This is a genomic window from Pseudomonas sp. Eqa60 (genome assembly GCF_018326405.1).
In the GTDB taxonomy this organism is placed as follows: Bacteria; Pseudomonadota; Gammaproteobacteria; order Pseudomonadales; family Pseudomonadaceae; genus Aquipseudomonas; species Aquipseudomonas protegens.
Genome location: NZ_AP024342.1, coordinates 1,087,616 through 1,142,866, shown reverse-complemented (window position 1 = coordinate 1,142,866; position 55,251 = coordinate 1,087,616). Strand labels below are relative to the sequence as shown.

57 protein-coding genes and 1 pseudogene (2 of these 58 only partly in view) are annotated in these 55,251 nt (G+C 62.7%); 27 read left to right on the top strand and 31 right to left on the bottom strand.

Features of this window, described 5'->3' with window-relative positions; translation table 11 throughout:
• The 3 genes in view from folX to KI242_RS05025 are tightly spaced (at most 42 nt apart) and all read left to right on the top strand, a layout consistent with a single transcriptional unit that may run on beyond the window.
• On the top strand, positions 1-80 hold the 3' portion of the coding sequence (gene folX / locus KI242_RS05035) for a dihydroneopterin triphosphate 2'-epimerase (protein WP_011059302.1). 301 nt of this gene lie to the left of the window's left edge; only the last 80 of its 381 coding nucleotides appear in the window; the start codon falls outside the window, past its left edge; it ends in the stop codon at positions 78-80.
• 42 nt (positions 81-122) lie between these two features.
• Positions 123-434 (top strand): DUF1244 domain-containing protein, encoded by a 312-nt coding sequence (locus KI242_RS05030; protein ID WP_169892840.1) that lies wholly within the window; start codon positions 123-125, stop codon positions 432-434.
• Positions 431-769, top strand: coding sequence for a HopJ type III effector protein (locus KI242_RS05025; RefSeq protein ID WP_019093350.1), 339 nt, complete (start codon positions 431-433; stop codon positions 767-769). The genes KI242_RS05030 and KI242_RS05025 overlap by 4 nt, the downstream gene beginning before the upstream one ends.
• Positions 770-915: 146 nt before the next feature.
• Here KI242_RS05025 and trxB read toward each other — a convergent pair whose 3' ends face one another.
• The gene (gene trxB / locus KI242_RS05020) at positions 916-1,878 is read right to left on the bottom strand and encodes a thioredoxin-disulfide reductase (RefSeq protein WP_011059299.1); all 963 of its coding nucleotides are present in this window, start codon (positions 1,876-1,878) and stop codon (positions 916-918) included.
• Positions 1,879-2,188: 310 nt separating this feature from the next.
• On the opposite strand from trxB, the gene cysZ reads away from it, so the two are divergent.
• Positions 2,189-2,938, top strand: a complete 750-nt coding sequence (gene cysZ, locus KI242_RS05015; protein ID WP_011059298.1) for a sulfate transporter CysZ — start codon at positions 2,189-2,191, stop codon at positions 2,936-2,938.
• A 45-nt stretch (positions 2,939-2,983) separates the two neighbouring features.
• Entirely contained in the window at positions 2,984-4,264 is a 1,281-nt protein-coding gene (locus KI242_RS05010; RefSeq protein ID WP_015634177.1) for a glycosyltransferase family 1 protein, read from the top strand.
• Here the strand turns inward: KI242_RS05010 and KI242_RS05005 are convergent.
• The 3 genes from KI242_RS05005 to KI242_RS04995 form a co-directional block, all read right to left on the bottom strand.
• The gene (locus KI242_RS05005) at positions 4,261-5,364 is read right to left on the bottom strand and encodes an NADH:flavin oxidoreductase (RefSeq protein WP_011059296.1); all 1,104 of its coding nucleotides are present in this window, start codon (positions 5,362-5,364) and stop codon (positions 4,261-4,263) included. The genes KI242_RS05010 and KI242_RS05005 overlap by 4 nt on opposite strands.
• Positions 5,365-5,551: 187 nt before the next feature.
• The gene (locus tag KI242_RS05000; RefSeq protein ID WP_015634175.1) at positions 5,552-6,034 is read right to left on the bottom strand and encodes a redoxin domain-containing protein; all 483 of its coding nucleotides are present in this window, start codon (positions 6,032-6,034) and stop codon (positions 5,552-5,554) included.
• A 121-nt stretch (positions 6,035-6,155) separates the two neighbouring features.
• On the bottom strand, positions 6,156-6,641 hold the full coding sequence (locus KI242_RS04995; protein WP_011059294.1) for a peptidylprolyl isomerase: 486 nt from the start codon (positions 6,639-6,641) through the stop codon (positions 6,156-6,158).
• On the opposite strand from KI242_RS04995, the gene KI242_RS04990 reads away from it, so the two are divergent.
• Genes KI242_RS04990 through KI242_RS04980 form a run of 3 tightly spaced genes read left to right on the top strand, consistent with a single transcriptional unit; the run spans position 6,610 to position 10,010 of the window.
• The gene (locus tag KI242_RS04990; protein WP_011059293.1) at positions 6,610-6,948 is read left to right on the top strand and encodes a DUF3565 domain-containing protein; all 339 of its coding nucleotides are present in this window, start codon (positions 6,610-6,612) and stop codon (positions 6,946-6,948) included. The two genes, KI242_RS04995 and KI242_RS04990, sit on opposite strands and share 32 nt — an antisense overlap.
• A 56-nt stretch (positions 6,949-7,004) precedes the next feature.
• Positions 7,005-9,104 (top strand): phosphate acetyltransferase, encoded by a 2,100-nt coding sequence (gene pta, locus KI242_RS04985; protein ID WP_019096051.1) that lies wholly within the window; start codon positions 7,005-7,007, stop codon positions 9,102-9,104.
• Entirely contained in the window at positions 9,105-10,010 is a 906-nt protein-coding gene (locus tag KI242_RS04980; protein ID WP_210482616.1) for an acyltransferase, read from the top strand.
• Positions 10,011-10,131: 121 nt separating this feature from the next.
• Here the strand turns inward: KI242_RS04980 and cysN are convergent, their stop codons facing one another.
• The 3 genes from cysN to KI242_RS04965 all read right to left on the bottom strand — a co-directional run bounded on the left by cysN (position 10,132) and on the right by KI242_RS04965 (position 13,940).
• Positions 10,132-12,030: a sulfate adenylyltransferase subunit CysN gene (gene cysN / locus KI242_RS04975; RefSeq protein WP_212805962.1), complete on the bottom strand. Its 1,899-nt coding sequence runs from the start codon at positions 12,028-12,030 to the stop codon at positions 10,132-10,134.
• A gap of 9 nt (positions 12,031-12,039) precedes the next feature.
• Positions 12,040-12,957, bottom strand: a complete 918-nt coding sequence (cysD, locus tag KI242_RS04970; protein WP_011059289.1) for a sulfate adenylyltransferase subunit CysD — start codon at positions 12,955-12,957, stop codon at positions 12,040-12,042.
• A 224-nt stretch (positions 12,958-13,181) separates the two neighbouring features.
• Positions 13,182-13,940 carry a Nif3-like dinuclear metal center hexameric protein gene (locus KI242_RS04965; RefSeq protein WP_011059288.1) on the bottom strand — a complete coding sequence of 253 codons (759 nt, stop codon included), beginning with the start codon at positions 13,938-13,940 and terminating at the stop codon, positions 13,182-13,184.
• A gap of 102 nt (positions 13,941-14,042) precedes the next feature.
• Between KI242_RS04965 and algW the strand changes: the two genes are divergently transcribed.
• From algW to KI242_RS04950, 3 genes are all read left to right on the top strand, one after another.
• Positions 14,043-15,197 carry a Do family serine endopeptidase AlgW gene (gene algW / locus KI242_RS04960; protein ID WP_011059287.1) on the top strand — a complete coding sequence of 385 codons (1,155 nt, stop codon included), beginning with the start codon at positions 14,043-14,045 and terminating at the stop codon, positions 15,195-15,197.
• A gap of 85 nt (positions 15,198-15,282) precedes the next feature.
• Complete coding sequence (locus tag KI242_RS04955) at positions 15,283-17,388, top strand: TonB-dependent siderophore receptor (RefSeq protein ID WP_212805961.1); 2,106 nt, start codon at positions 15,283-15,285, stop codon at positions 17,386-17,388.
• Between the two features lie 12 nt (positions 17,389-17,400).
• The gene (locus tag KI242_RS04950; RefSeq protein ID WP_011059285.1) at positions 17,401-18,129 is read left to right on the top strand and encodes a DUF4198 domain-containing protein; all 729 of its coding nucleotides are present in this window, start codon (positions 17,401-17,403) and stop codon (positions 18,127-18,129) included.
• Between the two features lie 33 nt (positions 18,130-18,162).
• Here the strand turns inward: KI242_RS04950 and hisC are convergent, their stop codons facing one another.
• The 10 genes from hisC to KI242_RS04900 all read right to left on the bottom strand — a co-directional run bounded on the left by hisC (position 18,163) and on the right by KI242_RS04900 (position 26,153).
• Positions 18,163-19,215, bottom strand: coding sequence for a histidinol-phosphate transaminase (gene hisC / locus KI242_RS04945; RefSeq protein WP_011059284.1), 1,053 nt, complete (start codon positions 19,213-19,215; stop codon positions 18,163-18,165).
• A 2-nt stretch (positions 19,216-19,217) separates the two neighbouring features.
• Positions 19,218-20,546: a histidinol dehydrogenase gene (gene hisD, locus KI242_RS04940; RefSeq protein WP_015634167.1), complete on the bottom strand. Its 1,329-nt coding sequence runs from the start codon at positions 20,544-20,546 to the stop codon at positions 19,218-19,220.
• 154 nt (positions 20,547-20,700) lie between these two features.
• Positions 20,701-21,336, bottom strand: a complete 636-nt coding sequence (gene hisG, locus KI242_RS04935; protein WP_011059282.1) for an ATP phosphoribosyltransferase — start codon at positions 21,334-21,336, stop codon at positions 20,701-20,703.
• A gap of 129 nt (positions 21,337-21,465) precedes the next feature.
• Positions 21,466-22,731 (bottom strand): UDP-N-acetylglucosamine 1-carboxyvinyltransferase, encoded by a 1,266-nt coding sequence (gene murA, locus KI242_RS04930; RefSeq protein WP_011059281.1) that lies wholly within the window; start codon positions 22,729-22,731, stop codon positions 21,466-21,468.
• A 22-nt stretch (positions 22,732-22,753) separates the two neighbouring features.
• The gene (locus tag KI242_RS04925; RefSeq protein ID WP_011059280.1) at positions 22,754-22,993 is read right to left on the bottom strand and encodes a BolA family protein; all 240 of its coding nucleotides are present in this window, start codon (positions 22,991-22,993) and stop codon (positions 22,754-22,756) included.
• Between the two features lie 116 nt (positions 22,994-23,109).
• Positions 23,110-23,418, bottom strand: a complete 309-nt coding sequence (locus tag KI242_RS04920; protein WP_011059279.1) for an STAS domain-containing protein — start codon at positions 23,416-23,418, stop codon at positions 23,110-23,112.
• Complete coding sequence (locus tag KI242_RS04915; RefSeq protein WP_015634165.1) at positions 23,415-24,068, bottom strand: ABC transporter substrate-binding protein; 654 nt, start codon at positions 24,066-24,068, stop codon at positions 23,415-23,417. The genes KI242_RS04920 and KI242_RS04915 overlap by 4 nt, the downstream gene beginning before the upstream one ends.
• 11 nt (positions 24,069-24,079) lie before the next feature.
• Entirely contained in the window at positions 24,080-24,547 is a 468-nt protein-coding gene (gene mlaD / locus KI242_RS04910; RefSeq protein WP_011059277.1) for an outer membrane lipid asymmetry maintenance protein MlaD, read from the bottom strand.
• A complete protein-coding gene (gene mlaE / locus KI242_RS04905; RefSeq protein WP_011059276.1) occupies positions 24,547-25,344 on the bottom strand; it encodes a lipid asymmetry maintenance ABC transporter permease subunit MlaE in 798 nt (265 codons plus the stop codon). Before mlaE ends, mlaD begins: the two co-directional genes overlap by 1 nt.
• A complete protein-coding gene (locus KI242_RS04900) occupies positions 25,344-26,153 on the bottom strand; it encodes an ATP-binding cassette domain-containing protein (protein ID WP_011059275.1) in 810 nt (269 codons plus the stop codon). Before KI242_RS04900 ends, mlaE begins: the two co-directional genes overlap by 1 nt.
• Positions 26,154-26,417: 264 nt before the next feature.
• Here KI242_RS04900 and KI242_RS04895 point away from each other — a divergent pair, with 264 nt between their 5' ends.
• From KI242_RS04895 to KI242_RS04850, 10 genes are all read left to right on the top strand, one after another.
• Complete coding sequence (locus KI242_RS04895) at positions 26,418-27,392, top strand: KpsF/GutQ family sugar-phosphate isomerase (protein ID WP_011059274.1); 975 nt, start codon at positions 26,418-26,420, stop codon at positions 27,390-27,392.
• A complete protein-coding gene (locus KI242_RS04890) occupies positions 27,392-27,916 on the top strand; it encodes an HAD family hydrolase (RefSeq protein ID WP_011059273.1) in 525 nt (174 codons plus the stop codon). The genes KI242_RS04895 and KI242_RS04890 overlap by 1 nt, the downstream gene beginning before the upstream one ends.
• A 9-nt stretch (positions 27,917-27,925) precedes the next feature.
• Positions 27,926-28,498, top strand: a complete 573-nt coding sequence (lptC, locus tag KI242_RS04885) for an LPS export ABC transporter periplasmic protein LptC (protein WP_011059272.1) — start codon at positions 27,926-27,928, stop codon at positions 28,496-28,498.
• A complete protein-coding gene (gene lptA / locus KI242_RS04880) occupies positions 28,485-29,030 on the top strand; it encodes a lipopolysaccharide transport periplasmic protein LptA (protein ID WP_011059271.1) in 546 nt (181 codons plus the stop codon). The genes lptC and lptA overlap by 14 nt, the downstream gene beginning before the upstream one ends.
• Positions 29,030-29,755 carry an LPS export ABC transporter ATP-binding protein gene (gene lptB / locus KI242_RS04875; protein ID WP_011059270.1) on the top strand — a complete coding sequence of 242 codons (726 nt, stop codon included), beginning with the start codon at positions 29,030-29,032 and terminating at the stop codon, positions 29,753-29,755. Before lptA ends, lptB begins: the two co-directional genes overlap by 1 nt.
• Before the next feature lie 182 nt (positions 29,756-29,937).
• Complete coding sequence (locus tag KI242_RS04870) at positions 29,938-31,431, top strand: RNA polymerase factor sigma-54 (RefSeq protein WP_194237200.1); 1,494 nt, start codon at positions 29,938-29,940, stop codon at positions 31,429-31,431.
• Positions 31,432-31,556: 125 nt separating this feature from the next.
• Positions 31,557-31,862: a ribosome-associated translation inhibitor RaiA gene (raiA, locus tag KI242_RS04865; protein WP_011059268.1), complete on the top strand. Its 306-nt coding sequence runs from the start codon at positions 31,557-31,559 to the stop codon at positions 31,860-31,862.
• Between the two features lie 12 nt (positions 31,863-31,874).
• A complete protein-coding gene (gene ptsN / locus KI242_RS04860; protein WP_011059267.1) occupies positions 31,875-32,339 on the top strand; it encodes a PTS IIA-like nitrogen regulatory protein PtsN in 465 nt (154 codons plus the stop codon).
• Between the two features lie 2 nt (positions 32,340-32,341).
• Positions 32,342-33,199 (top strand): RNase adapter RapZ, encoded by an 858-nt coding sequence (rapZ, locus tag KI242_RS04855; protein ID WP_011059266.1) that lies wholly within the window; start codon positions 32,342-32,344, stop codon positions 33,197-33,199.
• Positions 33,200-33,215: 16 nt separating this feature from the next.
• Complete coding sequence (locus KI242_RS04850; RefSeq protein WP_011059265.1) at positions 33,216-33,488, top strand: HPr family phosphocarrier protein; 273 nt, start codon at positions 33,216-33,218, stop codon at positions 33,486-33,488.
• Between the two features lie 29 nt (positions 33,489-33,517).
• On the opposite strand, the pseudogene KI242_RS04845 reads toward KI242_RS04850, so the two are convergent.
• From KI242_RS04845 to pmbA, 6 genes and pseudogenes are all read right to left on the bottom strand, one after another.
• A pseudogene (locus KI242_RS04845) lies at positions 33,518-34,410 on the bottom strand (ZIP family metal transporter).
• 34 nt (positions 34,411-34,444) lie between these two features.
• On the bottom strand, positions 34,445-35,056 hold the full coding sequence (locus tag KI242_RS04840) for a superoxide dismutase (protein WP_019095665.1): 612 nt from the start codon (positions 35,054-35,056) through the stop codon (positions 34,445-34,447).
• Between the two features lies 1 nt (position 35,057).
• Positions 35,058-35,507 (bottom strand): hypothetical protein, encoded by a 450-nt coding sequence (locus KI242_RS04835; RefSeq protein WP_011059262.1) that lies wholly within the window; start codon positions 35,505-35,507, stop codon positions 35,058-35,060.
• Positions 35,508-35,535: 28 nt separating this feature from the next.
• Positions 35,536-36,912, bottom strand: coding sequence for a class II fumarate hydratase (locus KI242_RS04830; RefSeq protein WP_011059261.1), 1,377 nt, complete (start codon positions 36,910-36,912; stop codon positions 35,536-35,538).
• Positions 36,905-37,300: a hypothetical protein gene (locus KI242_RS04825; RefSeq protein WP_011059260.1), complete on the bottom strand. Its 396-nt coding sequence runs from the start codon at positions 37,298-37,300 to the stop codon at positions 36,905-36,907. Before KI242_RS04825 ends, KI242_RS04830 begins: the two co-directional genes overlap by 8 nt.
• Positions 37,301-37,538: 238 nt before the next feature.
• On the bottom strand, positions 37,539-38,885 hold the full coding sequence (pmbA, locus tag KI242_RS04820) for a metalloprotease PmbA (RefSeq protein ID WP_011059259.1): 1,347 nt from the start codon (positions 38,883-38,885) through the stop codon (positions 37,539-37,541).
• Between the two features lie 108 nt (positions 38,886-38,993).
• Between pmbA and yjgA the strand changes: the two genes are divergently transcribed.
• Positions 38,994-39,515 (top strand): ribosome biogenesis factor YjgA, encoded by a 522-nt coding sequence (yjgA, locus tag KI242_RS04815; RefSeq protein ID WP_011059258.1) that lies wholly within the window; start codon positions 38,994-38,996, stop codon positions 39,513-39,515.
• Positions 39,516-39,564: 49 nt separating this feature from the next.
• Here yjgA and tldD read toward each other — a convergent pair whose 3' ends face one another.
• The 8 genes from tldD to mreB all read right to left on the bottom strand — a co-directional run bounded on the left by tldD (position 39,565) and on the right by mreB (position 50,742).
• Positions 39,565-41,007, bottom strand: coding sequence for a metalloprotease TldD (tldD, locus tag KI242_RS04810; RefSeq protein WP_011059257.1), 1,443 nt, complete (start codon positions 41,005-41,007; stop codon positions 39,565-39,567).
• 26 nt (positions 41,008-41,033) lie between these two features.
• The gene (locus tag KI242_RS04805) at positions 41,034-41,873 is read right to left on the bottom strand and encodes a carbon-nitrogen hydrolase family protein (RefSeq protein WP_041115973.1); all 840 of its coding nucleotides are present in this window, start codon (positions 41,871-41,873) and stop codon (positions 41,034-41,036) included.
• Positions 41,874-41,931: 58 nt separating this feature from the next.
• Positions 41,932-45,735 (bottom strand): YhdP family protein, encoded by a 3,804-nt coding sequence (locus KI242_RS04800; protein ID WP_212805960.1) that lies wholly within the window; start codon positions 45,733-45,735, stop codon positions 41,932-41,934.
• Between the two features lie 75 nt (positions 45,736-45,810).
• Positions 45,811-47,268, bottom strand: a complete 1,458-nt coding sequence (rng, locus tag KI242_RS04795) for a ribonuclease G (protein WP_011059254.1) — start codon at positions 47,266-47,268, stop codon at positions 45,811-45,813.
• Positions 47,269-47,324: 56 nt separating this feature from the next.
• On the bottom strand, positions 47,325-47,930 hold the full coding sequence (locus KI242_RS04790; RefSeq protein ID WP_011059253.1) for a nucleoside triphosphate pyrophosphatase: 606 nt from the start codon (positions 47,928-47,930) through the stop codon (positions 47,325-47,327).
• A gap of 43 nt (positions 47,931-47,973) precedes the next feature.
• The gene (mreD, locus tag KI242_RS04785) at positions 47,974-48,465 is read right to left on the bottom strand and encodes a rod shape-determining protein MreD (RefSeq protein WP_011059252.1); all 492 of its coding nucleotides are present in this window, start codon (positions 48,463-48,465) and stop codon (positions 47,974-47,976) included.
• Positions 48,465-49,562 (bottom strand): rod shape-determining protein MreC, encoded by a 1,098-nt coding sequence (gene mreC, locus KI242_RS04780; protein WP_072451275.1) that lies wholly within the window; start codon positions 49,560-49,562, stop codon positions 48,465-48,467. The genes mreD and mreC overlap by 1 nt, the downstream gene beginning before the upstream one ends.
• A gap of 142 nt (positions 49,563-49,704) precedes the next feature.
• Entirely contained in the window at positions 49,705-50,742 is a 1,038-nt protein-coding gene (mreB, locus tag KI242_RS04775; RefSeq protein WP_002555108.1) for a rod shape-determining protein MreB, read from the bottom strand.
• Between the two features lie 211 nt (positions 50,743-50,953).
• Here mreB and gatC point away from each other — a divergent pair, with 211 nt between their 5' ends.
• From gatC to KI242_RS04750, 5 genes are all read left to right on the top strand, one after another.
• Positions 50,954-51,241, top strand: a complete 288-nt coding sequence (gatC, locus tag KI242_RS04770) for an Asp-tRNA(Asn)/Glu-tRNA(Gln) amidotransferase subunit GatC (RefSeq protein WP_011059250.1) — start codon at positions 50,954-50,956, stop codon at positions 51,239-51,241.
• Positions 51,242-51,257: 16 nt separating this feature from the next.
• Positions 51,258-52,709 (top strand): Asp-tRNA(Asn)/Glu-tRNA(Gln) amidotransferase subunit GatA, encoded by a 1,452-nt coding sequence (gene gatA / locus KI242_RS04765; protein WP_053149031.1) that lies wholly within the window; start codon positions 51,258-51,260, stop codon positions 52,707-52,709.
• A gap of 10 nt (positions 52,710-52,719) precedes the next feature.
• Positions 52,720-54,165, top strand: coding sequence for an Asp-tRNA(Asn)/Glu-tRNA(Gln) amidotransferase subunit GatB (gatB, locus tag KI242_RS04760; RefSeq protein ID WP_015634154.1), 1,446 nt, complete (start codon positions 52,720-52,722; stop codon positions 54,163-54,165).
• Positions 54,166-54,352: 187 nt separating this feature from the next.
• Positions 54,353-54,727: a septal ring lytic transglycosylase RlpA family protein gene (locus KI242_RS04755; RefSeq protein ID WP_015634153.1), complete on the top strand. Its 375-nt coding sequence runs from the start codon at positions 54,353-54,355 to the stop codon at positions 54,725-54,727.
• A 50-nt stretch (positions 54,728-54,777) separates the two neighbouring features.
• A protein-coding gene (locus KI242_RS04750; RefSeq protein ID WP_026020272.1) for a calcium/sodium antiporter crosses the window boundary here: on the top strand, positions 54,778-55,251 show its beginning. 591 nt of this gene lie beyond the right edge of the window; 474 of the gene's 1,065 nt are visible here — the first part of the coding sequence; the start codon lies at positions 54,778-54,780; its stop codon lies off the right edge, out of view.

Sequence of the window (55,251 nt, the reverse complement as noted above, 5' to 3'; positions counted from 1 at the left end):
TCGAAGTCGACAAACCCCACGCCCTGCGTTTTGCCGAGTCGGTGTCCATCACTCTCGCGGCCAGCCGCGCCAGCGCCTAGAAAACTGCCACAAGTGGCAAGTGCCCGCCTGGGCGCTTGCCCCTGTCCCGGAGAAACCCCATGACTGAACAACAACGCCTGGAACTGGAAGCCGCGGCCTTTCGCCGCCTGGTGGCCCACCTGGACAGCCGCAAGGACGTACAGAACATCGACCTGATGAACCTCGCCGGGTTCTGCCGCAACTGCCTCTCCAAGTGGTACAAGGCCGAGGCCGACGAACGCCAGATCGAGGTCAGCCTCGATGACGCTCGTGAAGTGGTGTATGGCATGCCCTACGCCGAATGGAAAAATCTCTACCAGAAAGAAGCCAGCGCCGAGCAGCAAGCGGCGTTCGCCAAAGGAAAACCCCAATGACTGACCTGAACACCCTGCGCGCCAGCCTGAACAGCGGTGAACACGCTTTTGCCGACACCCTGGCCTTTGTCGCCGCCGGCTATGACTACCAGCCCCAGGCCTTCAACAACGGCGGCGTGGAAAACGCCGCCGGGCAGAACGAAGGTTCGTGCAAGACCTTGGGCCTGGCCCTGCTGGAAGGCCTGAGCGACGAAGAGGCCCTGCTGGCCTTCGGCGAACACTACCGCTCGGTACTGGCCACCCCCGAAGGCACTGACCACGGCAATATCCGCGCCCTGATCGTTCACGGCCTGGCCGGGGTCAAGTTCTCCGCCCAGCCGCTGACCCGCCGCTGATCCGCATTCTGTAGGAGCTGGCTCGCCAGCGAAGGCGTCAGCACAGCGGCGCAAGGCTCGAGGGCCTGTTCGCCGGCAAGCCGGCTGCTACCGTGCAACACCCATAAAAAAACCGGCTTGCGCCGGTTTTTTTTATGGGTGGCAAATCAGAACGAAGCGTTCTGCAGGCCGTCCAGGTAACGCTCGGTGTCCAGTGCCGCCATGCAACCGGCGCCGGCCGAGGTGATGGCCTGGCGGTAAACGTGGTCGGCCACGTCGCCGGCAGCAAAGATGCCCTCGACGCTGGTGGCGGTGGCATTGCCGTCACGGCCGCCCTGCACGACCAGGTAACCGTCCTTGAGGGTCAGCTGGCCTTCGAACAGCGAGGTATTCGGGGTGTGGCCGATGGCGATGAACACGCCGTCGACCTTCAGCTCGTCGAAGCTGCCGTCGTTGTTCTTCAGGCGGGCACCGGTCACGCCCATGTTGTCACCCAGGACTTCGTCCAGGTTGGCATTGAGCTTGAGGATGATCTTGCCTTCGGCCACCCGGGCGTTGAGCTTGTCGATCAGGATCTTCTCGGCGCGGAAGGTTTCGCGACGGTGGATCAGGGTCACGGTGCTGGCGATGTTGGCCAGGTACAGCGCTTCTTCAACAGCGGTGTTACCGCCACCGACCACTGCCACCGGCTTGTTGCGATAGAAGAAGCCGTCGCAGGTGGCACAGGCGGAAACACCCTTGCCCATGAACGCTTCTTCCGAAGGCAGGCCCAGGTAGCGAGCGCTGGCACCGGTGGCGATGATCAGGGCGTCGCAGGTGTAGGTCGCGCTGTCACCGGTCAGGGTGTAGGGCTTGGCTGCGAAGTCCACGGCATTGATGTGATCGAAGACGATTTCAGTCTCGAAACGCTCGGCGTGCTCGCGCATCCGCTCCATCAGGGCCGGGCCGGTCAGGCCGTGCACGTCACCGGGCCAGTTGTCGACTTCGGTAGTGGTGGTCAGCTGGCCACCGGCCTGCATGCCGGTGATCAGCAGCGGCTTCAGGTTGGCACGGGCGGCATAGACGGCGGCGCTGTAACCGGCAGGGCCGGAACCGAGAATAATCACACGCGAATGGCGTACTTCAGACATGACTCACTCCTATCGACCGGCCCGGCTAGCCTGGCGCGGAACGCCGGATTGCCGGCTGGAATAAAAAAGGACGGCGAAACCTTGGGGAAGGCTTGAACTCGTCCGTCCAAAAAATAATGGGTGAAGCGTATAGAGGGGGCGAAGATTAAGGAAATACGGTTTAACAATCCAGCTCATAGGCGGTCTCTATCCTCAGGAGGCCTATTTGAAAGGGTCTTTGTTACCGTTGATGTCGACCGCTTCGCCGTGCTTTCGCCCCCAGGACAAAGCCGGTAAGGTCGGCGCGTTTTCATTCTGCTCGGAGCGCTCTATGCCCGCCCCTGTCCTGTCCGGCCCGCAATACCTGCGTGAAGGCCTGAAGCTGGTCCTCAGCCCCGGCCTGCGCCTGTTCGTGCTCCTGCCCCTGGCAATCAACCTGGTGCTGTTCGTCGGATTGATCTATTTCGCCGGCCATCAATTCAGCCTCTGGGTCGATGCGCTGATGCCGTCCCTGCCCAGTTGGCTGAGTTTCCTCAGCTATGTCATCTGGCCGCTGTTCGTGGTGCTGGTGGCCTTCATGGTGTTTTTCAGCTTCACCATGCTGGCCAACATCATCGCCGCACCCTTCAACGGTTTCCTCTCGGAAAAAGTCGAAACCGTGGTGCGCGGCACCGATGATTTCCCGCCCTTCAGCTGGGGTGAGCTGATTGCCATGATCCCCCGCACCCTGGCGCGGGAAATGCGCAAGCTCGGCTACTTCCTGCCCCGGGCCATCGGCCTGTTCATCCTCTCGCTGATTCCGGTGGTCAACCTGATTGCCGCGCCGCTGTGGCTGCTGTTCGGTATCTGGATGATGGCTATCCAGTACATCGACTACCCGGCGGACAACCACAAGATGAGCTGGCAGGACATGCTCGCCTGGCTGCGCCAGAAGCGCTGGCAGAGCCTGGGCTTTGGCGGCATCGTCTACCTGGCGCTGCTGATCCCGCTGGTCAATATCCTGATGATGCCGGCCGCCGTGGCCGGTGCCACGCTGTTCTGGGTGCGTGAACGCGGGGTGGAGAACCTGCCGGCCAAATAAGGCCGGGGCGTCATAAATCCATCATCGCAAGGTCACAATGGCGACATGGCCTCAGCCGACACTGAGGCCATGACGACAGCTCTGCATATCACCCTCATCACTGAAACCTTCCCACCGGAAATCAATGGCGTGGCCAATACCCTTGGCCGCCTCTGCGAGGGCCTGCGTGCCCGTGGGCATCAGGTTGAGCTGGTGCGCCCGCGCCAGGGTTGCGACCAGAGCCGGGCCAGCGACGAAGCCCTGCTGCTGTGCCGGGGCTGGCCGCTGCCGGGCTACCCGGGGCTTCAATGGGGCCAGTCGTCGATGCACAAGCTGCTGCGACGCTGGAAACGCCAGCGCCCGGACGTGCTCTATATCGCCACCGAGGGGCCGCTGGGGCTGTCTGCGCTGCGGGCCGCCAAGCGCCTGGGAATCTCCGTGGTCAGCGGCTTTCACACCAACTTCCAGCAGTACTCCAGCCAATATGGCCTGGGTTTGCTGACCCGCTTGCTGACCCACTATCTGCGCTGGTTCCACAACCGCTCGCAACTGACCCTGGTACCCAGCGCCAGCCAGCACCTGGAGCTGGAGCGCCGGCATTTCGAACGCCTGGCCCTGCTGTCCCGGGGCGTCGACAGCCAACTGTTCCACCCAGCCAAGCGGCTCGATACGCTGCGGGCCGACTGGGGCCTGGGCACCGATGACCTGGCGGTGATCCACGTCGGGCGCCTGGCGCAGGAGAAGAACCTGGGCCTGCTCAAGCGCTGCTTCGAACGCCTGCAGGCGACTTATCCACAGCGCAGGATGAAGCTGATCGTGGTGGGTGACGGCCCGCAACGTGGGGCTCTGGAAAAAAGCCTGCCCGAGGCCCTGTTCTGTGGCAGCCAGCGGGGCGAAGCCCTGGCCGCCCACTACGCCTGCGGGGACCTGTTTCTGTTTCCCAGCCTAACCGAAACCTTCGGCAACGTGGTGCTGGAGGCTCTGGCCTCGGGGCTCGCGGTGGTGGCCTACGATCAGGCTGCCGCAGCCCAGCATATCCGCCATGGCTACAACGGTGTGCTGGCCATGCCCGGCGACGAAAGCGCCTTCTGCGACGCTGCCAGCTGGCTGCTGGAAGAACCGGAAACCTTGCGCCGGGTACGCCTCAACGCCCGCCAGCATGCCAGCCGCCAGGGCTGGGCCGCGGTGATCGAGCAGTTTGAAGATCGCCTGCGCAGTGCCTGCGAGCACGGGCCGGCCGAGGATTACGAAGGGCTTATCGAAGCGACGGTCAAACCCCGCAGCGCCGTGGAGACACTCGGCACGGCAAGGGGGCTGCCCCCCTCGCCGCCCGGAGCCGGCAGTTAAACCAGGGTCGTCAGCGCGTCACGGCTGAACGGCAGGATGTCCTGCTCGCGACCTTCACGGACTTTCTGCGCCCAATCCGGATCCACCAGCAGTGCACGGCCCACGGCCACCAGATCGAACTCGTCGTTATTCAGACGCTGCAGCAGGTTTTCCAGGCTGGCCGGCTGCGCCACCTTGTCGGTGTTGACCATGAACTGCAGGAACTCGCCGTCCAGGCCGACGCTGCCCACGGTGATGGTGGGCTTTCCGGTGAGTTTGCGGGTCCAGCCCGCCAGGTTGAGGTCGGAACCTTCGAACTCCGGCTCCCAGAAGCGGCGGGTCGAGCAATGGAAGATATCCACACCGGCATCCGCCAGCGGCTTGAGGAAGGCCTCCAGAGCTTCCGGGGTCTGCACCAGGCGCGCGCTGTAGTCCTGCTGCTTCCACTGGGAAAACCGCAGGATGATCGGGAAATCCGGACCGACAGCAGCCCGCACGGCCTGGATCAGCTCAATGGCGAAGCGCGAGCGCTGGGCCAGGTCGCCACCGTATTCATCGGTACGCTGGTTGGTGCCTTCCCAGAAGAACTGGTCCACCAGGTAACCGTGGGCACCATGGATCTCCACGCCGTCCATGCCGATGCTCTGGGCATCCTTGGCGGCCTGGGCAAAGGCAGCGATCACCTCCTGGATGTCCTGGTGGGTCATGCCGTGCACCAGCACCTTGCCGTCCTTGAGCTTCTCGGTGGGGCCGTAGCCGGGCACGCTGGCGTCCGGCTCGGTGCCCAGGCGCCGCACATTGCCCACATGCCAGAGTTGCGGGACGATCTTGCCGCCTTCGGCGTGGACCGCATCCACCACCTTCTTCCAGCCGGCCAGGGCCGCCTCGCCATGGAACTGCGGCACATTGGGGTAACCATTGGCAGCCTGGTGACCCACCGTGGTGCCCTCGGTAATGATCAGGCCGACACCCGCAGCAGCGCGGCGGCGGTAATACTCGATGACCTTGGAGTTGGGCACGCCACCGGGGGAAAACGACCGGGTCATTGGTGCCATCACCACGCGGGTCGGCAGTTCCAGCGCGCCGAGTTGAAAGGGTTTGAACAAGGCTTGAACAGGCATGCTGCGCTCCGAGAAAAAGGCTTGAGTCGATATTCGACGCACAAGACTGCGCCGGGTACCGGCCCCGGCGCACTTATGATGAGGATAATATTCCCCCCTCAATGCGCTGCACAGCATTATTGATTTGAGTGATTTAGATGCAAAAACGCCGCATTGAAGCGGCGTTAAACAAGGGCCCGGCGCGGGTTCAGCTCAAGGCTTTTTCAATCGCCTGGATCACTGTCGGATCATCGGGAGCGGTACGCGGCGAGAAACGCGCCAGTACCCGGCCGTCCTTGCCCAATAGGAATTTCTCGAAGTTCCAGGTGATGTCCCCGGGAAACTCGGCGCCTTCGCCCGCCAGCAGGCGGTACAGCTGATGGCGCTCGGGACCGTTCACGTCCAGTTTGCTGCTCAAGGGAAAGGTCACCCCGTAGTTGAGGCTGCAAAATTCCTGGATCTCCTGCTCGGTGCCCGGTTCCTGCCCGGCGAACTGGTTGCAAGGCAACCCCAGCACGCTGAATCCCTGGGCCTTGTATTGCTGGTAGAGATTCTCCAGCGCCGCATATTGTGGTGTCAGACCACATTTGGAGGCGACGTTGACCACCAGCACGACGTGCCCCTTGAAGGGCGCGAGCGGCAGCTCCTGACCATCCAGGGCTTTCAATTTAAGGTCGTGAAAAGCACTCATGACGAACTCCAAATTCCTGTGTTCTTACAGAAAACAGCCTCTCGACAGTACAGCCAAAAGCCGCGGACTAAAAAGGCGCCCTCGGGCGCCTCTCCAGTAAGCTTGAGCTTAGCGCAGAAAATCAGTGGTGATGGCCACCTTCGCCATGGACGTGACCATGAGCGATTTCTTCCTGGCTGGCGTCACGGATGGCAACGATCTTGACCTGGAAATTCAGGCGCTGACCGGCCAGCGGGTGGTTGCCGTCGACGGTAACGTCGTCGCCGTCCAGGTCACGGATAGTCACGATCTGCATCTGGCCGTCCGGAGCGGAAGCGTGGAACTGCATGCCCACTTCCAGTTCGTCGACGCCTTCGAACATGCTGCGGCTCAGGGTGCTGACCAATTCGGCAGCGTATTCGCCGTAGGCATCTTCAGGTTCTACGGAGACTTTCAGTTCGTCACCAACTTGCTTGCCTTCCAGGGCCTTTTCCAGACCAGGAATGATGTTACCTGCGCCTTGCAGGTAAACCAGCGGGGCGCCGCCGGCAGAGCTGTCGATGACCTCACCAGCGTCGTTGGTGAGGGTATAGTCGATGGAGACAGCCTTATTGGCGGCGATCAGCATGGGGCGGGACCTTTTGCATAAGAATGAAGAACGTCCAAGTTTAGCGAAGCAATCGCTCGAAAGCGAACGGAACCCGGACCAACGGAACGTGAAAAATCACTCGACAATCTGCGGTTTTCACCAGGATGAAGAAGGCCATTGGGTGGCTGAACTGTCCTGCGGGCATACCCAGCACCTGCGCCACCAACCGCCCTGGCAGTCCCGGGCCTGGGTCCTGGAGCCGCAGTTGCGAGCCAAAAAAATAGGCCAGCGCTTTGCCTGCGGCTGGTGTGCTCAAGCCCCGGATAACGATAACCTTAGCGCCTGACTTCAGGCAGACGGCCAAAGACCGTCGCCTTTGCCATGCACCTTCTGAGAATTCGCATGCAAACTTTTTTCATCGCGCCCACCGATTTTGGAGTGGGTCTGACCTCCATCAGCCTCGGGCTGGTGCGTACGCTGGAACGGGCTGGCCTCAAGGTCGGCTTCTTCAAACCCATAGCCCAACCTCACCCCGGTGACACCGGCCCCGAGCGTTCCACCGAACTGGTGGCGCGCACCCATGGCCTGAAACCGCCACAACCCCTGGGCCTGGCCCATGTGGAGCGGATGCTTGGCGATGGCCAGCTGGATGAGTTGCTGGAAGAAATCATCACCCTCTACCAGCAGGCGGCCATCGGCAAGGATGTATTGATCGTCGAAGGCATGGTGCCGACCCGCAGCGCCAGCTATGCCGCCCGGGTCAACCTGCACCTGGCAAAAAGCCTGGATGCCGAGGTGATCCTGGTATCCGCCCCGGAAAACGAAGTGCTCACCGAGCTGTCCGGACGGGTCGAGTTGCAAGCGCAGCTGTTCGGCGGCCCGCGGGACCCGAAAGTGCTGGGGGTGATCCTCAACAAGGTGCGCACCGACGAAAGCATGGAGGCGTTTTCCGCGCGCTTGAAGGAACATTCGCCCTTGCTGCGCAGCGGCGACTTCCGCCTGCTGGGGTGCATCCCCTTCCAGCCGGAGCTCAATGCCCCGCGTACCCGGGACGTGGCCGACCTGATGGGCGCCCAGGTGCTCAACGCCGGCGACTACGAAAGCCGGCGCATGACCAAGATCATCATTTGCGCCCGCACCATGCGCAACACCGTGGAACTGCTCAAGCCCGGCGTGCTGGTGGTGACCCCGGGCGACCGTGACGACATCATCCTCGCCGTGAGCCTGGCGGCCATCAACGGTGTGCCCCTGGCCGGCCTGCTGCTGACCAGCGACACCCTGCCCGACCCGCGGATCATGGAGCTCTGCCGGGGCGCCCTGAACGCCGGCCTGCCAGTGCTTTCGGTGAGCACCGGGTCCTACGACACCGCCAACCAGCTCAATGGCCTGAACAAGGAAATTCCCATCGATGACCGCGAGCGCGCGGAAATCATCACCGACTTCGTCGCCAGTCACCTGGACGCCAACTGGCTGCACCAGCGCTGCGGCACCCCACGGGAAATGCGCCTGTCACCTGCGGTGTTCCGCTACCAGTTGATCCAGCGCGCCCAGCAGGCCAACAAGCGTATCGTCCTGCCCGAAGGCAGCGAGCCGCTGACCGTGCAGGCCGCCGCCATCTGCCAGGCCCGGGGCATCGCCCGCTGCGTGCTGCTGGCCAAGCCCGAGGACGTGCACGCGGTGGCCCGGGCCCAGGGCATCGAACTGCCCGAAGGCCTGGAGATTCTCGACCCGGACCTGATTCGCCAACGCTACGTGGAGCCCATGGTGGCCCTGCGCAAGAGCAAGAGCCTCAACGCTCCCATGGCCGAGCAGCAGCTGGAAGATCCGGTGGTGATCGGCACGGTGATGCTGGCCCTGGATGAAGTCGATGGCCTGGTTTCCGGGGTCATCCACTCCACTGCCAACACCATCCGCCCGGCCCTGCAGTTGATCAAGACCGCGCCGGGCTGCAGCCTGGTGTCCTCGGTGTTCTTCATGCTGTTCCCCGAGGAAGTGCTGGTGTATGGCGACTGCGTGATGAACCCGCACCCCAGCGCCAGCGAGCTGGCGGAAATCGCCCTGCAGAGCGCCGACTCGGCAGCCGCCTTCGGTATCACCCCGCGCGTGGCGATGATCAGCTACTCCAGCGGCGACTCGGCCAGCGGCGAGGAAGTGGAAAAAGTTCGCGAAGCCACCCTGCTGGCTCACGAAGCCCAGCGTTCGCTGCTGATCGACGGGCCGTTGCAATACGACGCCGCGGCCAACGAAAACGTCGCCCGGCAACTGGCCCCCAACAGCCAGGTCGCGGGCAAGGCCACGGTCTTCGTGTTCCCTGACCTCAACACCGGCAACACCACCCACAAGGCGGTGCAACGCAGCGCCGATTGCGTGAGCCTGGGGCCGATGCTGCAAGGCCTGCGCAAACCGGTGAACGACCTGCCCCGGGGCGCCCAGGTGGACGACATCGTCTACACCATCGCCCTTACCGCGATTCAAGCCGCCAACCGACCTATGGATGTCTAAATGCTGGAATTCCTACCTGCCGTGGTGCGCGGAGTCATCGCCTCGCTCCTGTTGGCGCTGAACACCATCCTGCTGTGCTCGTTCCTGTTCTGCGTGGCGTTGGTCAAGGCCCTGCCCTTCGCCCTCACCGAGCGCTTGAGCCTGTGGCTGATGAACCACACCCACGAAGCCTGGATCAGCAACAACAAGGCCTGGATGCAGTTGGTATGCCGTACCCGTTGGCACGTGCAGGGCCTGGAAGGCCTGGATTACCAGCACTCCTACCTGGTCACCAGCAACCACCAGAGCTGGGTCGACATCATGGTCCTGCAGTACGTGCTCAACCGGCGTATCCGCCCCCTGAAGTTCTTCCTCAAGCAGGAGCTGATCTGGGTGCCGGTGATTGGTCTGGCCTGGTGGGCCCTGGGCTTTCCGTTCATGAAGCGCTACTCCAAGGCGTACCTGGAGAAGCACCCGGAAAAGAAAGGCAAGGACCTGGAAACCACGCGCAAGACCTGTGCGAAGTTTCGCAACAACCCGGTGGGCATCTTCAACTTCGTCGAGGGCACGCGCTTTACCGACGCCAAGCACGCCCAGCAGCAATCGCCGTTCCGCTACCTGCTCAAGCCCAAGGCCGGCGGCATCGCCTTTGTCCTGGATGCCATGGGCGAGCAACTGCAGTCGATCATCGATGTGACCATCCACTACCCGGCGGGCCGCCCCGGTTTCTGGGACCTGCTGTGCGGCAGGGTCAAGGATGTGGTGGTGCGTTTCGAAGAGGTGCAGATCCCGGCGCAGTTCCTTGGCAAGAACTACGAGCAGGACACGGCCTATCGCCAGGAATTCCAGGGCTGGATCAACCAGCAGTGGCTGGACAAGGATGCGCTGCTCGAAACGCTGCATCGGGAGTATCCGGCAAGACCCTGAGGGCCTTTTCGCTGGCAAGCCAGCTCCTGCGGGTCTGCACCCTACTTACCGCCGAACGCTATCTGAAGCGCACAAAAAAGCCCGCAGCCGATCACTCGGCTGCGGGCTTTTTTGCTATGGCTTAGATCGCGCCGCGGCTGCGCAACAGGTCCAGCACCTGCTTGACGCTTTCTTCCAGCGACAGCGACTGGGTGTCGATCACCAGATCGGCATTGAGCGGCACGTCATAGGGGAAGGACTCGCCCGGGATGTTATCCCCGCCGGCCGCGTACAGGCCCTGCGGATCACGCTCGGCGCACACCGCAGGCGATGCCTGGACGTAGACCGTCAGCAGACGCTCCTTGCCGATCAGGTCCTTGGCCTGCTCGCGCCCTTCGGCACTCGGTGCCACGAACGCCGCCAGGGTCAGCAGCCCGGCTTCGTTGAACTGACGGGCCACATGGGCCGCGCGCCGCCAGTTCTCGGTACGCCCGGCACGGTCCTGGGGCAGGCCCTTGTTCAGGTCATGACGCAGGTTCTGACCATCGAGCACATACACCGCGCGCCCCATGTCGAACAGACGGCGCTCCACTGCATAGGCCAGGGTGCTCTTGCCAGCGCCCGACAAGCCGCTGAACAGCACGGTGGCCGGCTGCTGGCCGAAACGCTGGGCACGCTCTTCAGTGGCCACGTGGGCCAGCTTGCCGTGGTGAGTAGCACTGCCATGGGCCACTGGCTGGGCGATGATCATGCCGGCACCGACGGTGCCGTTGGTCAAACGGTCGATGACAATGAAAGCACCCGTGGTGCGGTTGCTTTCATAGCCATCCAGGGCAATCGGCGCGTCGAGGCTGATCTTGACCTTGCCGATCTCGTTCAGTTGCAGCGCACTGGCCGCCCCCTCTTCCAGGGTGTTCACATCGACCTTGTGGACGATGCTGGCAATCGAACCCGGCACGTAGCTGGTGGCACGCTTGATGTCGTATTTCTTGCCCGGCAGCATCGGTTCTTCAGCCATCCACACCAGCATGGCTTCGAAATTCTCGGTCACGGGCGGCACGTTATCGGCATGCACCAACAGGTCGCCACGGGAGATGTCGATCTCGTCTTCCATGGTCAGGGTCACGGCCTGGCCGGGACCGGCCTGCTCCAGCTCACCCTCGAAGGTGACGATGGACTTGACCCGGCTGCTCTTGCCCGACGGCAACACGACGATCTCGTCGCCCTTGTGCACGATGCCGCTGGCCAGGGTGCCGGCAAAACCACGGAAGTTCAGGTTCGGACGGTTGACGTACTGCACCGGGAAACGCAGGTCGGTGAAGTTGCGGTCGCCGGCCACCTCCACGGTCTCGAGGATTTCCATCAGCGACTGGCCGGTGTACCAGGGCGAGCGCTCGCTCTTGTTCACCACGTTGTCGCCCTTGAGCGCTGACATCGGCACGAAGTGCAGGCTGGTGGGCTGCAGCTTCAGGCCCTTGGCGAACTTCAGGTAGTCGGCCTTGATCGATTCGAACACGCCTTCATCGAAGTCCTTGAGGTCCATCTTGTTGATGGCCACGACGATGTGCTTGATGCCCAGCAGGGAGGCGATGAAGCTGTGGCGACGGGTCTGGGTCTGCACGCCGTAGCGGGCGTCCACCAGGATGATCGCCAGGTCACAGGTGGATGCACCGGTGGCCATGTTGCGGGTGTACTGCTCATGGCCGGGGGTGTCGGCGATGATGAACTTGCGCTTGGCGGTGGAGAAATAGCGGTAGGCGACATCGATGGTGATGCCCTGCTCACGCTCGGCCTGCAGGCCGTCGACCAGCAACGCCAGGTCGATGTCGTCACCGGTGGTGCCGACCTTCTTCGAGTCCCGGGTGATGGCTTCCAGATGGTCTTCGTAGATCATCTTCGAGTCGTGCAGCAGGCGCCCGATCAGGGTGCTCTTGCCGTCGTCGACGTTACCGCAGGTCAAAAAGCGCAGCAGCTCCTTGCGTTCGTGCTGGCCCAGGTACGCGAGGATGTCCTCGCTGATCAAATCAGATTGATGCGACATGACAGCCCCTTAGAAATAACCTTGACGTTTCTTGTCTTCCATTGAGCCGGCGCCATCGTGGTCGATGACCCGGCCCTGGCGCTCGGAAGTTCGCGTCAGGAGCATTTCCTGGATGATGTCCGTCAGGCTCTCGGCCTCGGACTCCACCGCGCCCGTCAACGGGTAGCAGCCAAGGGTACGGAAACGTACTTTCTTTTTGACGATGCGGGCTTTCTCTTCATCGGACAGATGCTCGAGGATGCGCTCGTCATCGATCATGATCAGGGTGCCGTTCTTCTCGATCACTTCACGCTCGGCGGCGAAGTACAGCGGCACGATCGGGATGCCTTCGAGGTAGATGTACTGCCAGATGTCCAGCTCGGTCCAGTTGGACAGCGGGAACACACGGATCGACTCGCCCTTGTTGACCTTGCCGTTGTAGACGTTCCACAGCTCGGGGCGCTGGTTCTTCGGGTCCCAGCGGTGCTTGCTGTCGCGGAACGAGTAGACGCGCTCCTTGGCGCGGGACTTCTCTTCATCGCGGCGGGCACCGCCGAACGCGGCGTCAAAACCATGTTTGTCCAGAGCCTGCTTGAGGCCCTCGGTCTTCATGATGTCGGTGTGCTTGGCACTGCCGTGGGTGAAAGGGTTGATGCCCTGGGCCACGCCATCCGGGTTGACGTGGGTGATCAGGTCCAGGCCCAGCTCTTCGACCATGCGGTCGCGGAACTTGTACATTTCCTGGAATTTCCACTGGGTATCGACGTGCATCACCGGGAACGGCAGCTTGCCGGGGAAGAACGCCTTGCGAGCCAGATGCAACATCACGGCGGAGTCTTTACCGATGGAGTACAGCATCACCGGGTTGTCGAACTCGGCGGCCACCTCGCGGATGATGTGGATGCTTTCCGCCTCCAGCTGTTTCAGATGCGTCAGTTTGTCGACCATGGCTACTCACGAAAGCTTTCTTATGGACGGCCATCGGGCCGTGTTCGAGCGGGGCATGCTAGCACAGCGACCTGCTTCTAATCAGGGAGCCAACTAGAACGAAACGGTATATGAATATACCGCTCCGTTAGGCCCCAGGCGCCGTTCTGCAGGAGCTGGCTTGCCAGCACAGGCGCTTTCGGGCGCACCTTCGGGCTGACCGGCAAGCCGGCTCCTGCCGGGGGTCAGATGGGGTTGGGGCAGTCGATGAACAGGTGCTCCAGGGCGAAGCGCCGAGCCAGGTAGTCACCCAGGGCCTGGACGCCATAACGCTCGGTGGCGTGATGGCCGGCGGCAATGAAGCTGATGTCGTTTTCCCGGGCACTGTGGAAGGTCTGCTCCGAGGCTTCGCCACTGAGGTACAGGTCGACGCCGGCCTGCACCGCCTGGTCGATGTAGCCCTGGCCGCCACCGGTGCACCAGCCGACCCGACGGATCATCTCGCTGCCTTCGATCAGCAGCGGCTCTCGCCCCATTGCCTCTTGCACCCGGCGGGCAAAGTCCCGCGCGGTCATCGGCTCGCTGAGGGAACCCACCAGGCCGACGACCTTGGGGTTTTCCGGGTCCAGCGGGCCTTCCACGGTGATGTCCAGCTGACGGGCCAGTTGCACGTTGTTGCCCACTTCCGGGTGCAGGTCCAGGGGCAGGTGATAGGCCAGCAGGCTGATGTCGTGCTTGAGCAGGGTTTTCAGCCTACGCTGCTTCATGCCGGTGATGCAGGGGTTCTCGCCCTTCCAGAAGTAGCCGTGATGCACCAGCACCAGATCGGCCTTGGCCTCCACCGCAGCGTCCAGCAACGCCTGGCTGGCGGTCACGCCACTGACGATGCGCATCACCTGCGGGCGCCCTTCGACCTGCAGGCCATTGGGGCAGTAATCGGCAATACGTGAACTGCCCAGGTAACGGTCCGCTTCTTCCACCAGTGTGCTCAGGGCAACGGCCATAAAAGACTCCTAAATATCCCGTTCAGAGGCACGCGCGGCCTCGTATAATGCGCGACATTATGGGCCGTGCGCAGCCCTTCGTAACCACCCAGGACTTGCTCAATGCTCAAGGCTCTGCGTTTTTTTGGCTGGCCGCTACTGGCCGGCGTGCTTATCGCGTTGTTGATTATCCAGCGCTACCCGCAATGGGTGGGCCTGCCCAGCCTCGACGTCAATCTGCAGCAAGCCCCGCAAACCACCAGCACGCAACAGGGGCCGGTGTCCTACGCCGACGCCGTGGTGATCGCCGCGCCCGCGGTGGTCAACCTGTACACCACCAAGGTCATCAACAAGCCGGCTCACCCGCTCTTTGAAGACCCGCAGTTCAGGCGCTTTTTCGGCGACAACCTGCCCAAGCAGCAGCGCATGGAATCGAGCCTGGGCTCGGGGGTGATCATGAGCCCCGAGGGCTACCTGCTGACCAACAACCATGTGACCTCCGGTGCCGAGCAGATCGTGGTGGCCCTCAAGGACGGCCGCGAGACCCTGGCCCGGGTGATCGGCAGCGATCCGGAAACCGACCTGGCGGTGCTCAAGATCGACTTGAAGAACCTGCCTTCGATCACCGTCGGCCGTTCGGAAAACGTCCGCGTCGGCGACGTCGCGCTGGCCATCGGCAACCCGTTCGGGGTCGGCCAGACCGTGACCATGGGCATCATCAGTGCCACCGGGCGCAACCAGCTGGGCCTGAACAACTACGAAGACTTCATCCAGACCGACGCCGCGATCAACCCGGGCAACTCCGGTGGCGCCCTGGTGGACGCCAACGGCAACCTGACCGGGATCAACACCGCGATCTTCTCCAAGTCCGGCGGCTCCCAGGGCATCGGTTTTGCGATCCCGATCAAGCTGGCCATGGAAGTGATGAAGTCGATCATCGAGCACGGCCAGGTCATCCGCGGCTGGCTGGGGATCGAAGTGCAACCCTTGACCCAGGAGCTGGCAGAGTCCTTCGGCCTGGCCGGGCGCCCGGGAATCGTGGTGGCGGGGATCTTCCGCGACGGCCCGGCGCAGAAAGCCGGGATGCAACTGGGTGACGTGATCCTCAGTATCGATGGCGAACCTGCCGGCGACGGCCGGCGTTCGATGAACCAGGTGGCGCGGATCAAACCGACGGACAAAGTCTCGATCCTGGTCATGCGCAACGGCAAGGAACTCAAGCTGACGGCAGAAATCGGCCTGCGACCACCGCCCGCGCCCGTCAAAGAAGAAGAGTGAAGCTGGGCCCGGCCACGCCGGGCTAACAGCATACATTCTCATTAGTCATGTTATATTGTTTCAATATCGCTATTGGAACAGCCCCATGACGTCCCGAAGAATCCTCCCCTTGGCAGGCCTGACCCTGGGCCTGCTGGCAGATCCGCTGCTGGCCAAAGAACCTGAGCCGCTGGAACTTGAAACCACCCGTATCAGCACCGAATACGAATCCGCCACGGGCCCGGTCAAGGGCTATCGGGCCACACGCTCGGCCAGCGCGACGAAGACCGATACGGCGATCCGCGACATTCCCCAATCCATCAGCGTGATCCCCGCCAGCGTGCTCAAGGACCTGGGCAGCAACAACGTCGAACGCGCCCTGGAGTTTGCCGGCGGGGTTTCCAAGCAGAACAACTTCGGCGGGCTGACCCTGTATGAATACAGCGTGCGCGGCTTCACCACCTCGGAGTTCTACAAGGACGGCTTCAGCGCCAACCGCGGCTATCCCAGTACCCCGGACGCCGCCACTGTCGAGCGCATCGAAGTGCTCAAGGGGCCGGCCGCCAGCCTCTACGGCCGTGGCGACCCCGGCGGCACGGTGAATATCGTCACCAAGAAACCCCAGCCCGAAGCCTTCGCGACCTTGCAGACCAGTGCTGGCAGCTGGGACCGCTACCGCACCGCCCTGGACCTCAACACCCCGCTGGATGCCCAGGGCAACCTGCTGTCCCGAGTCAACCTGGCCGTGGAGGACAACCACAGCTTTCGCGACCACGTGGACAGCCGCCGGGTGTTCGTCGCGCCTTCCTTCAGCTGGCAGTTGAACCCGGACACCAGCCTGCTGCTGGAAAGCGAATGGGTGCACCACAGCTCGACCTTCGACCGCGGCATCGTGGCACCGAACAATCGCTGGAGCGGCGTCTCCCGCTCGACCTTCCTCGGCGAACCCGATGACGGCAACATCGACAACCACAACAACATGCTCCAGGCCACCCTGGAACACCACCTCAATGACAGCTGGAAACTGCGTCTGGCCAGCCACTACAAGGAAGGCAAACTCTGGGGCTTCGCCTCCGAAACCCGACCGCTGAACGCCGACCGGCACACGGTCAACCGGCGCTACCGCGAGCGGGACAACAACTGGCATGACAGCATCACCCAGCTGGAACTGCGCGGCCTGTTCGACCTCGGCAGTTGGCAGCATGAACTGCTGATCGGCAGCGAATACGAGAACTACCGCAAGAACGAGCGGGTCACCAGCATTGCCGGCGGCGCCTATGCCATCGATATCTACGACCCGATCTACGGTCAGGCCAAGCCCAACGGCAAACGCTCTGGCACGGACTTTTTCGAGCATGTCGAAAGCCAGGCCCTCAACCTGCAGGACCAGATCATCTTCACTGACCGCCTGCGAGGCATGGTCGGCGCCCGCTTTGAACACTTCGAGCAAAAGATCGACGACCACACCACCGGCAAGCGCAGCCGCCAGAACCGCGATGCCCTGACCCAGCGCGCCGGCCTGCTCTACCAACTGACCCCGCAGGTGGGGCTGTTCGCCAACGCCTCCACCTCGTTCAAGCCCAACAATGGGCTGGATGCGGGCGGCAAGACCTTCAAGCCCGAGGAAGGCGTCGGCTATGAAGTGGGGATCAAGAGCGAGCTGTTCGACGAGCGCTTGAGCGCCACCCTCGCCGCCTTCCATATCGACAAGGAAAACGTCCTGGCCCTGGACCCCGGCACCGACGCCAGCCGCGCCGTGGGCAAGGCCCGCAGCCAGGGCTTCGACCTGCAGTTCAGCGGCCAGTTGACCGACACGGTGCGCGTGATAGGCGCCTATGCGCTGATTGATGCGCAAGTCACCAAGGGCGACCCGGCAATCCCCGCCGGCAGCCGCATTCTCGGCGTGGCCAGGCACAGCGCCAGCCTGCTGGGGGTCTATGAATTCCAGGACGGCCGGCTCAAGGGCTCGGACATCGGCGCAGCCATGACCTATGTCGGCGACCGCTCGGGCGAGGCCGGAGGCCGCTTCGAGCTGCCCGCCTACCGCACCCTGGACCTGCTGGCCCACTACAAGGCCAGCGACAACCTGACCCTGGGCCTGAACCTGAACAACCTGTTCGACGAGAAGTACTACGAACGCTCCTACAGCAACTACTGGGTCAATCCCGGCGAACCGCGCAATTTCACCCTCAGCCTCACACTCAACCTGTAGAAGAGAGCCGCCATGCACAGCCTCAAATCCATCGCCCTGCTGGGCCTGCTCGCCACACTGGGCGCCACCCAGGCCTCGGCCCACGGCCTGTGGACCGAACAACGACGCGGCAATATCGAAGTGATCTACGGCCACGGCGCCGAAGACGACGCCTTCAAGGCCAAGAAGATCAGCGGTGCCTGGGCCTATGACGGCGCGGCCAGAATGATTCCGGTGACCGTGCAACGCCTGGCGGACCACGCACGCCTGCAACCGCTCAAACCACCGGCGGTACTGGCCGTGGCACTGGACAACGGCCCCTGGTCGCAAACCGCGGACAAGCGCTGGGTCAACCAGGGTCGCAGCAAGGTCCCGGGGGCCATCGCCTCGACTCACACCTACAAGTACAGCCTGGCGATCTATCAACCGGGAGCGAAGCTGCCCAAGCTGGAACAGCTCAAGCTGGTGATCCTGCCGGAAGTCGACCCGCTGACCGTCGGCCCGGGCAAGAACCTGCCGGTGCGGGTGCTGCTGGATGGGCAGCCCGTGGCCGGGGTGAAGTTGATTGGCGATTACCGCAATGCACCGAGCACCCTGAGCACCGAGACCGATGCCCAGGGACGTGCCCAAGTGCTGGTGAGGAACGAAGGCTTGAACGTGATTGCCGCAGAGCTGGAGGTAGCGCTCAAGGACAACCCGGATGTGGCCTCACGCGGCCTGTTCAGCTCCCTGACCTTCCTCGGCGAGCCGCACCACGAATAAAGGTACGGCCACCTCGGAAGCCAGGCGCCTGGACTACAGCTCGCCCAGGCCGTCGATCAGCGCCTGGTTCTGTTCCTGTGTGCCGATGCTGATCCGCAGGAACTGAGCGATCCGCTGCTGCTTGAAGTGGCGCACTATCACCCCTTGCTCGCGCAGCTTGGCCGCCAGGCCGGCTGCGTCGTGCCGCGGGTGGCGGGCAAAGATGAAGTTGGCCGCCGACGGCAGCACTTCGAAGCCCTTGGCCTGCAACTGCGCCACCACCCATTCGCGACTGTCGATCACTTGCTGGCAGGTCTTGGCGAAGTACTCACGGTCCTCGAAGGCCGCAGCCGCTCCGACGATCGCCAGGCGATCCAGCGGGTAGGAGTTGAAGCTGTTCTTGACCCGCTCCAGGGCCTCGATCAGATCCGGGTGCCCTACCGCCAGGCCCACTCGCAAGCCGGCCAGGGAGCGCGACTTGGACAGGGTCTGGGTCACCAGCAGGTTCGGGTAGCGATCCACCAGGCTGATGGCGGTCTGGCCGCCGAAGTCGATGTAGGCCTCATCCACCACCACCACGGAATCCGGGCTGGCCTTGAGGATCTGCTCCACCGCATCCAGGGCCAACAGGCAGCCGGTGGGCGCATTCGGGTTGGGGAAGATGATCCCGCCGTTGGGCCTGGCGTAGTCGGCCACGCGGATCTGGAACTGCTCGTCCAGCGGCACCGCTTCGTGCTCGATGCCGTACAGGCCGCAATACACCGGGTAGAAGCTGTAGCTGATGTCCGGGAACAGCAGCGGTTTTTCCTGCTGCAGCAGGCCGTGGAAAATGTGCGCCAGGACTTCGTCGGAACCGTTGCCGAGGAACACCTGGTTACCCTGCACCCCGTAGTAACTGGCTACCGCCTGCTTGAGCAGGTCACTGTTGGGGTCCGGGTACAGACGCAGGTTGTCGTTGAGTTCGGCCTGCATCGCCGCCAGGGCCCTGGGCGACGGGCCATAGGGGTTTTCATTGGTGTTGAGCTTGACCAGCTTGGTCAGCTTGGGTTGTTCGCCCGGCACGTAGGGCACCAGGTTCTTGACGAACGGACTCCAGAATTTGCTCATGTTCATTGCCCCTGATCTTGGTCGTCGACGATGCGGTATTCGGCGCTGCGGGCGTGGGCGGTCAGCGACTCGCCACGGGCCAGCACCGAGGCGGTGCGGCCCAGTTCAGAGGCGCCCTGCTCGGAGCAGAAGATGATCGACGAACGTTTCTGGAAGTCATACACCCCCAGCGGCGACGAGAAACGCGCGGTGCCGGAAGTCGGCAGCACGTGGTTCGGCCCGGCGCAGTAATCCCCCAGCGCTTCGCTGGTGTGGCGGCCCATGAAGATCGCCCCGGCGTGGCGGATCTGCGGCAGCCAGGCTTGCGGGTCGGCCACGGACAGCTCCAGGTGCTCGGGGGCAATGCGGTTGGCCACTTCAATGGCTTGCTGCATGTCGCGGACCTTGATCAGGGCTCCACGGCCATTGATCGAGGTGTTGATGATTTGTGCGCGCTCCATGGTTGGCAGCAGCTTGGCGATGCTCGCCGCGACTTTATCCAGGAACTCGGCATCCGGGCTGACCAGGATCGCCTGGGCGTCTTCGTCGTGCTCGGCCTGGGAGAACAGGTCCATGGCGATCCAGTCCGGGTCGGTCTGGCCGTCGCAGACCACCAGGATTTCCGACGGGCCGGCGATCATGTCGATGCCGACCTGGCCGAACACATGGCGCTTGGCGGTGGCCACATAGATGTTGCCCGGGCCGACAACCTTGTCCACCTGGGGCACGCTTTCGGTGCCGTAGGCCAGCGCGGCCACGGCCTGGGCGCCGCCGATGGTGAACACCCGATCGACCCCGGCGATGCAGGCGGCAGCCAGCACCAGTTCGTTGACCTCGCCACGCGGGGTCGGCACCACCATCACCACCTCGGTAACGCCCGCCACCTTGGCCGGAATCGCGTTCATCAGCACCGACGACGGGTAGGACGCCTTGCCCCCCGGTACGTACAGCCCGGCGCGGTCCAGCGGCGTGACCTTCTGGCCCAGCACCGTGCCGTCGGCCTCGGTGTAGGTCCAGGAGTCCTGTTTCTGCTTCTCGTGGTAGCTGCGCACCCGCGCCGCGGCCTTTTCCAGGGCTTCGCGCTGGGCCACGGTGATCCGGGTCAGGGCCAGCTCCAGGCGCTCGCGCGGCAGGATCAGGTCTGCCATGGAGGCCACTTGCAAGCCGTCAAAACGCTGGGTGAACTCCACCAGCGCCGCATCGCCGCGCTCGCGCACGGCCTTGATGATGTCCAGCACCCGCTGATTGACCGAATCGTCAGAGACACTTTCCCAGCTCAGCAGATGATCCAGATGACGGGCGAAATCCGGGTCGGCAGCGTTGAGTCGGCGAATTGCAGTCGGAGCGGTCATAGCGAAGGCCTCAATGATTGGCGAATGCACAAAAGGGCAAGCTTGGATTTGCAAAGCTCAGGCGCCGCAAGACTACCAAGCCATCCGCGTGGGCACCTGAGCATTCTGGCTATGACGCGGATAGATGGGCGCGGCTCAAGGCCACGCATGTGAATCAGCCGCGGTGTCGCGATTCCACTGCCTTGCGCAGGGTATCGATCAACGCCTGGATACGGGCGTGCTGCATCTTCATCGATGCCTTGTTGACCACCAGGCGGGAGCTGATGGTAGCAATCAGTTCCTGGGGTTCCAGGCCGTTGGCCCGCAGGGTATTGCCAGTGTCGACCACGTCGATGATCTTGTCGGCCAGGCCGATCAGCGGCGCCAGCTCCATGGAACCGTAGAGCTTGATGATGTCCACCTGACGACCCTGCTCGGCGTAGTAGCGCTTGGCTACGTTGACGAACTTGGTGGCCACGCGCAGGCGGCCCTTGGGTTCTGCGGCGCCAATGGCACCGGCAGTCATCAGCTTGCACTGGGCAATCTGCAGGTCCAGTGGCTCATACAGGCCTTGGCCGGTGTATTCCATCAGGACGTCCTTGCCGGCCACCCCGAGGTCGGCAGCGCCATGCTCGACATAGGTCGGCACGTCAGTGGCACGCACGATCAACAGGCGGACATCGTCCTGGGTCGTGGGGATGATCAGTTTGCGGCTCTTGTCCGGATTCTCGGTTGGCACGATGCCCGCTTCAGCCAGAAGCGGCAGCGTGTCGTCGAGGATACGGCCCTTGGACAGTGCGATGGTCAACATGAGTAACGTAAGTCCTTATGCGGCGACTGATGCCCGGACGCAAACGGCGCCAGACATGCGTCGAGCCTGAAGACAGGCTCGACGTGGAACAGATTCGGCAGTGGGCACCTCCCTGTGCCCGTCATGCAACTAGCCCGGTACGCGACGGATCTTGGCGCCGAGCATCTGCAGCTTCTCTTCGATGCACTCGTAACCACGGTCGATGTGGTAGATGCGATCGATCAGGGTGTCGCCTTCGGCCATCAGGGCCGAGATCACCAGGCTGGCCGAAGCCCGCAGGTCGGTAGCCATGACAGGCGCGCCCTTGAGGATTTCGGTACCGGTAACGATGGCGGTGTTGCCTTCGACCTGGATCTTGGCGCCCATGCGGTGCAGCTCATAGACGTGCATGAAGCGGTTTTCGAAGATGGTCTCGATCACCGCGCCAGTGCCTTCGGCAATCGCGTTCAGGGAAATGAACTGCGCCTGCATGTCGGTGGGGAACGCCGGGTACGGAGCGGTACGCACGTTGACCGCCTTGGGGCGCTTACCGTGCATGTTGAGCTCGATCCAGTCGCTGCCGGTGGTGACTTCAGCGCCGGCTTCCTTGAGCTTTTCCAGAACGGCTTCAAGGATGGTGGGATCGGTGTCCTTGACCTTGACGCGGCCGCCGGTGACCGCAGCGGCCACCAGGTAGGTGCCGGTTTCGATACGGTCAGGCATGACCTTGTAGATCGCCGAATGCAGACGCTCGACGCCATCGATGGTGATGGTGTCGGTGCCGGCGCCGGAAATCTTCGCGCCCATGGCGATCAGGAAGTTCGCCAGGTCCACGACTTCTGGTTCACGAGCGGCGTTCTGCAGCACGCTGCGGCCACGGGCCAGGGCTGCAGCCATCATGATGTTCTCGGTACCGGTCACGCTCACGGTATCGAAGAAGAAATTCGCGCCGCGCAGGCCACCCTCAGGCGCCTTGGCCTTGATGTAGCCGCCTTCGACGTCGATCACCGCGCCCATGGCTTCCAGGCCGCGGATGTGCAGGTCCACCGGACGCGAGCCGATGGCGCAACCGCCAGGCAGGGCCACTTCGGCTTCGCCGAAACGGGCAACCATCGGGCCCAGTACCAAGATCGAGGCGCGCATGGTTTTCACCAGCTCGTAGGGTGCCACCAGGGTCTTGATGGTACGCGGGTCGATTTCGACGCTGAGCTTCTCGTCGATCACCGGCTCGATGCCCATGCGACCGAACAGCTCGATCATGGTGGTGATGTCGTGCAGGTGCGGCAGGTTGGCCACGGTGACCGGGCCATCGCACAGCAGGGTTGCCGCCAGAATCGGCAGCGCGGAGTTCTTGGCCCCGGAAATGCGGATCTCGCCATCAAGGCGAACGCCGCCGGTAATAATCAATTTATCCATAACAGTCTCGACGCCCTTGGGCTCAGGTGCGCTCGGCCCAGGCCGCGCGGCTGAAAAATTTCATGGTGATCGCGTGGATGCTGCCATCGGCAATCCATGGATTCAAATGGGCATAGATGCTCTGCTGACGCTTCACCGGGCTCAAGGCCGACAGTTCGTCGCTAATCACGTTCAGCTGAAAGTTGCAGCCTTCGCCCTCAACTTCTACCTGAGCTCCGGGCAGCTTTCCCTCAAGAAAGCTCTTCACTTCGTTGGCCTGCATGCTCAACCTCAATCGGCGCCCTGTGCGCGCGGGTCGGACATCATACAAAAAAGCCCCGCGCCTGCGAACCCCGCATAGCAGGACTCTGACGGGGGGCTTCTATATAGAGATGTGGGTTATTGGGGATGGGCGAAGATTTCGGTGACTCCGGAGACCTCGGCGATCTCGCGCATGTCCTCGGGCAGCGCACGAACGCTCACCGCCTTGCCCAGTGCCTGGCCATCACGCATGAAGGCCAGTAGCAGCGCGAGGCCGACGCTGGAGGACTTCTCCACCGCCGAGCAATCGAGCACCAGCGCCGGTGCCTGGCTCGACTTGATCAGTGCCTGGCCCTGCTTGCGCAGGCCCGGGCCGCTGCGGTAATCCAGCACGCCGCTGATCAACAGTTCCCCGGCGTCACCGAGGCGCACGGCCGATTCACTCATTGCGCAGCCTTTTGTGCAGCGTCTTCGGTCACTTCCTTGGCCTTGGCCACCTCACCGGCCCAGCCGTCGATGGTCTTGTCCAGGTTGTTGCCATTGCGCTGCATCGCGTCGGCGAACTGATCACGGAACAGCTTGCCGATATTGATGCCGTTGATGATCACGTTACGCACTTTCCACTCACCGTTGATCTTTTCCAGGGTGTAGGACACTGGGTAGATCGCGCCGTTGTTGCCCTTGACCTGCATATCGACGCTGGTGCGGGTGCCGCTTTCATCCTTGGCCGGAGAAACCGTGATGCCCTGGTTGTTGTACTCCAGCAAGGCATTGCCATAGAACTGCATCAGGCTGCGCTTGAAATTTTCCTGGAAGCGCACCATCTGCTCCGGCGTGGCCTTGCGCGAATACTTGACGGTCATGATGCTGCGGGAAATGCCGTCAGCATCCACCACAGGACCGACGATGCTGTTCAAGGCATTGTAGAAGTCGTTCGGGCTTTGCTTGTACTTCTCTTTATTGGCCGCCAGGTCAGCGAGCAGACGGGTGGTCGTGTCCTGCACCAGATCATGCGCGGAAGGCGTGCTTGCCGCGTTGGCCAGCAACGGCAGAGCCGCCAGCAGCACCAACAGGCCACGTCGCAAGATAGATATCATCGAAAAACTCCTCATTTGGCGTCTTTGCTAACGGTATTGAGCAGGAATTTACCGATCAGGTCCTCCAGCACCAGCGACGACTGGGTGTCGTGAATGGTTCCACCATCCTTGAGCAAGGCTTCTTCCCCGCCCACGCTGATACCGATGTATTTTTCACCCAACAGGCCAGCAGTCAGGATAGATGCAGTGGAGTCAGTCGGCAGATTATCCACGCGCTTTTCCAATTGCATCGTTACCCGGCCAGTGAAGCTGTCACGGTCCAGATCGATCGCCGTGACCTTGCCGATGGTCACGCCGGCCATGGTCACTTTGGCTCTGACCGTCAAACCGGCGATATTGTCGAAGTAGGCGTAAAGTTTATAAGTATCGGTGCTCGCGGTTGGAGACAAGCCACTGACTCGCAGGGCAAGCAACAGCAAAGCCAGGATGCCGGCCAGCAGGAAAAGGCCGACACCGATTTCCAGGGTGCGGTTTTGCATCAGAAATCTCCAAACATCAAGGCGGTCAGAATAAAGTCCAAGCCGAGTACGGCCAACGAGGCATACACCACGGTCTTGGTAGTGGCACGGCTGATCCCCTCTGAAGTGGGCTCACAGTCATAGCCTTGGAAAACGGCGATCCAGGTCACTACAAACGCAAAAACAATACTTTTGATCACACCGTTGAGCACGTCACCACTGAAGGTCACGCTGTTCTGCATGTTCGCCCAGTAGGAGCCGTCGTAGACTCCCAGCCAGTCGACAGCGACCCACGAACCGCCCCAGATGCCCACCACGCTGAAAATCATCGCCAGCAACGGCAGGGAAATGAAGCCGGCCCACAGGCGCGGCGCAATGATGTACTTGAGCGGGTCGACACCGATCATCTCCAGGCTGGAGAGCTGCTCGGTGGACTTCATGTTGCCGATTTCCGCGGTCAGCGCCGAACCGGCACGCCCGGCGAACAGCAGCGCAGTCACTACCGGCCCCAGCTCCCGCAACAGGGTCAGGGCCACCATCTGCCCCACCGCCTGCTCCGAACCGTAGCTGGAAAGGATATTGAAGCCCTGCAGCGCCAGCACCATGCCGATGAAGATCCCGGACACGACAATGATCACTAGGGACATCACGCCCACTGAGTGCAGTTGCTTGACCAGCAGGCCAAAGCTGCCGCCTATGCCACCGCGGCCCAGCAGCGCATGGAACAGGAACAGCGTGGAACGCCCCAGTACCGCCAGGACATCGATGCCTGAGCGACCGAAGAGGCGAACCCTCTCGATTAGCGATATTTTGCGCATCAGCGCTTCCCCAGAAGATCTGCGCGGTAGTCCGTCGCTGGAAAGTGGAACGGCACCGGGCCGTCGGGATCGCCCTTCATGAACTGACGGATACGCGGATTATCGGAGTCCATCAGCTCTTCGGGAGTTCCCTGGCCCAACACCTGGCCATCGCCCACTACATATAGGTAGTCGGCAATGCTCGCGGTTTCCGCCAGGTCGTGGGAAACCAGGATGCTGGTGATACCCAGGGCATCGTTGAGCAGCCGGATCAGGCGCACCAGAACGCCCATGGCAATGGGGTCCTGGCCCACGAAAGGCTCGTCGTACATGAGGATCTGCGGATCCAGGGCAATCGCCCGGGCCAGGGCGACCCGGCGCTTCATGCCGCCGGACAGCTCGTCGGGCATCAGGTCGACCGCGCCGCGCAAGCCCACCGCCTGTAACTTGAGCAGGACGATGTCACGAATCATTTCGTCCGGCAGTTGGGTGTGCACCCGCAGCGGAAAGGCCACGTTCTCGAACACGTCCAGGTCGGTGAACAGTGCGCCGCTCTGGAACAGCACGCCCATCTGCTTACGCGCGTCGAACAGATCGCTGCGCGATAGGCTCGGCAGATTCTGGCCATTGACCCACACTTCGCCGCTGCTGGGCCGCAACTGCATGCCCATCAAGCGCAACAGGGTGGTCTTCCCACAGCCGGAAGGCCCCATGATGCCGGTGACCTTGCCCCGCGGAATACGGATATCCACGTTATTGAAAATGCTGCGCGTACCGCGCTTGAAGGACAGTCCCTTCAGCTCGACCGCGTAGGCGTTATCGGCACTCATCTAAACTCCTTGCGATGCAGCCTATCACTCGGACGCTTGGCTCCCTGCCGGGAGTACATGCCCCTGGGCAGGCCGAACTGGCGGCGAACTATATCACTGCTGATACGGAGCCCCCAAGGCCGACGCCACCCCCGTTCAGGTCGACGACAGGCAAAAACCAGACTTTCCTCACGCCCGGCAGACAAAGCCTGACGAACTTGCGTGAGGGATTTGTTCATTACCGCTATAATCGCCGCCTTTTCATCGGGCTATACGATTTCAGACATGAGCCAATCCAGCGACCTGATTCAATCAGCACAACGCACCATCCGCCTCGAACTACAGGCAGTAGAAGGCTTGCTGCCCCATATCGACGCAGATTTCGTACGCGCTTGCGAGATGATTCTGGCCAGCAAAGGCCGCGTAGTGGTGGTCGGCATGGGCAAGTCCGGGCACGTCGGCAACAAGATTGCCGCTACCCTGGCCAGCACCGGGACCACGGCCTTCTTCGTCCATCCTGCCGAAGCCAGCCATGGCGACATGGGCATGATCACCCGCGATGACGTAATCCTGGCCCTCTCCAACTCCGGCTCCACCAACGAAATCGTCACCCTGCTGCCCCTGATCAAGCGTCTGGGCATCCAGTTGATCAGCCTCACCGGCAACCCCGAGTCGCCGCTGGCCAAGGCGGCTGATGTCAACCTCAACGTCCACGTCGAGCACGAAGCCTGCCCGCTGAACCTGGCACCGACCTCCTCGACCACCGCCGCCCTGGTCATGGGCGACGCCCTGGCCGTGGCGCTGCTGGAAGCCCGGGGCTTCACTGCCGAGGACTTTGCCTTCTCCCACCCGGGTGGTGCCCTGGGCCGTCGCCTGCTGCTCAAGGTGGAGAACGTCATGCACGAAGGCAGCGATCTGCCCCAGGTGCAACGCGGCACCCTGCTCAAGGACGCGCTCATGGAAATGACCCGCAAGGGCCTGGGCATGACCGTGATCCTGGAGGCCGACGGCCGCCTGGCCGGGATCTTCACCGACGGCGACCTGCGTCGCACCCTGGATCGGGCCATCGATATACACCATGCCACCATCGATTCGGTGATGACCCCTCATGGCAAGACCGCACGTGCCGACATGCTGGCCGCCGAAGCCCTGAAAATCATGGAAGACCACAAGATCAGCGCCCTGGTGGTGGTGGACAAGGAAGACCGGCCAATCGGCGCCTTGAACATGCACGATCTGCTGCGCGCGGGAGTGATGTGATGAGTGCCGACCTGCTGCAACGCGGTAAAAACATCAAGCTGGCGGTATTCGATGTCGACGGCGTGCTGACTGACGGGCGCCTGTACTTCCTCGAAGACGGCAGCGAGTTCAAGACCTTCAACACCCTGGACGGCCAGGGCATCAAGATGCTCATGGCAGCCGGCGTACAGACGGCGATCATCAGCGGGCGCAAGACCCCGGTGGTAGAGCGCCGGGCCAAGAACCTGGGGATTCCCCACCTGTACCAGGGCCGCGAAGACAAGCTGGTGGTATTGGACGAGCTTCTTGGCCAACTGGGCCTAAGCTATGAACAGGTCGCCTATCTGGGCGACGATTTGCCCGACCTGCCGGTGATCCGCCGCGTGGGGCTGGGCATGGCGGTGGCCAATGCCGCAGCGTTTGTCCGCGAACACGCCCACGGCGTCACGGTGGCCCGCGGCGGCGAAGGTGCCGCCCGCGAGTTCTGCGAACTGATCCTGCGTGCCCAGGACCGCCTTGAAGCAGCCAATGCCGCTTACTTATAGAGCCTTCCCATGCTGAGCAAAAAGATTCGCAACATCCTGATCTTCGGGACCATCGCCCTGCTGTTCGCAGCGGTCGGTTACTGGAACATCAGCCCGGAACGCTTCCTCGACAAGCCGGTGGCCCAGGTCGACGAAAGCGCCATTGACTACTACGTGATCAACGCCCGCAGCGTGCAGTACCTGCCCGACGGCAAACTGCAGTACGAAATGACCTCGGACAAGGTCGAGCACGTCAAGGCCAGCGAAGTGACCCTGCTGACCAAGCCGGACCTGCAGATGTACCGTGGCACCACGTTCCCCTGGCATGTCCAGAGCGAACGCGGCGAGGTCAACCCGGACGGCACCGAGGTCGAGCTGATCGATTCGGTACGGGTTTCCCGCACCGACGAGCACAACCGCAACCTGCTGATCACCACGACCCGCATGACAGTATTCCCGCAGAAGCAATATGCGCAGACCGAGCAAGCCGTTAGAATCGACGGCGCCGGCGGCGTGACTACGGCCAAGGGAATGAAAGCGTATTTGAAAGACGGCAGGATGAACCTGCTATCGAACGTAAGAGGACAGTATGAGGCTCGTTAAAACCCTCCCTATTTTGCTCAGTCTGGGCGCAGCACTGGGAAGCGTGAGCGCCTGGGCTCTGCCGAACGATAGCCAACAGCCGATCCGCATCCAGGCCGACGACGCCCAGCTGGACGACAAGAACGGCGTGGCCACCTACAAGGGCGATGTCATCATCACCCAGGGCTCGATGAAGATCACCGGCAACACCGTGACCATCACCCGGTCCAAGACCGGTGAAATCGACGTGGTGACCTCGGTGGGCAACCTCGCCTACTTCGAGCAACTGCAGAAGCAGACCGACCCGAAACCGGTCCAGGCCTACGCCGTGACCATCCAGTACCATGCCCAGCAGAACCGCATCGTGCTGATCGACAAGGCCAAGGTCATCAACGACGGTAATACCACCGAAGGCGAGAAGATCGTCTACGACACCGTCAAGCAGGTTGCCAACGCCGGTCGCGCCAATGGCAGCTCGGTTACCGCGCCGCGTCCGCGGATCGACATGGTCATCCAGCCGAAAAAGAAAACCGACGAGCAAAAGGCCCAGTAATGGCAACTCTGAAAGCTCAGCATCTGGCCAAGAGCTACAAGAGCCGCCAGGTCGTGCGTGATGTCAGCCTGTCCATCGACAGCGGTCAGATCGTCGGCCTGCTCGGCCCCAACGGCGCCGGCAAGACCACCTGCTTCTACATGATCGTCGGCCTGGTCCAGGCCGATCAGGGCCGCGTCCTGATCGACGACCTGGATGTCAGCCACCAACCGATGCACGGCCGCGCACGCGCCGGTATCGGCTACCTGCCCCAGGAAGCCTCGATCTTTCGCAAGCTGTCGGTGGCCGACAACATCATGGCCATCCTCGAGACCCGCAAGGAGCTCGACAAGGCCGGCCGTCGCCAGGAACTGGAAAGCCTGCTGCAGGAATTCCACATCAACCACATCCGCGACAACCTCGGCATGAGCCTGTCCGGTGGTGAGCGGCGCCGCGTGGAGATCGCCCGGGCCCTGGCCACCGCGCCCAAGTTCATCCTGCTGGACGAACCCTTCGCCGGTGTCGACCCGATCTCGGTGGGCGATATCAAGCAGATCATCCACCACCTCAAGGCCAAGGGCATCGGGGTGCTGATTACCGACCACAACGTCCGGGAAACCCTGGACATCTGCGAGACCGCCTACATCGTCAACGACGGGCAACTGATCGCCGAAGGCGACTCCGAGACCATCCTGGCCAACGAACTGGTCAAGGAAGTCTATCTGGGCCATGAGTTCCGCCTGTAAGGGCTGATGTGTTGGGCTGGACGCCAGGGCGCCGGGAACAATAAAACCCTACAAACTTTATTGTTACAGCGCTCTAGGCAAACACTTCAGTTTCAGGCATATAATTTGCTTATGTTTGGCGCTCCGGCGCCCTGTAGTGGATGGCGCATGTGCGCCGGCAAATAAGGTGTTAAGCCCCTGCCATGAAACCATCGCTAGTCCTTAGAATGGGCCAGCAGCTGACGATGACACCGCAGCTGCAACAGGCCATCCGCCTGCTCCAATTGTCGACCCTGGACCTGCAACAGGAAATCCAGGAAGCCCTGGAGTCCAACCCGATGCTCGAACGCCAGGAAGAAGGCGACGACTTCGACAACAGCGACCCCCTGGCCGACAACACCGAGTCCAAACCCAATACCGAGATCCAGGAGCCCTCCTACCAGGAAACCGCCCCCACGGTGGACAACCTCGAGGACGGTGAGTGGAACGAGCGCATCCCCAACGAACTGCCGGTCGACACCGCCTGGGAAGACGTCTACCAGACCAGCGCCAGCAGCCTGCCCAGCAGCGATGACGACGAGTGGGACTTCACCACCCGCACTTCGGCGGGCGAGAGCCTGCAGAGCCACCTGCTCTGGCAACTGAACCTGGCGCCGATGTCGGACACCGACCGCCTGATTGCCGTGACCCTGATCGACTGCATCAACAATCAGGGCTACCTGGACGAAACCCTCGAGGAGATCCTCGAAGCCTTCGATCCGGAACTGGACATCGAACTGGACGAGATAGAAGCCGTCCTGCACCGCATCCAGCAATTCGAACCTGCGGGCATCGGCGCCCGCAACCTGGGCGAGTGCCTGTTGCTGCAACTGCGCCAGCTGCCGGCGAAAACGCCCTGGCTGGGCGAGGCCCAGCGCCTGGTCAGTGACTACATCGACCTCCTGGGCAACCGCGACTATAGCCAGCTGATGCGGCGCATGAAGCTCAAGGAAGATGAGCTGCGCCAGGTCATCGAGCTGGTGCAGAGCCTCAACCCCCGTCCCGGTTCGCAGATCGAATCCAGCGAAGCCGAATACGTGGTCCCGGACGTCATAGTGCGCAAGGACAACGAACGCTGGCTGGTGGAACTGAACCAGGAATCCGTGCCGCGCCTGCGGGTCAACGCCCAGTACGCCGGTTTTGTACGCCGCGCCGACACCAGCGCCGACAACACCTTCATGCGCAACCAGTTGCAGGAAGCCCGCTGGTTCATCAAGAGCCTGCAAAGCCGCAATGAAACCCTGATGAAGGTCGCCACCCAGATCGTCGAGCACCAGCGCGGCTTTCTCGAATATGGCGATGAAGCGATGAAGCCGCTGGTTCTGCACGATATCGCCGAGGCGGTGGGCATGCACGAATCGACGATTTCCCGGGTGACCACGCAAAAATTCATGCATACCCCACGGGGCATATATGAGCTGAAATACTTTTTCTCCAGCCACGTCAGCACTTCGGAAGGCGGTGAATGCTCGTCCACGGCGATCCGCGCGATCATCAAAAAATTGGTGGCCGCGGAAAATCAGAAAAAGCCGTTGAGTGACAGCAAGATCGCTGGTTTACTGGAGGCACAAGGCATTCAGGTAGCCCGTCGTACCGTCGCCAAGTACCGCGAATCCCTTGGGATCGCGCCTTCCAGCGAACGTAAGCGGTTGATGTAGCCGCAGGGCTGGCCACAGCGTTTCAGAGTGTGTTTGAAAAGGGCCCGGTGTCGTTTTCAAACGTAGTCTAGGTGGCAGGCAACCCAGCCTGCCGCGTTATGCACTGGCAACGAAGGAGAAGCTGTATGCAAGTCAACATCAGTGGACACCAACTCGAAGTGACTGAACCCCTGCGCGTCTACATCGGCGAAAAACTCGACCGGCTGGAGAGGCACTTCGACAAGATTACCAATGTGCAGGTCACCATGGCTGTCGAGAAGCTGAAGCAGAAAATCGAAGCCACCCTGCACATCCACGGTGGGGAGGTCGTTGCCAACGCAGAACATGACGATATGTATGCCGCAATCGACCTGCTCACGGACAAGCTTGACCGCCAACTGAAAAAGCATAAGGAAAAGCAACTCCACCTTCTCCAAGGCACGGGTCGCTAACACTCCCCTCCCATGATCCGACTTGAAAGCATCCTGACCCCCGGCCGTTCCCTGGTGAACGTGCCGGGCGGCAGTAAAAAACGCGCCCTCGAACAAATTGCCAACCTGATCAGCCGTGAAGTGCCTGATCTGGAGATGCAGGATGTCTTCGAGAGCCTGATTGCCCGTGAAAAACTCGGTTCCACCGGTTTTGGCAACGGCATCGCCATTCCCCACTGCCGCCTCAAAGGCTGCGAGTCGCCCATCAGTGCGCTGATGCACCTGGACGCTCCGATCGATTTCGACGCCATCGATGGCGCACCGGTCGACCTGCTGTTCGTCCTGCTGGTTCCGGAAGCCGCGACCGATGCACACCTGGAACTGCTCCGGCAGATCGCCAGCATGCTCGATCGCAAGGAAGTCCGTGACCGGCTGCGCAGCGCCACCAGCAACGAAGCCTTGTATCAGGTCGTTCTGGACGAGCAAAACGGTCAGTAATCATGCGTTTGATCATCGTCAGCGGCCGCTCCGGCTCAGGTAAAAGCACCGCCCTCGATGTTCTCGAGGACCACGGCTACTACTGCATCGACAACCTGCCAGCCGGCTTGCTGCCGGAACTGGCTGAACGTGCGTTGATCCACACCGAACTGGCGCAACCGCTGGTGGCGGTGTCCATCGATGCCCGCAACCTGCCCAGTCATCTGTCGCGATTCCCCGAATTGCTGGAAGAAGTGCGCAGCCGGCATATCCAGTGCGATGTGCTGTACCTGGATGCCGACGAAGAGACCCTGCTCAAGCGCTTCTCCGAGACCCGTCGGCGCCACCCGCTGAGCAGCGCCAACCGCTCCCTGGCCGAAGCCATCCACGATGAAACCCAACTGCTGGGGCCGATCGTCGACCTGGCCGATCTCAAGGTCAACACCACCAACCTGAACCTTTACCAGCTGCGCGACACCATCAAGCTGCGACTGTTGAACCAGCCGGAACCCGGTACCGCGTTCCTGGTGGAGTCCTTCGGCTTCAAGCGCGGCATGCCGGTAGATGCAGACCTGGTGTTCGACGTGCGCTGCCTGCCCAACCCGTATTGGAAGCCCGAGTTGCGCGCCCAATCAGGCCTGGATGCGCCCGTGGCCGAGTATCTGGCGGCGCAACCCGATGTCGAGGAAATGTTCCAGGACATCTCCAGCTACCTGCTCAAATGGCTGCCACGCTTTGCCGCCAGCAACCGCGCCTATGTGACCATCGCCATCGGCTGCACCGGCGGGCACCACCGCTCCGTGTACCTGACCGAGCGCCTGGGCCAGGTCCTGCAAAAATCCCTGAAGAACGTCCAGGTTCGCCACCGCGACCTTAGCTGAAAGGATCTACCCCGCGATGCCAGCTCTGGAAATCGAGATCATCAATAAACTGGGCCTGCATGCCCGTGCCTCGGCCAAGTTCGTCGGCGTGGCCGGGCAGTTTCCCTGCCAGATCCGCGCCGGCAGGACCCCGGATTCCATGGTCGATGGCAAAAGCATCATGGCCATGATGATGCTGGCCGCCGGCAAGGGCACCAGGATCCACCTGAAGACCGAAGGCGAGCAGGAACAGGAAGCGATGGATGCGCTGGTGGCACTGATCAACAACTTCTTCGACGAAGGCGAGTAGGCCCGGGCGGGCCCCTCACCATACGGCTCTCAGGCGAGTGCCGTATCCATGACCATCATCAGGCAGAAACCGATACACAGGCCAAGACTGGCAAGCTTGTCATGACCATTGCGACGCGACTCCGGAATCACTTCATGAGTGACCACCAGCAGCATCGCCCCCGCCGCCAGGGCCAGGCCCAGGGGCAGCAATACCTGCGCCAGGCTCACCAGCCAGGCGCAGAGCAAGGCAAAGACCGGTTCCACCAGACCTGAAGCCGCACCAATCAGGAATGCCTTGACCCGCGACATCCCCGCCCCCGCCAATACCAGGGCAATCACCAGGCCTTCCGGTACATCCTGCAGGGCAATGCCCATGGCCAGGCTGTCCGCATCCGGCATGCCGCCTCCGGCCGACACCCCCACCGCCATCCCTTCAGGAATGTTGTGGGCAATGATGGCGAAGACGAACAGCCAGATACGCGGGGCAATCACCGGGTGCTCTGGCGTGCCCACCAGCACCTCCGGGCTGCCCCCGAGACCTTGAGATCCACCAGGAACAGGCCAAAGGCCCCGAGCATGATGCCGGCGCAGATCAGGCCGCTGGAGCCCCAGGCAGACAAGCCCAGGTCCTGGGCCGCAGCGATGCCGGGGACGATCAGCGAAAATGCCGTGGCCGCCAGCATCACTCCGGCACCAAAGCCCAGCAGGGTGTCGCTCACCGCCACCGGCATCCGCCGGATCACCAGCACCGGGACCGCCCCCAGCGCCGTGCCCAGCGCGCAGATCGAACCGCCCTGCAAGGCGCGCAGCAAGCGCGGCTCCAGGTTCAGCCAGCTCAGCCCTTGAGCCACCAGCAACGCCGTGCCCGCCAACAGCAACAGCGAACCGAAGGCATAACGAAACATTCGCCCGCTGCTGATTGCCAGTGTTTCAGTGCCCATAGTCGGCCTTAGATCTTGTTTTGATGGAAAGGTATCAAGCCATCGCGGCCTGGTAGCGCTGAGCGACTTCCGGCCAGTTGATGACGTTGTAGAAGGCGTTGATGTATTCCGGGCGGCGGTTCTGGTAGCGCAGGTAGTAGGCGTGCTCCCACACATCCAGACCGAGGATCGGCGTATTGCCGTTCATCAGCGGGCTGTCCTGGTTACCGCTGCTTTCCACCACCAGTTTCTTCTCCGGTGTCACGCTGAGCCAGGCCCAGCCACTGCCGAAACGGGTGAGTGCGGCCTTGGTGAAGGCTTCCTTGAAGCTCTCGAAACCACCCAGTTGCTGCTCGATGGCTTGCCCCAGGGCGCCTTGGGGATGACCGCCACCGGTGGGTGTCATCACCGCCCAGAACAGCGAATGGTTGGCATGCCCGCCACCCTGGTTGATCACCGCAGCACGCAGTTTTTCCGGCAGTTGCTGAACGCTGGCTACCAGCTTTTCCACCTCCCACCCTGCCCATTCGGTCCCCTCGACGGCGGCGTTGAGGTTGTTGATGTAGGTCTGGTGATGCTTGGTGTAGTGGATTTCCATGGTTTGCGCATCGATGTGCGGTTCCAGGGCGTCGTAGGCGTAAGGCAGTGCAGGCAAGGTAAAGGACATATCAATGGGCTCCGTAAGAGGGGCTGTCTGGTTGCGGGCTGTCGGCTGACAGGCCCGCGACGTTGCTGTCCAGCAAACGATGAGTGCGCGGGTATTCGCCGTGATCACCGATGAAATTCAGCAGTTCGACGTAGGTCTTGCTGCTTTGGCGCAAGGCCGCTTCCCGCAGGGCTGTGGGCAAGCGGCTGTCCTGCATGGTCTGCAACAACCGCTGATGGATGGCGCAGAGGTATTCCGCGCTCTCCTCCGGCTGATTGAGGCGCAGGTGCAGGTCTGCCAGGTTGTGATGGGAAATCACACAGGCCGCCACCGCTTCGTCGGCATCCGACCAGCGCTCGAACAGCACCTGGGCCAGGGCCAGCGCCTGCAGGTAGAACTCGCGAGCATCCACCAGTTCGCCCTGCATAAAGAGGCGATTGGCCCTTTCGATCGTGCGTTTCCAGTGCTCCATGGTGAGCCTCCAAAGCGGTGTCGGTGGGTTACACGCCGCCGGCAGTGAGCTTTTCCGGGTCCAGCAGGACCTCCAGCTGGCTGCGTGGCAGATCGGTATGTTCAAGGGCCACGTCGATCACCGGGCGCCCCTGCTTGTAGGCGGTCTTGGCGATCTGCGCAGCCTTCTGATAGCCGATGATCGGGTTCAGCGCCGTGACCAGGATCGGGTTGCGCGACAGCGCTTCCTTGAGCTTGGGCTCGTTGACCTTGAAGCTGGCGATGGCCTTGTCTGCCAGCAGGCGGCTGGAGTTGGCCAGCAACTCGATGCTGCTCAGCAGGTTCTGGGCAATGATCGGCAACATCACGTTGAGTTCGAAGTTGCCGGATTGGCCGGCCACGGTAATGGTGCTGTCGTTGCCGATGACCTGGGCGGCGACCATCGCGGTGGCTTCAGGAATCACCGGGTTGACCTTGCCGGGCATGATCGACGAACCGGGCTGCAAACCTTCCAGCTCGATCTCGCCGAGCCCGGCCAGCGGGCCGGAGTTCATCCAGCGCAGGTCGTTGGCGATCTTCATCAACGACACCGCGGTAGCCTTGAGCTGGCCGGATACCGTCACCGCAGTGTCCTGGGAGCCGATCAGGGCGAAGAGGTTCTTGCCCGGGGTGAATTGCACCTGGGTCAGCTTGCTCAACTGCTGGCTGAAACGCGCAGCGAACTCGGGATGCGCATTGATTCCGGTACCCACAGCGGTACCGCCCTGAGCCAGGGATTGCAGGCTCGGCAGCAGATCCTGCAGGTGGCTGATATTGGCCTTGAGTTGCTGCGCCCAGCCCTCCAGCACCTGGCTCATGCGCACCGGCATCGCGTCCATCAGGTGAGTGCGGCCGGTCTTGATGAAGGGGTGCACCTGTACCGCCTTGCGCTCGATGACCTCCACCAGATGCACCAGGGCCGGCAGCAGTTGCTCATGCAGGGTCAGCGCGGCGCTGACATGAATGGTGGTAGGGATGATGTCGTTGCTGCTCTGGCCGCAGTTGACATGGTCATTGGGGTTGACCGGTTCACCCAGCAGGCGGCTGGCCAGGGTTGCCAGTACTTCATTGGCGTTCATGTTGGAACTGGTGCCAGAGCCGGTCTGGAAAATGTCCACCGGGAAGTGCTGCATGAAATCACCTTCCAGCAGACCCTGGGCGGCATCGACGATGGCCTTGCCCTGGGCTTCGCTGATCTGCCCCAGTTCGACGTTGGCCTTGGCCGCAGCCGCCTTGGCCAGGATCAGCGCACGGATGAAGGCTGCCGGCATGCGTTGCCCGCTGATGGGGAAGTTGTCCACCGCACGCTGGGTCTGTGCGCCGTACAGGGCCAGTTCCGGTACCTGCAGTTCGCCCATGCTGTCGCGTTCGATACGGGTATTACTCATCGGGAAATCCTTGCACCAGTTCTATCAGGGGAATGGAAGGCAGCAGCGAGCAGGTCGCCAACTGCCAGGCGTGGCTCTGCCAGCGCTTGAGCCGGCAATTGCACAAAGACAACCGCTCCATGTCGCGCAACGGCCGCCAGGCCTGGTCCAGGCACTGGCTGCGCCAATGCCAGGGCAGCGCTGTATCGGTTGCGGTATCGATCAATAAACGGAAGGAAGTTTCAGCGACGGTCCAGGCCGACATCGCGGTACAGCAGGCCAGGTAGCGGCCTTCGGCGAGGTAATGCTCGATCAGACGGGGTTCGTCCGGTTCCAGTGCGCAACGGATCTGGCGGCTCATCCAGCGCCAGCTTTCGAGGTAAGGCTGCTCGTGCAAGGCAGAACTCATGACCTGGGCTCATCGAATAATGATTTTCATTATTAAATGATATTGAGAATCAAATCAATCTGGCTTGTATGATTTTTGTCCAACTCTTATAGGGCCCGCCTTGCCGGCGAATGAGCCCTTGAGCCTGGTGCCGGATGTCAGGACGCTTTCGCTGGCAAGCCAGCTCCTACAAAAATGGCGGCCATAAAAAACGCGCCACCTCGGGGAGGTGGCGCGTTGGGGGTGAAGCTGGGCGCGGTCAGCTGCCGGCGACGGTCATGCGTTCGATCAGCACCGAGCCGGTGCGGATGTTGCTACGCAGCTCCAGGTCGTTACCCACTGCGAGGATCTGCTTGAACATGTCCCGCAGGTTGCCGGCAATGGTCACTTCCTGCACCGCGAACTGAATCTCGCCGTTCTCGACCCAGAAACCCGCCGCACCGCGGGAGTAGTCCCCGGTGACCATGTTCAGGCCATGGCCCATCAGCTCGGTCACCAGCAGGCCACGGCCCATGCGCCGCAGCAGCGCGGCCTGGTCTTCGTCGCCATGGGTGACGAACAGGTTGTGCACGCCACCGGCGTTGGCAGTGCTCGGCATGCCCAGCTTGCGTCCGGAATAGGTGCCCAGTACATAGGACACCAGCTCACCGTCCTGGATGAACGGCTTGGCGTAGGTGGCCAGGCCATCGCCGTCGAAAGCCGAACTGCCCATGGCGCGCATCAGGTGCGGGCGCTCATCGATGGTCATCCACTGCGGAAACAGTTGCTGACCCAGGGCGCCTTCGAGGAAGGACGACTTGCGGTACAGGTTGCCACCGGAAATCGCCCCGAGAAAACTGCCGAACAGGCCACCGGCCAGTTCTGCGGAAAACAGCACCGGCACCTCACAGGTCGGCACTGGACGGGCACCTAGCCGGCTGGCCGCGCGCTGGGCGGCACGCTGGCCAATGCTCACCGGGTCGGCCAACAACTGGCCCTGGCGATTGACGTCGTACCAGTAGTCGCGCTGCATCTGGCCATCCGCCTCGGCAATCATCACGCAGCTCAGGCTGTGGCGGGTGGACGCATAACCACCAATGAAGCCGTGGCTGTTGCCATACACCCGACAGCCCTGGTGGGTGCTGAGGGTGGTGCCGTCGGCATTCTTGATCCGGCTGTCGGCAGCAAAGGCCGCAGCCTCACAGGTCAGAGCCTGCTCGATGGCTTGTTCGGGAGTGATGTCCCAGGCGTGGAACAGGTCGAAGTCCTGCAGGTCCTTGGCCATCAAGGCCGCGTCGGCAAGGCCCGAGGCTTCGTCTTCGGAGGTGTGCTTGGCAATCGCCAGGGCCGCCGCCACGGTTTCGCGAATGGCCTCGGGGCCGCTGGCAGACGTACTGGCCGAACCCTTGCGCTGGCCCAGGTAGAGGGTGATGCCAAAGCCCTGGTCGCGGTTGAACTCGACGGTTTCCACTTCCCGCTGGCGCACCGAAGTCGACAGCCCCTGCTCCAGGGACACCGCCACTTCACAGGCGCTGGCCCCCTGGCGCTTGGCCTCGGCGATGATCTGCTCGACTTGCTCCTGCAGGGCCGGCAAAGCCTGTGGGCCGACGCTTTGTGCTGCACTCATGCTGTTCTCCACTCAAATTCTGCTTTCGATTAAGGCCGGCGAGCGACCGGGCCGGACAAGCGGCCCTCGACTGGTTATCATGGCGGCGTTTCTTTGCGGACTGCCACCATGGTTGATTCTTACGACGACTCCCTCGATGGGGAGAAAAGCAAATCCCAGGTCAAACGCGAGCTGCATGCTCTGGTTGATCTCGGCGAGCGCCTTACCACTCTCAAGCCCGACTTGCTGAACAAACTGCCCCTGACCGACGCCTTGCGCCGGGCCCTGGCGGATGCCCCCAAGCACGTCGCCCATATCGCCCGAAAGCGCCACCTGCAGTTCATCGGCAAGCTGATGCGGGACCAGGACACCGACGCGATTCTGCAACTGCTTGACCAACTCGATGCCTCCACCCGGCAGTACAATGAACGCTTCCATAACCTGGAGCGTTGGCGCGACCGCCTGATCGGCGGCGGCGATGACGTGCTGGAAAAGTTCGTCGGCGAATACCCGGACGCCGATCGCCAGCAACTGCGCTCCCTGATCCGTCAGGCCCAGCATGAGCTGGCGCATAACAAGGCACCGGCCTCAAGCCGTAAAATCTTCAAGTACATCCGCGAGCTGGACGAGACTCAACGCGGCCTGCGCTGAGCCTTGCCACGGGTGAGCTGCCCTGCAGCTCACCCGACGCCCTCCCTCCTTATGCCCCAGTGCCACCCACGGTGATCGCATCGATCTTCAGGGTCGGCTGGCCGACGCCCACTGGCACCGATTGCCCATCCTTGCCGCAGGTGCCGACGCCACTGTCCAGGGACAGGTCATTACCCACCATCGATACCCGGCTCATGGCTTCCGGACCGTTGCCGATCAAGGTCGCGCCCTTGACCGGGGCGGTGATCTTGCCGTCCTCGATCAGGTAGGCCTCACTGGTGGAGAACACGAACTTGCCGCTGGTGATATCCACCTGGCCGCCACCGAGGTTGGCGCAATAGATGCCCTTCTTCACCGAAGCGATGATTTCCGCCGGATCGCTTTCGCCACCCAGCATGTAGGTGTTGGTCATGCGCGGCATCGGCAGGTGCGCATAAGACTCGCGGCGACCGTTGCCGGTGCGGGCCACGCCCATCAGCCGGGCATTGAGCTTGTCCTGCATGTAGCCCTTGAGCACGCCGTTCTCGATCAGCGTGGTGCATTCGGTGGGGGTGCCTTCGTCGTCCACGCTCAGGGAACCACGGCGCCCGGCCAGGGTGCCGTCGTCGACGATGGTGCAGAGCTTGGAAGCCACCATTTCGCCCATGCGCCCGCTATAGGCCGAACTGCCCTTGCGGTTGAAGTCGCCCTCCAGGCCGTGGCCCACGGCTTCGTGCAGCAGCACTCCGGACCAGCCGGAGCCCAGCACCACCGGCAGGGTTCCGGCCGGCGCCGGAATGGCTTCCAGATTGACCAGCGCCTGGCGCAGGGCTTCACGGGCATAGCCCATGGCCCGATCTTCGCTGAGGAAATAGCGGTAGTCGGTACGCCCGCCGCCGCCATGGCCACCGCGCTCGCGGCGACCGTTCTGCTCGACGATGACGCTGACGTTGAAACGCACCAGCGGCCGCACGTCCGCCGCCAGGCCGCCATCGGTAGAGGCCACCAGGATCCGCTCCCAGACCCCGGCCATGCTCACGCTGACCTGCTGGATGCGCGGATCCAGGGCGCGGGTTGCGGCGTCAACGCGCTTGAGCAGCTCGACCTTCTCGGCCCGGCTGATGACTTCCAGGGGGTTGTCCGGCGCATACAGCTGCGCCACGTCCTGGGTCGAGAACGCCTGCACGGTACCGTTTTGCCCGGCCCGGGAAATCGAGCGCGCCGCCCGGGCGGCGAGGCCCAGGGCCTCCAGGGTGATGGCATTGCTGTAGGCGAAGCCGGTCTTCTCACCGGATTGCGCACGCACCCCAACCCCCTGGTCGAGGTTGAAACTGCCTTCCTTGACGATTCCGTCTTCCAGGGACCAGGACTCGGAAATCTGCCCCTGGAAATACAGATCGGCGGCATCGATGCCCGGGCCGGCCAGATCCCCCAGCACGCCTTGCAAGCTTTCGATGGTCACGCCGCCCGGGGCTAGTAGATGTTCACTGACAGAGGACAACAACCCGCTCATATGTTTTGGCCTTAAATTCGTCGTACTTATGCAAGCCGTTGCACGCCTTGCGAGAAAATGCGCCGGTGACTGAACACCGGCATCCGCGCCCGGATGGACGCCTGTTCGCTGCTGTCGCGCTCGGCCAGCAGCACGCCTTGACCTTGATCCTGTTGCGCCACTATCCGCCCCCAGGGGTCGACGATCGCCGCATGGCCGTAGGTTTCCCGCGGGCCGGGATGCACGCCGCCCTGGGCCGCCGCCAGCACGTAGCACTGGGTCTCGATGGCACGGGCGCGAATCAGCACCTCCCAATGGGCCGCACCGGTGACCGCGGTAAACGCCGAAGGCGCGGTGATCAACTCGGCGCCAGCGGCGCGCAACTCGCTGTACAGCTCGGGAAAGCGCAGGTCATAACAGACTGTAAGGCCGACCCTTCCCACCGGCGTATCCGCCACCACCACCCGGTTTCCATGAGCATAGTCATCGGATTCACGGTAGCGCCCGCGATTGTCCGCCACATCGACATCGAACAGGTGCAGCTTGTCGTAGCGCGCCACGAACTGCCCCTGGTCATCCACCAGCAACGAACAGGCATTGGACTTGGCCTCGGGCTGATCGACGGGGGGCAACGGCAAGGTGCCGGCCACTATCCATAACCTGAGGTCGCGGGCGGCCTGTTTCAACCATGGCAGGATCGGACCTTCGCCCAGCGCTTCGGCGCGACCGATGGCCGCCATGTCGCGGCGCCCCATGGCGGCGAAGTTTTCCGGCAGGACGGCCAGCTTTGCACCGCCGGCAGCAGCCTGTTCGAGCAGGCTCCGAGCCTGCTGCAGATTGGCCAGGACATCGCTCTGGCTGACCATTTGAATCACCGCAAGAGACATGGCGAACTCCTTGTAGGGTAGGCGGCCATGCTACTCCATAGGCGCGAATCGAGGATTCTCAAAACGGTTTGTCGAAGGTGATTTTCGGCTCTTTCCATGGGCCTTTGACGTTGTATTTGACGCTGGCGAAGCGCGCCACGCGGTCACCGATCAGCTTGTCGATCAGGAACAACGCCCCGCCCACCGCCGGCGCACCGACAATCAGCGCGGCAATCGGCAGGTTGTTGGTCACCGGCAGGGTCACCAGCAGCTTGGCGTCCACTTGGTCGGCCACCATGTCCAGGGTGCCATTGAGCTCCAGGTTGCTCGACGGCCCGGTCAGGGTGATCGGCTCGCGAGTGACGTAAACGCCATTGCTCGCCGCCAGCACGCCCCGGACCCGGTCATAGCTCAGGCCCTTGCCGAACAGGTCGGAGAAGTCCAGGCGCAGGCGGCGACCGATGGAGTTGAAGTTGAGCAGGCCGAACACCCGCAAGGCCTGGGCCCCGCCCTCGACTTCGACGAACTGGCCCTTGCGCAGGGTAGCGTCCAGGCTGCCGGAGAAGCGCTTCAAGCCCACCCAGGCCGGCGAGCCCGGCCAGCGGCCATCGACGTCCAGGTGAAATTCTTCACTGGTCACGGTCGGGGCGAAGCCCCAGCCCTTGAGCACGTCCGCCAGGTTCTTGCCGCCAATGCGGCCCCGGTACCAACTGTTGCTGGCACCGGCCAGGCCTTCCCAGCCGCCCTCGCCCTGCAACTGCATGCCCTTGAGGCCCAGGTCCAGGCCATTGAAGACCATGCCCCTGGACGTCGGCCGCACCTTGAGCGCCCAGCGGCCGATCAGGTCCTGGCCCTGGAACAGCTGGGCAATGGAAATATCCAGGGGCGGAACGCTCTTCGGATCCACCGAGGCCAGGGGGTCGGGCGCATTTTCATCGGCCTGCGCTGCCGGATCGGCAGCCGGCAGGCGCACGTACGCCATGTCGATGGCCATCGGCGCCGCCTTGGCATCGGGAATCCCGACCTTGCCTTTGGCCTGCTGGCTGTCGATCTGCAACTCCCAGGCAGCGGGCTTGCGCGCCAGCAACAGGTTGACCTGGTCCAGGGTGGTGCCGAAGGCACTGAGCTTGCCAACCTTGAAGTCCGCACTGCTGAGCAACTGTTTGGCGCTGCCTCCCGGGTCCTGCCCGGCGTAGCGATCCACCAGGGCTTTCCAGGGTTCCACATCCAGCTCGGAGAGAATCCCTCGTATCCGCAGCCCTTTACCCGGCGGCAGCAAGGCCGCGCCATCGCCGAGGAACAGCTCGCCCCGACCCTCGGCGAGCTTGCCGCTGGGCGCCGCAAAGGTGAAGTCGGCCAGTTCGCCGTAGTTGAACCAGTAGCGCCGCTCGGCCCCTTGCAGAGTCATGCGAAATACACTGTTGCGCCCGGTGCTGGCCGCCATGCCGAACGGCGCCGGCAGGTCCACCGCTACGCCCTTGAGACTGGAACTGACCATCAACTGGCTGTCGGCTCCGTCCAGGTTCAGTTGCAACTGGTAGGGCACCTCGCCGGACACCGGCAACGGCTGGCCGATTTGCAACCAGTCGGTAAGTTTCTTGACCGCAACCTGGCCCTTGGCAACCACTCGAGTGTTGGGTTTGCCCGGCTTGCCATCGGCGAAGATCTGCGCCGTGACCGGCCGCTCGAACGCCTGGGCACTGATGCCCTCGCCACTCAGGCCCTTGGCACTATCGAAGCGGAAATCACCCTTGAGCTGGGTCAGTTCCAGCTCAGGCTCACTGAGCTTGAGGCGCGCCTTGTCGGTCTTGAACGCCACCACGATCTTCGGCTCCTGGCCCTTGACCAGGGGAATATCCAGATCCAGCTTGCCTTGCAGATCGCCCTCGCCATGCCAGCCGGCAAAGGTCGAGCCGGTGCCGATCGGCGCTTCCTGGAGAATTTTCACGCCATCGCCCAGGCCACCGGCAAAGGCGCCATCGATGTACATGTGGCTGTCCTGCCCGTTGGCAGCATGGGGAATGTTGACGAAGACATCCCGCACCTTGGTGTCCAGCAACTGGCCTTTGCTGGCGACGATGCGCACGCCGCTGTCTTCGATGAACACATCGCCGCTGACCTTGGTCAGGTGCGGCCAGCCCGGCTGGAACGCCAGCTCGGTGTCATGCACCTTGAAGAACAGGCTGATGCTGCGGGCGGCCTCGACGGCGTCATGGTTGAGCGAACCCTGGTACTGGAAGAAGCCCTGGTCCACCGCGCCCTTGAGGATCGCCGTGCGCAGCCATTCATCCACACCGGCGTTGAGCACCTGGGGCAGGTACTTGGCGGTGTAGCGCCCATCGCCGTCCACCAGGCCGACTCGCAGGTCCATGTAGTCTTCCTGGCTGTGGTCGAAATGCAGGCGGATCAGGAAGTCGCCGGCGATCTTGCCCTCTTCGCCCAGCACCTTCAGGTAGGGGGCAATCAGGGTGAAGCCTTCCTTGTCGAGCTTCCAGGTCAGGGTGGCGTTGGCCTGGATGTACTGCCAGGGCTTGGCGAAAATCGGGTACAGGTGCAGGGAGAAATCCTTGCTGTCCATGCGCAGCTCGCCCTTGCCCAAGTCGCCGCTGATGCTGCCGCTGACATTTCGTGCTGCCGGAGCACCGTGATAGGCATCGAAGCCAACCCGGTCGAGGTTGGCAGCGAAGCTCAGGCGCTGGTCGCCACTGTTCTGGGGACGATAGTCGAGCAGCACGTTGCGCAGGCCGCCAGTGACTTTCAGTCGGTCGATGGCCGTGGCCAGGCCTTCCGGCAAGGGGGCCAGGGCATCGAGGATCGGGGTGATCGGCTTCAGGTCCAGGCGGTCGGCCTGCACATGCCAGAGTTCTTCCTGCTGCTCGGTCGCGTTGCGCTGCTGCACCTGCACACGGGATTCCCAGCGGGTCTCGCCGAGGTTCAGCGCCAGGGAGTCAAGCTGCACCTGCAGGCCCTGCTCGTCACGCTGGAAGTAGGCATTCAACGCCAGGTTGCTCAGGGACACCGGCGTGCGCTCGGCATAGGCCCCGGTGAATTGCGGGGCATTCAAGCGCAGCGTGGCGTTTTGCACCCCACCCTTGGCCCACTTCAGCCACAGCTCGCCACCCGCTTTGAGCTCGGAGAGCTTCCACTCCCGGGTCAGCCGGGCCGGCACCCAACGCGACCAGTCGCTTTGCGGCAGGCTCAGGTACAAGTCGGCCTGGGCATCGCGCCAGGCCTCGGCCCGCATCCTGGTCCGCAGGTTCATTGCCAGGGGCTGGCCGTCCGGCAGCGTCAGGCGCAGGTCCAGGCGCTGGCGGCTGGTACCGCTACGCAGATTGAGCCCGACGTAGGTCAGGGCCACGGGCTGGTGGTCCAGAGGCTGCAAGGTGACCTGGCTGTCCAGCAGCGACAGCTCGGCAACCTGTTGCAGGCGGCCCAGCAACTGCTGGGGGTCCATCGGCTGGTCCTGTTGCACCGGCAGGCCTTCAAGCTGCCACTGGCCGTCCGTGCCCTCTTTCAGGCTCAGGCTCAGGCCGCTGAGCTCCAGGCGGCCGATCCGCAGGTCACGGGCCAGCAGGCTGCCGAGCATATCCGGCGCCACGCTCACCTGATCCAGGCGCAGCGCATTGGCGCCCTCGCCCACCTGCACGTCGTGGGCCAGCAGGATCGGCGACAAGCCGCTCCAGCGCCCCTCCAGGCTACCGATATGCACCGGCAAGCCCACGGCCTGCTGCACCTTGGCCTCGACCTCGGGCTGGTATTCGGCCACCAGCGGGGTCAGTTCCCGGCCCAGACTGACATACAAGGCAGTCGCCACCAGCGCCAGCGCACAGAAGCCAAGCCCCCAGCGAATCAGCGTGGTGAACAGGCGCATCAGCCGCTCCATTTCAGTTGGCTCCCAGGGTAAAAGTCATGCAAAAAGCTGAAGCCAGCCATTTCCACGGATGTAGAACACGCGGAATCAGAGCAGCACCACGTCGTATTGTTCCTGGGAATACATGGTTTCGACCTGGAACCTGATGGTCCGGCCGATAAAACCCTCCAGCTCCGCCACGTTGCCCGACTCTTCGTCCAGCAGCCGGTCGACCACCTTCTGATTGGCCAGCACCCGATACCCTTCTGCCTGATAAGCCCGGGCCTCGCGGAGGATTTCTCGGAATATTTCGTAACAGACGGTTTCCGGGGTTTTCAACTTGCCCCGCCCCTGGCAACTGCTGCAAGGCTCGCACAGCACCTGCTCCAGGCTCTCGCGGGTACGCTTGCGAGTCATCTGCACCAGGCCCAGCTCGGTGATGCCGATGATGTTGGTCTTGGCGTGGTCACGCTCCAGCTGCTTTTCCAGGGTGCGCAATACCTGGCGCTGATGCTCCTCGTCTTCCATGTCGATGAAGTCGATGATGATGATCCCGCCCAGGTTGCGCAGGCGCAGTTGCCGGGCAATGGCGGTGGCCGCCTCGAGGTTGGTCTTGAAGATGGTTTCCTCAAGGTTGCGATGACCGACGAAGGCCCCGGTGTTGACGTCGATGGTGGTCATGGCTTCCGCCGGGTCTACCACCAGGTAGCCTCCGGACTTGAGCGGCACCTTGCGCTCCAGGGCTTTCTGGATTTCGTCCTCGACGCCGTACAGGTCGAAGATCGGCCGCTCGCCGGGGTAGTGCTCCAGGCGGTCGGCGATTTCCGGCATCAGTTCGGCCACGAACACCGTGGTCTTCTGGAAGGTTTCCCGGGAGTCGATGCGGATCTTCTCGATCTTCGGGCTCACCAGGTCGCGCAGGGTGCGCAGCGCCAGGCCCAGGTCCTCGTAGATCACATTGGGCGCGCCGATGGTCTTGATCTGCGCGCCGATCTGGTCCCAGAGCCGGCGCAGGTAACGGATGTCCATCATGATCTCATCGGCCCCGGCGCCTTCGGCGGCGGTGCGCAGGATAAAACCACCGGCCTCCTTGATGCCTTCCTGGGCCACGCAATCACTGACGACCTGCTTCAGGCGCTCACGCTCGGCTTCGTCCTCGATCTTCAGCGAGATACCGACATGGGCGGTACGCGGCATATACACCAGATAGCGGGAAGGGATCGACAACTGAGTGGTCAGGCGCGCGCCCTTGGAACCGATGGGGTCCTTGGTGACTTGCACCACCAGGCTCTGCCCTTCGTGCACCAGAGCGCTGATGCTCTCTACCGCCGTGCCTTCGCGGGTGGAAATTTCCGAGGCGTGGATAAACGCCGCCCGGTCCAGGCCGATGTCGACGAAGGCCGCCTGCATGCCCGGCAAGACCCGCACCACCTTGCCCTTGTAGATGTTGCCGACGATCCCCCGGCGCTGGGTGCGCTCGACGTGAACCTCTTGCAGCACTCCGTTTTCGACCACCGCCACGCGTGATTCCATCGGCGTGATGTTGATCAGAATCTCTTCACTCATGGCAGTGTCTCGTTCAGGCGTGTTCATAGAGGGCCGCAGCAATCGGGTACGGCGCTTTAGCGCACTGGAAGGTTTTGCCAACAGGGTATGCCGAAATGCCCGAGCAGTTCTGCGGTTTCGCACACCGGCAAGCCGACCACCGCGGAATAACTGCCATTGAGGCCGGCGACGAACACCGCTGCCAGTCCCTGGATAGCATAGCCACCGGCTTTGTCGCAGGGCTCGCCGCTGGCCCAGTAGAGCGCGGCCTCTGCAGGCGAGATCGGGCGAAAACGTACCAGGCTGCGCACCACTCGCGACTCGCAGCGTTCACCGTCAAGCAGGGCAATGGCGGTGAACACTTCATGCTCACGCCCCGAAAGCGCCATGAGCATCTGCAACGCATCAGCCTGATCCAGCGGTTTGCCGAGAATCCGCCCATCGAGCACCACCGCGGTGTCGGCCCCCAGCACACAGGCCGGGGCCTGGGATTCACTGCTGGTGATCAGCCCGCGCCCCGCCGCAGCCTTGCCTCGGGCCAGGCGCTCGACGTAGGCGGCAGGTGACTCATCGGCTAGCGGGGTTTCATCGATGTCCGCACTGATGGCGGTGAACGGCACGCCGATCTGCGTCAGCAACTCACGCCGACGAGGCGAACCGGAAGCGAGGTAAAGCGGATTCATCAAGACATCTCCCTGTCGAGGTGCGGGCCAATGCCTGACCGAATTAATTGATTTTGAAACGTCGACGCAAGCCGCGCAGGCCGAAGCTGACCCAGGGCCACAACAAGGCACTGACCAGGGCCGGCAGCACCAGGGCCAGGGTCGGCTGGCGGTTGCCGGTCAGGGCGCTGAGCCAGAGTTGCACCAACTGCGCCAGGCCGAAGATCACCAGGATCACCAGGCTCTGCTGCCACATCGGGAACATCCGCAGGCGCTGTTGCAGAGACAGTACAAGGAAGGTGATCAGCGTCAGGATCAGGGCATTCTGCCCCAGCAGCGTGCCATAGAGCACATCCTCTGCCAGCCCCAGGCACCAGGCAGTGACCATGCCGACCTTGTGCGGCAGGGCCAGCGCCCAGAACGCCAGCAACAGCGCCAGCCACAGCGGACGCAGGATCTCCATGAACTGCGGCAAGGGCGAGACGCTGAGCAGCAGCCCGATAAGGAAGGTCAACCAGACGATCCAGCCATTTCGCGAATAGGTGCTACCCGCCATTATTCTCTTCCTCCGGTGGTGGCCGGTGCTGCTGCCGGTGGTTTGGCAGCGGCCGGTTTCACCACAGGTTTATGGACCGGCTTGGCCGGAGCGTGAGCCGCGGGTTTGGCCGGGGTCGCCGGCGCAGCAGGAGTCGCAGTGGCGGGCGCAGCCCCGGCGTTTGCCGCCGCGGCCGGCTTGGGCACGGTGGCCGGGACCACTGGCGCGGCGCTGGCGCCCTGCTGGTCCTGGGCTTCCTGGGCCTGGGCGGCGTCGTTGGCACGCTCTTCGGCGGTACGCGGATCGCTGAATACCAGCAGCAGGTAGCGGCTGCGATTCAGCGCAGCGGTGGGTACCGCCCGCACAATGGCGAACGGCTGGCCGGAGTCGTGGATCACTTCCTTGACCGTGGCCACCGGGTAGCCGGCGGGGAAACGCTGGCCCAGACCGGAGCTGACCAACAGATCGCCTTCCTTTATATCCGCGGTGTCGGCCACATGGCGCAACTCCAGGCGCTCCGGATTGCCGGTGCCGCTGGCGATGGCGCGCAGGCCGTTGCGGTTGACCTGCACCGGAATGCTGTGGGTGGTGTCAGTGAGCAGCAGTACGCGGGAGGTGTAGGGCATCAACTCCACCACCTGGCCCATCAGGCCACGGGCATCGAGCACCGGCTGGCCGAGGAACACGCCATCGCGCTCACCTTTGTTGATGATGATGCGGTGGGTAAAGGGGTTCGGGTCCATGCCGATCAACTCGGCCACTTCAACCTTCTCGTTGACCAGCGCCGAGGAATTGAGCAACTCGCGCAGGCGCACGTTCTGCTCGGTGAGGGCCGCGAGCTTTTGCATGCGCCCCTGCAGCAGCAGGTTTTCGGTCTTGAGTTTTTCGTTTTCAGCGACCAGCTCGGTACGGCTGCCGAACTGACTGGCCACGCCTTGCCATAGCCGCTGCGGCAGGTCGGTGATCCAGTAGGACTGCATCAACACCAGCGACATTTGGCTACGCACTGGCTTGAGCAGTGTGAAGCGGGCATCGACCACCATCAGTGCGACCGAGAGAACGACCAGCACCAGGAGGCGCACGCCTAATGAGGGGCCTTTGGCGAAAAGCGGTTTAATAAGCCGCTCCTCCCAGGCAAATGTTGTGTTTATTCATACGGCATCAAACCGGCCTGGATGCAGATTGACAGAAGATAAACGCCACAGGCAGCACTGCAAAGTGCTGCCTGTGAGCGCAACAGCATAGATGCAACCGGCGAAGTTATTCGCTGGAGAGCAGGTCCATGGTGTGTTTGTCCATCATTTCCAATGCACGGCCACCGCCGCGAGCGACACAGGTCAGCGGGTCTTCGGCAACGATCACCGGCAGGCCGGTTTCCTGGGCCAGCAGCTTGTCCAGATCACGCAGCAGCGCGCCACCACCGGTCAGCACCAGGCCGCGCTCGGCGATGTCCGAGGCCAGTTCCGGAGGCGATTGCTCCAGGGCGCTTTTCACCGCCTGAACGATGGTTGCCAGAGACTCTTGCAGAGCCTCCAGCACTTCATTGGAGTTCAAGGTGAAGGCACGTGGCACGCCTTCGGCCAGGTTACGGCCGCGGACGTCGACTTCACGCACTTCGCCGCCCGGGTAGGCGGTGCCGATTTCCTGCTTGATGCGCTCGGCGGTGGATTCACCGATCAGGCTGCCGTAGTTGCGACGCACGTAGGTGATGATCGCTTCGTCGAAACGGTCGCCGCCAACCCGTACGGATTCGGCATAGACCACACCGTTCAGGGAGATCAGGGCGATTTCAGTGGTACCACCACCGATGTCCACGACCATCGAACCGCGGGCCTCTTCAACCGGCAGGCCGGCACCGATCGCAGCGGCCATCGGCTCTTCGATCAGGAACACTTCACGGGCACCGGCGCCAAGGGCCGATTCACGGATGGCGCGACGCTCAACCTGGGTGGACTTGCATGGAACGCAGATCAGCACACGTGGGCTGGGCTGCAGAAAGCTGTTTTCGTGAACCTTGTTGATGAAGTACTGCAGCATCTTTTCGCAAACGCTGAAGTCGGCGATCACGCCGTCTTTCATCGGACGAATGGCTGCGATGTTGCCCGGGGTACGACCGAGCATGCGCTTGGCCTCAGTACCAACCGCGACAACACTTTTCTGATTACCGTGGGTCCGAATGGCCACAACCGATGGTTCATTCAGGACAATACCGCGCTCGCGCACGTAAATAAGGGTGTTGGCAGTGCCCAGGTCAATGGAAAGATCGCTGGAAAACATGCCACGCAGTTTCTTGAACATGGGAAAGGGACCCTAGGCAACGCGTGGGTAAAAAAGTGCGGCAAACTCTAACAACGACAGGGATTTTGGGCAAGGCGCCAATATGTTAAATTGGCCGCTTTTCTGTGCACCAACCCCCACAATCGCGGCCATAAGACCGTAGAAATGCGGTAGTGTTCCGACAATCTAACACGCGGACGAAATCCGTTTTTGTTTTCCACTGGAGAATCCCATGGCGCTTGAACGCTCCGACGTGGAAAAAATCGCTCATTTGGCCAGCATCAAGCTCAATGAAGGCGATCTTCCACACATCACCTCCGCCCTGAACAGCATTCTCGGGCTGGTGGATGAAATGCAGGCAGTCGATACCGACGGTATCGAGCCCCTGGCCCACCCCCTGGAAGCCAGCCAGCGCCTGCGCGCAGACGTTGTGACCGAGTCCAATCATCGCGAGGCCTATCAGTCCATCGCACCAGCGGTCGAAAGCGGCCTGTACCTGGTTCCGAAAGTCATCGACTAAAGGGAAAGAGCCTGCAATGCATCACATGACTCTGGCCGAGATCGCCCGCGGCCTCGCCGACAAGAAATTCTCTTCTGTAGAACTGACCCAGACCCTGCTGGCGCGCATCGCCCAGCTGGATCCGCAGATCAACAGCTTCATCAGCCTCACCCAGGACCTGGCACTGTCCCAGGCCAAGGCCGCCGACGAGCGTCGCGCCAATGGTGAGAGCGGTGCCCTGCTGGGCGCGCCGATCGCCCACAAGGATCTGTTCTGCACCCAGGGCATCCGCACCAGCTGCGGCTCGAAGATGCTCGACAACTTCAAGGCGCCCTACGACGCCACCGTGGTCGCCAAGCTGGCCGCTGCCGGGGCCGTGACCCTGGGCAAGACCAACATGGACGAATTCGCCATGGGCTCGGCCAACGAGTCGAGCTGGTACGGCGCGGTGAAAAACCCGTGGAACCTCGAACACGTACCCGGCGGTTCGTCCGGTGGTTCCGCCGCCGCGGTCGCTGCGCGCCTGCTGCCAGCCGCCACGGCTACCGACACCGGCGGCTCGATCCGCCAGCCCGCCGCCTTCACCAACCTCACCGGTCTGAAGCCGACCTATGGTCGCGTTTCCCGCTGGGGCATGATCGCCTACGCTTCCAGCCTCGATCAGGGCGGCCCACTGGCGCGCACCGCCGAAGACTGCGCGATCCTGCTGCAAGGCATGGCCGGCTTCGACCCGAACGACTCCACCAGCATCGATGAACCGGTGCCGGACTACAGCGCCGGCCTCAACGGCTCGCTGCAGGGCCTGCGCATCGGCGTGCCGAAGGAATACTTCAGCGCCGGCCTGGACCCGCGCATCGCCGAGCTGATCCACAACAGCATCAAGGAGCTGGAAAAGCTCGGTGCGGTGATCAAGGAAATCAGCCTGCCGAACATGCAGCACGCCATCCCCGCGTACTACGTGATCGCCCCGGCGGAAGCCTCTTCCAACCTGTCGCGGTTCGACGGCGTGCGCTTCGGCTACCGTTGCGAGAACCCGGAAAACCTGGAAGACCTGTACAAGCGCTCCCGCGGCGAAGGCTTCGGCAGCGAAGTGCAGCGCCGGATCATGGTCGGTGCCTACGCACTGTCCGCCGGCTACTACGATGCCTACTACCTCAAGGCGCAGAAAATCCGCCGCCTGGTGAAGAACGACTTCATGAGCGCGTTCAACGAAGTCGACATCATCCTCGGCCCGACCACGCCCAACCCGGCCTGGAAGCTCGGCGCCAAGAGCAGCGACCCGGTCGCTGCATACCTGGAAGACGTCTACACCATCACCGCCAACCTCGCGGGCCTGCCGGGCCTGTCGATGCCGGCCGGCTTCGTCGACGGCTTGCCGGTCGGCGTGCAACTGCTCGCTCCGTATTTCCAGGAAGGCCGCTTGCTCAACGTTGCGCACCAGTATCAGTTGAACACTGACTGGCACACCCGCACCCCAACCGGCTTCTGAGGAGACACACATGCAATGGGAAGTCGTGATCGGGCTGGAGATTCATACCCAGCTCACCACTCAATCGAAGATTTTCTCCGGTAGCTCCACCGCCTTCGGTGCCGAGCCCAACACCCAGGCCAGCCTGATCGACCTGGGCATGCCCGGCGTGCTGCCAGTGCTGAACCAGGAAGCGGTGCGCATGGCGGTGATGTTCGGTCTGGCAGTAGACGCCGAGATCGGCCAGCACAACGTGTTCGCCCGCAAGAACTACTTCTACCCGGACCTGCCCAAGGGCTACCAGATCAGCCAGATGGAGTTGCCGATCGTCGGCAAGGGCCACCTGGACATCCCTCTGGAAGACGGCACCATGAAACGCGTCGGCATCACCCGCGCGCACCTGGAAGAAGACGCCGGCAAGAGCCTGCACGAAGAATTCAACGGTGCCACCGGCATCGACCTGAACCGTGCTGGCACGCCCCTGCTGGAAATCGTTTCCGAGCCTGACATGCGCAGCGCCAAGGAAGCCGTGGCCTACGTCAAGTCGATCCACGCCCTGGTGCGCTACCTGGGGATCTGCGACGGCAACATGGCCGAAGGTTCCCTGCGTTGCGACTGCAACGTCTCGATCCGTCCCAAGGGCCAGGTCGAGTTCGGCACCCGCTGCGAGATCAAGAACGTCAACTCGTTCCGCTTCATCGAGAAGGCGATCAACAGCGAGATCCGTCGCCAGATCGAGCTGATCGAAGACGGCGGTAAAGTGATCCAGCAGACCCGCCTGTACGACCCGAACAAGGACGAGACCCGTCCGATGCGCAGCAAGGAAGAAGCCAACGACTACCGTTACTTCCCCGATCCGGACCTGCTGCCCGTGGTCATCGAGGATTCCTTCCTCGACCAGGTACGCGCCACCCTGCCGGAACTGCCACCACAGAAACGCGAACGCTTCCAGGAGCAGTTCGGCCTGTCGGTCTACGACGCCAGCGTACTGGCCACCAGCCGTGAGCAGGCGGACTACTTCGAGAAGGTCACCAGCATCGCCGGTGACGCCAAGCTCGCCGCCAACTGGGTCATGGTCGAGTTGGGCAGCCTGCTGAACAAGCAGGGCCTGGAAATCGACGAAGCCCCGGTCTCGGCCGAACAACTGGGCGGCATGCTGTTGCGGATCAAGGACAACACCATCTCCGGCAAGATCGCCAAGACCGTGTTCGAAGCCATGGCCAATGGCGAAGGCAATGCCGACGAGATCATCGACAAGCGTGGCCTCAAGCAAGTCACCGACAGCGGCGCGATCTCTGCGGTGCTCGATGAGATGCTCGCAGCCAACGCCGAACAGGTCGAACAGTACCGTGCCGCCGATGAGGCCAAGCGCGGCAAGATGTTCGGCTTCTTCGTCGGCCAGGCGATGAAAGCATCCAAAGGCAAGGCCAACCCGCAACAGGTCAACGAGCTGCTGAAGAGCAAGCTCGAGGGCTGATCGGGGTTTAACCGCAAGCGGCCCCGGCCGCTTGCGCGTGACGAGGGAGCGTGCTCCCGCTCGGTCCGACAGCGACTGCAAACCGGCCGGCGCCGCTCCAGCAAGGAACATCGCCGTCGGCTTGCGGTCTGCCAGACAGACCAGCGGGAGTACGCTCCCTCGCCACATCAACCATCGGAGCTCCCGAATGAAGCGTCTGGTTGCCACTAGCGCCCTGCTCGCTCTGCTCACTGGCTGCGCCACCAGCCACGTCATCGACCCCCGGGGTTATGACGCAACCGGCACCGCCTCCTATTACGGCGCTCGGCACCACGGCAATCGCACTGCCAGTGGCGAGCCCTTCGACCAGAACGGCCTGACCGCCGCCCACCGCGAACTGCCATTCGGCACCCGGGTACAGGTCACCAACCTGGGCAACGACAAGAGCGTCGTGGTACGTATCAACGACCGAGGCCCGCACACCCGAGGCCGCCTGATCGACCTGTCCCGCGCCGCCGCCCAACAACTGCACATGCTGCGCAGCGGAACTGCCAAAGTCCGCGTCCAAGCCCTCAGCGACTGACCCCGGGAGCCCACGCCATTACCGCTTTTGCCGAACTGCCCCTGCTCAGCCTGATCCAGCTCATCAGCGGCCTGGTGATGCTGATCGCCGGCGCCGAACTGCTGGTGCGCGCGGCCATCCGCCTGGCTGCACGCCTGCACATGCGTCCACTGATCATTGGCCTGAGCATCGTCGCCTTCAGCAGCAGCGCGCCACAAATGGCCATCAGCCTGCAGGCGACCCTGGCCGACAACACCGACATTGCCGTGGGCAGCGTGATCGGCAGCAGCATTTTCAACATCCTGGTGACCCTCGGCCTGTCCGCGCTGATCATCCCGCTGCGGGTCTCGCGGCAACTGGTGCGCCTGGACATCCCGCTGATGATCGGCGCCAGCCTGCTGGTGTTCGTGCTGGCCTACAACGAACAACTCAGCCCCAGCGACGGCCTGATTCTGCTGGCAGCCCTGGTGCTGTACCTGGGCCTGCTGTTGCGCCAGTCCCGCCATTCGCACCGCCCCCACTCACCCGCACCGGCCGGCCAGCGC

What these genes read in the sequence shown, in the direction of transcription:
- KI242_RS04900 (WP_011059275.1), bottom strand. Translation starts at nt 26,153, where the DNA reads ATGAGTGCCGATAACGCCTACGCGGTCGAGCTGAAGGGACTGTCCTTC.
- KI242_RS05010 (WP_015634177.1), top strand. Translation starts at nt 2,984, where the DNA reads ATGGCCTCAGCCGACACTGAGGCCATGACGACAGCTCTGCATATCACC.
- KI242_RS05000 (WP_015634175.1), bottom strand. Translation starts at nt 6,034, where the DNA reads ATGAGTGCTTTTCACGACCTTAAATTGAAAGCCCTGGATGGTCAGGAG.
- cysZ (WP_011059298.1), top strand. Translation starts at nt 2,189, where the DNA reads ATGCCCGCCCCTGTCCTGTCCGGCCCGCAATACCTGCGTGAAGGCCTG.
- KI242_RS04895 (WP_011059274.1), top strand. Translation starts at nt 26,418, where the DNA reads ATGAGCCAATCCAGCGACCTGATTCAATCAGCACAACGCACCATCCGC.
- KI242_RS04995 (WP_011059294.1), bottom strand. Translation starts at nt 6,641, where the DNA reads ATGCTGATCGCCGCCAATAAGGCTGTCTCCATCGACTATACCCTCACC.
- KI242_RS04830 (WP_011059261.1), bottom strand. Translation starts at nt 36,912, where the DNA reads ATGAGTAATACCCGTATCGAACGCGACAGCATGGGCGAACTGCAGGTA.
- KI242_RS04990 (WP_011059293.1), top strand. Translation starts at nt 6,610, where the DNA reads ATGGAGACAGCCTTATTGGCGGCGATCAGCATGGGGCGGGACCTTTTG.
- trxB (WP_011059299.1), bottom strand. Translation starts at nt 1,878, where the DNA reads ATGTCTGAAGTACGCCATTCGCGTGTGATTATTCTCGGTTCCGGCCCT.
- KI242_RS04755 (WP_015634153.1), top strand. Translation starts at nt 54,353, where the DNA reads ATGAAGCGTCTGGTTGCCACTAGCGCCCTGCTCGCTCTGCTCACTGGC.
- mreB (WP_002555108.1), bottom strand. Translation starts at nt 50,742, where the DNA reads ATGTTCAAGAAACTGCGTGGCATGTTTTCCAGCGATCTTTCCATTGAC.
- ptsN (WP_011059267.1), top strand. Translation starts at nt 31,875, where the DNA reads ATGATCCGACTTGAAAGCATCCTGACCCCCGGCCGTTCCCTGGTGAAC.
- rapZ (WP_011059266.1), top strand. Translation starts at nt 32,342, where the DNA reads ATGCGTTTGATCATCGTCAGCGGCCGCTCCGGCTCAGGTAAAAGCACC.
- KI242_RS04870 (WP_194237200.1), top strand. Translation starts at nt 29,938, where the DNA reads ATGAAACCATCGCTAGTCCTTAGAATGGGCCAGCAGCTGACGATGACA.
- KI242_RS04850 (WP_011059265.1), top strand. Translation starts at nt 33,216, where the DNA reads ATGCCAGCTCTGGAAATCGAGATCATCAATAAACTGGGCCTGCATGCC.
- KI242_RS04890 (WP_011059273.1), top strand. Translation starts at nt 27,392, where the DNA reads ATGAGTGCCGACCTGCTGCAACGCGGTAAAAACATCAAGCTGGCGGTA.
- algW (WP_011059287.1), top strand. Translation starts at nt 14,043, where the DNA reads ATGCTCAAGGCTCTGCGTTTTTTTGGCTGGCCGCTACTGGCCGGCGTG.
- mlaD (WP_011059277.1), bottom strand. Translation starts at nt 24,547, where the DNA reads ATGCAAAACCGCACCCTGGAAATCGGTGTCGGCCTTTTCCTGCTGGCC.
- hisG (WP_011059282.1), bottom strand. Translation starts at nt 21,336, where the DNA reads ATGTTGACCATCGCACTGTCCAAGGGCCGTATCCTCGACGACACGCTG.
- gatC (WP_011059250.1), top strand. Translation starts at nt 50,954, where the DNA reads ATGGCGCTTGAACGCTCCGACGTGGAAAAAATCGCTCATTTGGCCAGC.
- KI242_RS04835 (WP_011059262.1), bottom strand. Translation starts at nt 35,507, where the DNA reads ATGGAGCACTGGAAACGCACGATCGAAAGGGCCAATCGCCTCTTTATG.
- gatA (WP_053149031.1), top strand. Translation starts at nt 51,258, where the DNA reads ATGCATCACATGACTCTGGCCGAGATCGCCCGCGGCCTCGCCGACAAG.
- KI242_RS04790 (WP_011059253.1), bottom strand. Translation starts at nt 47,930, where the DNA reads ATGAATCCGCTTTACCTCGCTTCCGGTTCGCCTCGTCGGCGTGAGTTG.
- murA (WP_011059281.1), bottom strand. Translation starts at nt 22,731, where the DNA reads ATGGATAAATTGATTATTACCGGCGGCGTTCGCCTTGATGGCGAGATC.
- KI242_RS04920 (WP_011059279.1), bottom strand. Translation starts at nt 23,418, where the DNA reads ATGAGTGAATCGGCCGTGCGCCTCGGTGACGCCGGGGAACTGTTGATC.
- lptA (WP_011059271.1), top strand. Translation starts at nt 28,485, where the DNA reads ATGAGGCTCGTTAAAACCCTCCCTATTTTGCTCAGTCTGGGCGCAGCA.
- gatB (WP_015634154.1), top strand. Translation starts at nt 52,720, where the DNA reads ATGCAATGGGAAGTCGTGATCGGGCTGGAGATTCATACCCAGCTCACC.
- KI242_RS05025 (WP_019093350.1), top strand. Translation starts at nt 431, where the DNA reads ATGACTGACCTGAACACCCTGCGCGCCAGCCTGAACAGCGGTGAACAC.
- KI242_RS04805 (WP_041115973.1), bottom strand. Translation starts at nt 41,873, where the DNA reads ATGTCTCTTGCGGTGATTCAAATGGTCAGCCAGAGCGATGTCCTGGCC.
- rng (WP_011059254.1), bottom strand. Translation starts at nt 47,268, where the DNA reads ATGAGTGAAGAGATTCTGATCAACATCACGCCGATGGAATCACGCGTG.
- hisC (WP_011059284.1), bottom strand. Translation starts at nt 19,215, where the DNA reads ATGAGCAAATTCTGGAGTCCGTTCGTCAAGAACCTGGTGCCCTACGTG.
- lptC (WP_011059272.1), top strand. Translation starts at nt 27,926, where the DNA reads ATGCTGAGCAAAAAGATTCGCAACATCCTGATCTTCGGGACCATCGCC.
- KI242_RS04980 (WP_210482616.1), top strand. Translation starts at nt 9,105, where the DNA reads ATGCTGGAATTCCTACCTGCCGTGGTGCGCGGAGTCATCGCCTCGCTC.
- KI242_RS04955 (WP_212805961.1), top strand. Translation starts at nt 15,283, where the DNA reads ATGACGTCCCGAAGAATCCTCCCCTTGGCAGGCCTGACCCTGGGCCTG.
- cysD (WP_011059289.1), bottom strand. Translation starts at nt 12,957, where the DNA reads ATGGTCGACAAACTGACGCATCTGAAACAGCTGGAGGCGGAAAGCATC.
- KI242_RS04925 (WP_011059280.1), bottom strand. Translation starts at nt 22,993, where the DNA reads ATGCAGGCCAACGAAGTGAAGAGCTTTCTTGAGGGAAAGCTGCCCGGA.
- pmbA (WP_011059259.1), bottom strand. Translation starts at nt 38,885, where the DNA reads ATGAGTGCAGCACAAAGCGTCGGCCCACAGGCTTTGCCGGCCCTGCAG.
- lptB (WP_011059270.1), top strand. Translation starts at nt 29,030, where the DNA reads ATGGCAACTCTGAAAGCTCAGCATCTGGCCAAGAGCTACAAGAGCCGC.
- KI242_RS04840 (WP_019095665.1), bottom strand. Translation starts at nt 35,056, where the DNA reads ATGTCCTTTACCTTGCCTGCACTGCCTTACGCCTACGACGCCCTGGAA.
- tldD (WP_011059257.1), bottom strand. Translation starts at nt 41,007, where the DNA reads ATGAGCGGGTTGTTGTCCTCTGTCAGTGAACATCTACTAGCCCCGGGC.
- raiA (WP_011059268.1), top strand. Translation starts at nt 31,557, where the DNA reads ATGCAAGTCAACATCAGTGGACACCAACTCGAAGTGACTGAACCCCTG.
- KI242_RS04915 (WP_015634165.1), bottom strand. Translation starts at nt 24,068, where the DNA reads ATGATATCTATCTTGCGACGTGGCCTGTTGGTGCTGCTGGCGGCTCTG.
- KI242_RS04950 (WP_011059285.1), top strand. Translation starts at nt 17,401, where the DNA reads ATGCACAGCCTCAAATCCATCGCCCTGCTGGGCCTGCTCGCCACACTG.
- mlaE (WP_011059276.1), bottom strand. Translation starts at nt 25,344, where the DNA reads ATGCGCAAAATATCGCTAATCGAGAGGGTTCGCCTCTTCGGTCGCTCA.
- yjgA (WP_011059258.1), top strand. Translation starts at nt 38,994, where the DNA reads ATGGTTGATTCTTACGACGACTCCCTCGATGGGGAGAAAAGCAAATCC.
- KI242_RS04800 (WP_212805960.1), bottom strand. Translation starts at nt 45,735, where the DNA reads ATGGAGCGGCTGATGCGCCTGTTCACCACGCTGATTCGCTGGGGGCTT.
- KI242_RS04825 (WP_011059260.1), bottom strand. Translation starts at nt 37,300, where the DNA reads ATGAGTTCTGCCTTGCACGAGCAGCCTTACCTCGAAAGCTGGCGCTGG.
- hisD (WP_015634167.1), bottom strand. Translation starts at nt 20,546, where the DNA reads ATGACCGCTCCGACTGCAATTCGCCGACTCAACGCTGCCGACCCGGAT.
- pta (WP_019096051.1), top strand. Translation starts at nt 7,005, where the DNA reads ATGCAAACTTTTTTCATCGCGCCCACCGATTTTGGAGTGGGTCTGACC.
- cysN (WP_212805962.1), bottom strand. Translation starts at nt 12,030, where the DNA reads ATGTCGCATCAATCTGATTTGATCAGCGAGGACATCCTCGCGTACCTG.
- KI242_RS04965 (WP_011059288.1), bottom strand. Translation starts at nt 13,940, where the DNA reads ATGGCCGTTGCCCTGAGCACACTGGTGGAAGAAGCGGACCGTTACCTG.
- KI242_RS05005 (WP_011059296.1), bottom strand. Translation starts at nt 5,364, where the DNA reads ATGCCTGTTCAAGCCTTGTTCAAACCCTTTCAACTCGGCGCGCTGGAA.
- mreD (WP_011059252.1), bottom strand. Translation starts at nt 48,465, where the DNA reads ATGGCGGGTAGCACCTATTCGCGAAATGGCTGGATCGTCTGGTTGACC.